This window comes from Hymenobacter metallilatus (assembly GCF_003944705.1).
In the GTDB taxonomy this organism is placed as follows: domain Bacteria; phylum Bacteroidota; class Bacteroidia; order Cytophagales; family Hymenobacteraceae; genus Hymenobacter; species Hymenobacter metallilatus.
This window is the reverse complement of sequence record NZ_RWIS01000011.1, coordinates 115,344-171,531: the sequence shown is the minus strand read 5'-3', so window position 1 is coordinate 171,531 and position 56,188 is coordinate 115,344. Positions and strand designations below refer to the sequence as shown.

The 56,188-nt window shown below is 57.8% G+C and carries 62 protein-coding genes (2 of these 62 only partly in view); 47 read left to right on the top strand and 15 right to left on the bottom strand.

Features of this window, described 5'->3' with window-relative positions:
* The 3 genes from EI290_RS16330 to EI290_RS16320 all read left to right on the top strand — a co-directional run.
* Positions 1–420, top strand: partial view of a TolC family protein gene (locus EI290_RS16330; protein WP_125432561.1) — the 3' end only. The gene continues 861 nt to the left of window position 1, outside the view; only the last 420 of its 1,281 coding nucleotides appear in the window; its start codon lies beyond the left edge, outside the window; its stop codon occupies positions 418–420.
* Between the two features lie 181 nt (positions 421–601).
* A complete protein-coding gene (locus EI290_RS16325) occupies positions 602–1,702 on the top strand; it encodes an efflux RND transporter periplasmic adaptor subunit (protein ID WP_125432559.1) in 1,101 nt (366 codons plus the stop codon).
* A 208-nt stretch (positions 1,703–1,910) separates the two neighbouring features.
* Entirely contained in the window at positions 1,911–5,072 is a 3,162-nt protein-coding gene (locus tag EI290_RS16320; protein WP_125432557.1) for an efflux RND transporter permease subunit, read from the top strand.
* Between the two features lie 180 nt (positions 5,073–5,252).
* Here EI290_RS16320 and EI290_RS22880 read toward each other — a convergent pair whose 3' ends face one another.
* Positions 5,253–5,384: a hypothetical protein gene (locus tag EI290_RS22880; protein ID WP_262706462.1), complete on the bottom strand. Its 132-nt coding sequence runs from the start codon at positions 5,382–5,384 to the stop codon at positions 5,253–5,255.
* A gap of 329 nt (positions 5,385–5,713) precedes the next feature.
* A complete protein-coding gene (locus EI290_RS16315; RefSeq protein ID WP_125432555.1) occupies positions 5,714–6,589 on the bottom strand; it encodes an alpha/beta hydrolase in 876 nt (291 codons plus the stop codon).
* A gap of 163 nt (positions 6,590–6,752) precedes the next feature.
* On the opposite strand from EI290_RS16315, the gene EI290_RS16310 reads away from it, so the two are divergent.
* The 3 genes from EI290_RS16310 (at position 6,753) to EI290_RS16300 (ending at position 11,330) form a co-directional block, all read left to right on the top strand.
* Positions 6,753–7,649 carry a DUF5996 family protein gene (locus EI290_RS16310; protein WP_125432553.1) on the top strand — a complete coding sequence of 299 codons (897 nt, stop codon included), beginning with the start codon at positions 6,753–6,755 and terminating at the stop codon, positions 7,647–7,649.
* Positions 7,650–7,757: 108 nt separating this feature from the next.
* On the top strand, positions 7,758–10,226 hold the full coding sequence (locus tag EI290_RS16305; RefSeq protein WP_125432551.1) for a M1 family metallopeptidase: 2,469 nt from the start codon (positions 7,758–7,760) through the stop codon (positions 10,224–10,226).
* Between the two features lie 255 nt (positions 10,227–10,481).
* Complete coding sequence (locus tag EI290_RS16300; RefSeq protein ID WP_125432549.1) at positions 10,482–11,330, top strand: transporter; 849 nt, start codon at positions 10,482–10,484, stop codon at positions 11,328–11,330.
* A gap of 238 nt (positions 11,331–11,568) precedes the next feature.
* On the opposite strand, the gene EI290_RS16295 is transcribed toward EI290_RS16300, so the two are convergent.
* Entirely contained in the window at positions 11,569–12,498 is a 930-nt protein-coding gene (locus EI290_RS16295) for a formylglycine-generating enzyme family protein (RefSeq protein ID WP_185817037.1), read from the bottom strand.
* 189 nt (positions 12,499–12,687) lie between these two features.
* Here EI290_RS16295 and EI290_RS16290 point away from each other — a divergent pair, with 189 nt between their 5' ends.
* Positions 12,688–13,116: an EamA family transporter gene (locus EI290_RS16290; RefSeq protein ID WP_125432545.1), complete on the top strand. Its 429-nt coding sequence runs from the start codon at positions 12,688–12,690 to the stop codon at positions 13,114–13,116.
* A gap of 49 nt (positions 13,117–13,165) precedes the next feature.
* Here EI290_RS16290 and EI290_RS16285 read toward each other — a convergent pair whose 3' ends face one another.
* The 5 genes from EI290_RS16285 to EI290_RS16265 form a co-directional block, all read right to left on the bottom strand.
* Positions 13,166–14,068 carry an NAD(P)/FAD-dependent oxidoreductase gene (locus tag EI290_RS16285; protein WP_125432543.1) on the bottom strand — a complete coding sequence of 301 codons (903 nt, stop codon included), beginning with the start codon at positions 14,066–14,068 and terminating at the stop codon, positions 13,166–13,168.
* A gap of 224 nt (positions 14,069–14,292) precedes the next feature.
* On the bottom strand, positions 14,293–15,240 hold the full coding sequence (locus EI290_RS16280) for an NAD(P)-dependent alcohol dehydrogenase (RefSeq protein WP_125432541.1): 948 nt from the start codon (positions 15,238–15,240) through the stop codon (positions 14,293–14,295).
* A 277-nt stretch (positions 15,241–15,517) separates the two neighbouring features.
* Complete coding sequence (locus EI290_RS16275; RefSeq protein ID WP_125432539.1) at positions 15,518–15,826, bottom strand: hypothetical protein; 309 nt, start codon at positions 15,824–15,826, stop codon at positions 15,518–15,520.
* Positions 15,826–16,200 (bottom strand): superinfection immunity protein, encoded by a 375-nt coding sequence (locus EI290_RS16270; protein WP_125432537.1) that lies wholly within the window; start codon positions 16,198–16,200, stop codon positions 15,826–15,828. Before EI290_RS16270 ends, EI290_RS16275 begins: the two co-directional genes overlap by 1 nt.
* Positions 16,201–16,212: 12 nt before the next feature.
* Complete coding sequence (locus EI290_RS16265) at positions 16,213–17,058, bottom strand: XRE family transcriptional regulator (protein WP_125432535.1); 846 nt, start codon at positions 17,056–17,058, stop codon at positions 16,213–16,215.
* 114 nt (positions 17,059–17,172) lie between these two features.
* Between EI290_RS16265 and EI290_RS16260 the strand changes: the two genes are divergently transcribed.
* From EI290_RS16260 to EI290_RS16090, 36 genes are all read left to right on the top strand, one after another.
* A complete protein-coding gene (locus EI290_RS16260) occupies positions 17,173–17,394 on the top strand; it encodes a hypothetical protein (protein WP_125418754.1) in 222 nt (73 codons plus the stop codon).
* Between the two features lie 77 nt (positions 17,395–17,471).
* The gene (locus EI290_RS16255; protein ID WP_125432533.1) at positions 17,472–17,852 is read left to right on the top strand and encodes a hypothetical protein; all 381 of its coding nucleotides are present in this window, start codon (positions 17,472–17,474) and stop codon (positions 17,850–17,852) included.
* A 6-nt stretch (positions 17,853–17,858) separates the two neighbouring features.
* Entirely contained in the window at positions 17,859–18,206 is a 348-nt protein-coding gene (locus EI290_RS16250) for a helix-turn-helix domain-containing protein (RefSeq protein ID WP_125432531.1), read from the top strand.
* A gap of 58 nt (positions 18,207–18,264) precedes the next feature.
* Positions 18,265–18,408, top strand: coding sequence for a hypothetical protein (locus tag EI290_RS22490; protein WP_185817036.1), 144 nt, complete (start codon positions 18,265–18,267; stop codon positions 18,406–18,408).
* 84 nt (positions 18,409–18,492) lie between these two features.
* Positions 18,493–18,894, top strand: coding sequence for an HNH endonuclease signature motif containing protein (locus EI290_RS23050; protein WP_125432529.1), 402 nt, complete (start codon positions 18,493–18,495; stop codon positions 18,892–18,894).
* A gap of 4 nt (positions 18,895–18,898) precedes the next feature.
* Complete coding sequence (locus EI290_RS16240) at positions 18,899–19,561, top strand: hypothetical protein (RefSeq protein ID WP_125432527.1); 663 nt, start codon at positions 18,899–18,901, stop codon at positions 19,559–19,561.
* Position 19,562: 1 nt separating this feature from the next.
* Positions 19,563–19,964, top strand: a complete 402-nt coding sequence (locus EI290_RS16235) for a DNA-binding protein (RefSeq protein WP_125432525.1) — start codon at positions 19,563–19,565, stop codon at positions 19,962–19,964.
* The gene (locus EI290_RS16230) at positions 19,961–20,191 is read left to right on the top strand and encodes a hypothetical protein (protein WP_125432523.1); all 231 of its coding nucleotides are present in this window, start codon (positions 19,961–19,963) and stop codon (positions 20,189–20,191) included. Before EI290_RS16235 ends, EI290_RS16230 begins: the two co-directional genes overlap by 4 nt.
* A gap of 1 nt (position 20,192) precedes the next feature.
* On the top strand, positions 20,193–21,422 hold the full coding sequence (dnaN, locus tag EI290_RS16225; protein ID WP_125432521.1) for a DNA polymerase III subunit beta: 1,230 nt from the start codon (positions 20,193–20,195) through the stop codon (positions 21,420–21,422).
* 11 nt (positions 21,423–21,433) lie between these two features.
* Complete coding sequence (gene dnaN / locus EI290_RS16220; RefSeq protein ID WP_125432519.1) at positions 21,434–22,582, top strand: DNA polymerase III subunit beta; 1,149 nt, start codon at positions 21,434–21,436, stop codon at positions 22,580–22,582.
* A gap of 27 nt (positions 22,583–22,609) precedes the next feature.
* Positions 22,610–23,050, top strand: a complete 441-nt coding sequence (locus tag EI290_RS16215; RefSeq protein WP_125432517.1) for a hypothetical protein — start codon at positions 22,610–22,612, stop codon at positions 23,048–23,050.
* A gap of 44 nt (positions 23,051–23,094) precedes the next feature.
* Positions 23,095–25,347: a DNA methyltransferase gene (locus EI290_RS22610; RefSeq protein ID WP_221766271.1), complete on the top strand. Its 2,253-nt coding sequence runs from the start codon at positions 23,095–23,097 to the stop codon at positions 25,345–25,347.
* Complete coding sequence (locus EI290_RS16205) at positions 25,347–27,380, top strand: DNA cytosine methyltransferase (RefSeq protein ID WP_125432515.1); 2,034 nt, start codon at positions 25,347–25,349, stop codon at positions 27,378–27,380. The genes EI290_RS22610 and EI290_RS16205 overlap by 1 nt, the downstream gene beginning before the upstream one ends.
* Positions 27,380–28,600 (top strand): phosphoadenosine phosphosulfate reductase domain-containing protein, encoded by a 1,221-nt coding sequence (locus tag EI290_RS16200; RefSeq protein WP_125432513.1) that lies wholly within the window; start codon positions 27,380–27,382, stop codon positions 28,598–28,600. The genes EI290_RS16205 and EI290_RS16200 overlap by 1 nt, the downstream gene beginning before the upstream one ends.
* Complete coding sequence (locus tag EI290_RS16195) at positions 28,597–29,649, top strand: DUF1376 domain-containing protein (protein WP_125432511.1); 1,053 nt, start codon at positions 28,597–28,599, stop codon at positions 29,647–29,649. The genes EI290_RS16200 and EI290_RS16195 overlap by 4 nt, the downstream gene beginning before the upstream one ends.
* On the top strand, positions 29,639–30,544 hold the full coding sequence (locus EI290_RS16190; protein ID WP_125432509.1) for a P-loop NTPase family protein: 906 nt from the start codon (positions 29,639–29,641) through the stop codon (positions 30,542–30,544). Before EI290_RS16195 ends, EI290_RS16190 begins: the two co-directional genes overlap by 11 nt.
* A 4-nt stretch (positions 30,545–30,548) precedes the next feature.
* Positions 30,549–30,728: a hypothetical protein gene (locus EI290_RS16185; protein ID WP_125432507.1), complete on the top strand. Its 180-nt coding sequence runs from the start codon at positions 30,549–30,551 to the stop codon at positions 30,726–30,728.
* On the top strand, positions 30,725–30,997 hold the full coding sequence (locus EI290_RS16180; protein WP_125432505.1) for a hypothetical protein: 273 nt from the start codon (positions 30,725–30,727) through the stop codon (positions 30,995–30,997). Before EI290_RS16185 ends, EI290_RS16180 begins: the two co-directional genes overlap by 4 nt.
* An 11-nt stretch (positions 30,998–31,008) precedes the next feature.
* Positions 31,009–31,455, top strand: coding sequence for a hypothetical protein (locus EI290_RS16175; RefSeq protein ID WP_125432503.1), 447 nt, complete (start codon positions 31,009–31,011; stop codon positions 31,453–31,455).
* On the top strand, positions 31,452–32,105 hold the full coding sequence (locus EI290_RS16170) for a hypothetical protein (RefSeq protein ID WP_125432501.1): 654 nt from the start codon (positions 31,452–31,454) through the stop codon (positions 32,103–32,105). Before EI290_RS16175 ends, EI290_RS16170 begins: the two co-directional genes overlap by 4 nt.
* Positions 32,105–32,593: a VRR-NUC domain-containing protein gene (locus tag EI290_RS16165; RefSeq protein WP_125432499.1), complete on the top strand. Its 489-nt coding sequence runs from the start codon at positions 32,105–32,107 to the stop codon at positions 32,591–32,593. The genes EI290_RS16170 and EI290_RS16165 overlap by 1 nt, the downstream gene beginning before the upstream one ends.
* Positions 32,594–32,596: 3 nt before the next feature.
* Positions 32,597–33,088 (top strand): ASCH/PUA domain-containing protein, encoded by a 492-nt coding sequence (locus EI290_RS16160; RefSeq protein ID WP_125432497.1) that lies wholly within the window; start codon positions 32,597–32,599, stop codon positions 33,086–33,088.
* Entirely contained in the window at positions 33,085–33,513 is a 429-nt protein-coding gene (locus EI290_RS16155; RefSeq protein WP_246008977.1) for an HNH endonuclease, read from the top strand. Before EI290_RS16160 ends, EI290_RS16155 begins: the two co-directional genes overlap by 4 nt.
* Before the next feature lie 89 nt (positions 33,514–33,602).
* The gene (locus tag EI290_RS16150; protein WP_185817035.1) at positions 33,603–34,379 is read left to right on the top strand and encodes a terminase small subunit; all 777 of its coding nucleotides are present in this window, start codon (positions 33,603–33,605) and stop codon (positions 34,377–34,379) included.
* A gap of 183 nt (positions 34,380–34,562) precedes the next feature.
* Complete coding sequence (locus EI290_RS16145; RefSeq protein ID WP_125432493.1) at positions 34,563–34,793, top strand: hypothetical protein; 231 nt, start codon at positions 34,563–34,565, stop codon at positions 34,791–34,793.
* A complete protein-coding gene (locus tag EI290_RS16140; RefSeq protein ID WP_125432491.1) occupies positions 34,790–35,212 on the top strand; it encodes a hypothetical protein in 423 nt (140 codons plus the stop codon). The genes EI290_RS16145 and EI290_RS16140 overlap by 4 nt, the downstream gene beginning before the upstream one ends.
* A 259-nt stretch (positions 35,213–35,471) precedes the next feature.
* Entirely contained in the window at positions 35,472–36,992 is a 1,521-nt protein-coding gene (locus EI290_RS16135) for a terminase large subunit domain-containing protein (protein WP_125432489.1), read from the top strand.
* A 69-nt stretch (positions 36,993–37,061) separates the two neighbouring features.
* Positions 37,062–37,676 carry a hypothetical protein gene (locus EI290_RS16130; RefSeq protein ID WP_125432487.1) on the top strand — a complete coding sequence of 205 codons (615 nt, stop codon included), beginning with the start codon at positions 37,062–37,064 and terminating at the stop codon, positions 37,674–37,676.
* A gap of 6 nt (positions 37,677–37,682) precedes the next feature.
* On the top strand, positions 37,683–37,916 hold the full coding sequence (locus EI290_RS16125; RefSeq protein WP_125432485.1) for a hypothetical protein: 234 nt from the start codon (positions 37,683–37,685) through the stop codon (positions 37,914–37,916).
* Entirely contained in the window at positions 37,867–39,840 is a 1,974-nt protein-coding gene (locus EI290_RS16120; protein ID WP_185817034.1) for a hypothetical protein, read from the top strand. Before EI290_RS16125 ends, EI290_RS16120 begins: the two co-directional genes overlap by 50 nt.
* 117 nt (positions 39,841–39,957) lie before the next feature.
* A complete protein-coding gene (locus tag EI290_RS16115; protein ID WP_125432481.1) occupies positions 39,958–40,488 on the top strand; it encodes a hypothetical protein in 531 nt (176 codons plus the stop codon).
* A gap of 106 nt (positions 40,489–40,594) precedes the next feature.
* Positions 40,595–41,227 carry a hypothetical protein gene (locus tag EI290_RS16110; protein WP_125432479.1) on the top strand — a complete coding sequence of 211 codons (633 nt, stop codon included), beginning with the start codon at positions 40,595–40,597 and terminating at the stop codon, positions 41,225–41,227.
* Positions 41,228–41,262: 35 nt separating this feature from the next.
* Positions 41,263–42,156 (top strand): hypothetical protein, encoded by an 894-nt coding sequence (locus tag EI290_RS16105; protein ID WP_125432477.1) that lies wholly within the window; start codon positions 41,263–41,265, stop codon positions 42,154–42,156.
* Positions 42,157–42,282: 126 nt separating this feature from the next.
* Positions 42,283–43,362 (top strand): hypothetical protein, encoded by a 1,080-nt coding sequence (locus tag EI290_RS16100; protein WP_125432475.1) that lies wholly within the window; start codon positions 42,283–42,285, stop codon positions 43,360–43,362.
* Positions 43,363–43,442: 80 nt separating this feature from the next.
* Positions 43,443–44,561: a hypothetical protein gene (locus EI290_RS16095; protein WP_125432473.1), complete on the top strand. Its 1,119-nt coding sequence runs from the start codon at positions 43,443–43,445 to the stop codon at positions 44,559–44,561.
* Positions 44,558–44,890, top strand: coding sequence for a hypothetical protein (locus tag EI290_RS16090; protein WP_125432471.1), 333 nt, complete (start codon positions 44,558–44,560; stop codon positions 44,888–44,890). The genes EI290_RS16095 and EI290_RS16090 overlap by 4 nt, the downstream gene beginning before the upstream one ends.
* 139 nt (positions 44,891–45,029) lie before the next feature.
* Here EI290_RS16090 and EI290_RS16085 read toward each other — a convergent pair whose 3' ends face one another.
* From EI290_RS16085 to EI290_RS22485, 6 genes are read right to left on the bottom strand one after another with little or no spacing between them, the layout of a single operon-like run.
* On the bottom strand, positions 45,030–45,596 hold the full coding sequence (locus EI290_RS16085) for a hypothetical protein (RefSeq protein ID WP_125432469.1): 567 nt from the start codon (positions 45,594–45,596) through the stop codon (positions 45,030–45,032).
* A gap of 4 nt (positions 45,597–45,600) precedes the next feature.
* Positions 45,601–45,906, bottom strand: a complete 306-nt coding sequence (locus tag EI290_RS16080) for a hypothetical protein (protein WP_125432467.1) — start codon at positions 45,904–45,906, stop codon at positions 45,601–45,603.
* Entirely contained in the window at positions 45,903–46,340 is a 438-nt protein-coding gene (locus tag EI290_RS16075) for a hypothetical protein (protein WP_125432465.1), read from the bottom strand. Before EI290_RS16075 ends, EI290_RS16080 begins: the two co-directional genes overlap by 4 nt.
* A 43-nt stretch (positions 46,341–46,383) precedes the next feature.
* The gene (locus tag EI290_RS16070; RefSeq protein ID WP_125432463.1) at positions 46,384–47,328 is read right to left on the bottom strand and encodes a GIY-YIG nuclease family protein; all 945 of its coding nucleotides are present in this window, start codon (positions 47,326–47,328) and stop codon (positions 46,384–46,386) included.
* Between the two features lie 5 nt (positions 47,329–47,333).
* On the bottom strand, positions 47,334–48,215 hold the full coding sequence (locus EI290_RS16065) for a KilA-N domain-containing protein (protein ID WP_185817033.1): 882 nt from the start codon (positions 48,213–48,215) through the stop codon (positions 47,334–47,336).
* Between the two features lie 22 nt (positions 48,216–48,237).
* Positions 48,238–48,531 carry a hypothetical protein gene (locus tag EI290_RS22485; RefSeq protein WP_185817032.1) on the bottom strand — a complete coding sequence of 98 codons (294 nt, stop codon included), beginning with the start codon at positions 48,529–48,531 and terminating at the stop codon, positions 48,238–48,240.
* A 203-nt stretch (positions 48,532–48,734) separates the two neighbouring features.
* Here EI290_RS22485 and EI290_RS22480 point away from each other — a divergent pair, with 203 nt between their 5' ends.
* Genes EI290_RS22480 through EI290_RS16055 form a run of 3 tightly spaced genes read left to right on the top strand, consistent with a single transcriptional unit; the run spans position 48,735 to position 50,104 of the window.
* Positions 48,735–48,908 carry a hypothetical protein gene (locus tag EI290_RS22480; protein WP_185817031.1) on the top strand — a complete coding sequence of 58 codons (174 nt, stop codon included), beginning with the start codon at positions 48,735–48,737 and terminating at the stop codon, positions 48,906–48,908.
* Between the two features lie 41 nt (positions 48,909–48,949).
* A complete protein-coding gene (locus EI290_RS22765; RefSeq protein WP_125432459.1) occupies positions 48,950–49,327 on the top strand; it encodes a GNAT family N-acetyltransferase in 378 nt (125 codons plus the stop codon).
* Positions 49,328–50,104, top strand: a complete 777-nt coding sequence (locus EI290_RS16055) for a hypothetical protein (RefSeq protein ID WP_125432457.1) — start codon at positions 49,328–49,330, stop codon at positions 50,102–50,104. It abuts the gene before it with no gap.
* A gap of 350 nt (positions 50,105–50,454) precedes the next feature.
* Here the strand turns inward: EI290_RS16055 and EI290_RS16050 are convergent, their stop codons facing one another.
* On the bottom strand, positions 50,455–54,570 hold the full coding sequence (locus tag EI290_RS16050; RefSeq protein WP_185817030.1) for a phage tail tape measure protein: 4,116 nt from the start codon (positions 54,568–54,570) through the stop codon (positions 50,455–50,457).
* A gap of 81 nt (positions 54,571–54,651) precedes the next feature.
* Between EI290_RS16050 and EI290_RS16045 the strand changes: the two genes are divergently transcribed.
* Positions 54,652–56,188, top strand: the 5' portion of a protein-coding gene (locus EI290_RS16045; protein WP_125432453.1) for a hypothetical protein. 653 nt of this gene lie beyond the right edge of the window; only the first 1,537 of its 2,190 coding nucleotides appear in the window; it begins with the start codon at positions 54,652–54,654; its stop codon lies off the right edge, out of view.

Sequence of the window (56,188 nt, the reverse complement as noted above, 5' to 3'; positions counted from 1 at the left end):
GTGTATGACCGGGCCGGCAACTACATCCAGAACTACAACGCCCTCACGCTGGGCGTGGCCGTGCCCCTGTTCAACCGCAACCAGGGCAATATCCGCACGGCCCAGAACCAGATTGAGGTGAGCAAGGCCCAGCTGGGCCAGCAGCAGCTGCAGGTGCAGAACGACGTGCAGGAAGCCTGGCGCCTGGCCCGCCAGAACGACCAGCTCTACCAGGGCACCGACCGGGAAACCTCCGACTTCGACCGCCTGATGAAGGGCATTGACGAGAGCTATGCCAAGCGCAACCTCACCGTCGTGGAGTTCCTGGATTTCTACGAGAGCTACAAGAACAACCTGGTGCAGCTCAACAACCTGCGCGCCAACCGGGTGCGCGCCTTCGAACAACTCAACTACGCCGTGGGCCGCCCGGTGTTTCAGTAGGATAAAGGATGAAGGATATAGGATAAGGGATGAAGGACTAAGGGCCTTTGCACTTCCCTATCAAGAAGTTGCCATACGAGTAGAGGGACTGCGCCACTTGGTTTTTTCAACTCCTACATCCTTTATCCATCATCCTTCAATCCTTTATCCCTCATCCTTTAATCCTTCATCCTCAACCAATATGAACCGCCTCCTCCCCTTATTCCCCCTCGCCCTCCCGCTCGCCCTGGGATTGGCGGGCTGCTCGAAATCCGAAGAAACTGACGCCCCGCAGAAGGCCGAAGCCGGCTTCTCGATGTCGGACCAGATGCTGCGGGAGCTGAAGATTGACACGGTGCGCCGGGAACCCGTGCGCGACGAGTTGAACCTCTCGGGCCAGATTGCCACCGACGGCGACAAAACCGTGAAGGTGTACCCGCTGGTGGGCGGCGTGGTGGAGCAGCTGAGCGTGGAGCTGGGCGACCATGTGACGAAAGGCCAAGTCCTGGCCGTCATCAAAAGCGGCGAAATTGCCGACTTGCAGAACCAGAATAGCACCGCCGGCACCGACCTGGATATTGCCCGCAAAAACCTCTCGGTGCTGGAAGACCAGTACAAATCGGGGCTGGCCTCGGAGCGCGACGTGACGCTGGCCCGCCAGGAGCTGCGCAAGGCCCAGAGCAACGTGGGCAAAACCAACAAGCAGCTGGGCGTGTACGGCGTATCGGCCGACGGCACCTACACGCTGCGGGCCCCCATTTCGGGCTTCATCACGGAGAAGAACGTGACCGACCACATGCAGTTCAACGCCGACAACGTGGGCAACCTGTTCACGGTGAGCAACCTCGACGACGTGTGGATCATGGCCAACGTGTTTGAGTCGGATATCAGCAAGGTGCAGGAGGGCTACCAGGCCGACGTGACCACCCTCTCCTACCCCGACAAGCATTTCCAGGGCCGCATCGACAAGGTGTTCAACGTGCTCGACCCGGAAAGCAAGGTGATGAAGGTGCGCGTGAAGCTCAACAACCCCGGCTACCAGCTCAAGCCCGAGATGTACGCCCAGATTAAGGTCCTCAACACCGAAAACCAGCAGATGCTGGCCGTGCCCGCCAAGTGCGTGGTCTTCGACAAGGACCGCAACTTTGTGATGGTGTTCAAGGACAAAAACCACGTGGAAACCCGGGAGGTTCACCTTTTCAAAACCGTGGGCGACGTGAGCTACGTGCAGTCGGGCCTGAAAGACGGGGAGCACATCATCGCCCAAAACCAGCTGCTGGTCTACGACGAGTTGAACGACTAGAGCTAGAAAGCTAGCTCCCCTCCTTGGAAAGGAGGGGTTGGGGGTGGTTGACCGGAGCGTCAGCCCGTCATCTAGTGCTAGTGCTAGTGCTAAAAACTATCCAACCGATTATCAACCACCCCCAGCCCCTCCTTTCTAAGGAGGGGAGCTAGGCTAGCACTGCCTTTTTTCTAGCTCTAGTTACCGCCTTCTAGCTTCTCCAAAAGCCATGAACAAATTCATCCAGGGCATTATTGCCTTTTCGCTCAAAAACCGGGGCTTCGTGTTCCTGATGACTTTTGTGGTCATTGTGGCCGGGGTGATGAGCTACCGGAATACGCCCATCGAGGCCTTCCCCGACGTTACCAACACCGAAATTACCATCATCACGCAGTGGCCGGGCCGCTCGGCCGAGGAGATTGAGAAGTTCGTGACGGCCCCCATCGAAATTGCGCTGAACCCGGTGCAGAAGAAAACCAGCATCCGCAGCACCACCCTGTTTGGGCTGTCGGTAGTGAAGGTGATTTTTGATGATGGCGTGGACGATGCCTTTGCCCGGGTGCAGGTGAACAACCTGCTCAGCCAGGCCGACCTGCCCGAAGGCGCCGACCCCGACGTGCAGCCGCCCTACGGCCCCACCGGCGAGATTTTCCGCTACACCCTCAAGAGCAAGGACAAAACCACCCGCGAGCTGAAAACCCTGCAGGACTGGGTGGTGGAGCGCAACCTGAAAGCCGTGCCCGGCGTGGCCGACGTGAACAGCTTCGGCGGCGAGGTGAAGGACTACGAAATCAGCGTGAACCCCGGCAAGCTCCAGGACCTGGGCCTCACCCCACTCGACCTCTACAACGCCATCCAGCGCAGCAACATCAACGTGGGAGGCGACGTGATAAACGAGGGCCAGCAGAACTACGTGGTGCGCGGCATTGGCCTGCTCAACAACAGCAACGACATCAACAACACCGTCATCAAGAACGTGAACGGGGCGCCCATCCTGGTGAAGGACGTGGCCATCGTGCACGAATCGGCCTTGCCGCGGTTTGGCAAAGTGGGCCGGGGCCTGAACGACGACGTGCTGGAAGGCATTGTGGTGATGCGCAAGGGCGAAAACCCCTCCGAAGTTATTGCCCGCCTCAAGGATAAAGTAGCCGACCTGAACGAGAAGATTCTGCCCTCCGACGTGAAGATTCAAACCTTCTACGACCGGCAGCAGCTCATCGACTTCTCGACCGAAACGGTCATCCACAACCTACTGGAAGGCATTATTCTGGTGACGGTTATCGTGTTCGTATTCATGGCCGACTGGCGCACCACCATCATCGTGTCGGTGATTATTCCGCTGGCCTTGCTGTTTGCGTTCATCTGTCTGCGGCTGAAGGGCATGTCGGCCAACCTGCTCAGCATGGGCGCCATCGACTTCGGCATTATCATCGACGGGGCCGTGGTGATGGTGGAAGGGCTCTTCGTGGCCCTCGACCACCGGGCCCACAAGATGGGCATGGAGCGCTTCAACAAGCTGGCCAAGCTGGGCCTCATCAAGAAAACCGGCCGCGACATGGGCAAGGCCATTTTCTTCTCTAAGGCCATCATTATCACCGCGTTGCTGCCCATCTTTTCGTTCGAGAAAGTGGAAGGCAAGGTGTTCAGCCCCCTGGCCTGGACGCTGGGTTTTGCCCTGCTCGGCGCGCTCATCTTCACGCTCACGCTGGTACCGGTACTTACCTCCATCCTGCTGAAAAAGAACGTGGTGGAGAAGGACAACTTCTTTGTGCGCGGCATCAACAAGGGCGCCCAGCGGTTCTTCTCGTTCACCTACGCCCGCAAAACCGCCAGTTTGCTGGTAGCCACCGTGGCCGTAGTGCTGGGCATGGGCGCCTTCCATTTCCTGGGCTCTGAGTTTCTGCCTGAGCTGAACGAAGGCTCCATCTACGTGCGGGCCCAGCTGCCGCTGAGCATCAGCCTCGATGAGTCGAACAAGCTCTGCAACGAGATGCGCCGGGTGTTCCTGTCGTTCCCTGAGGTAGGCGACGTGGTGAGCCAGACCGGCCGCCCCAACGACGGCACCGACCCCACCGGCTTCTACAACAACGAGTTTCTGGTGCAGCTCAAGCACACCCCCGCGGTGGAGGCCGAAATGAAGCACAAGGATAAGCGCGAAGCCCTGATTGAGCACATGAAGGAAAAGCTCAACCGCTTCCCCGGCGTGGATTTTAACTTCTCCCAGCCCATCACCGACAACGTGGAGGAAGCCGCCTCGGGCGTGAAAGGCTCCATTGCCGTGAAGATTTACGGCACCGACCTGAAGCTGATGGAGGAAAAAGCCCGCCAGGTGTACGGCATCCTCAAAAAGGTAAAAGGCATCGACGACCTGGGCGTGCTCCGCAACATCGGTCAGCCCGAACTGCACGTGGATTTGGATGAGCAGCGCATGGCCCAGTACGGCGTGAGCAAAGCCGACGCCAACGCGGTGCTGGAAATGGCCGTGGGCGGCAAGCAGGCCTCGCAGATGTACGAGGGCGAGCGGAAATTCCCCATCCGGGTACGCTACCAGGAGCAGTTCCGTCAGACGCCCGAGGAAATTGCCGCCCTCATGGTGCCCACCCAGAACGGCACCACCATTCCCCTCTCCGAAATTGCCACCATCGGCGACGTCAACGGCCCCTCGCTCATTTACCGCGACGACAACCAGCGCTTCGCCGCCGTGAAGTTCAGCATCCGGGGCCGCGACATGGGCAGCACTATCGAGGAAGCCCAGAAGAAGGTGAATGCCGTGGTAAGCCTGCCCAAAGGCTACAGCATGAAATGGACCGGCGACTTCGAGAACCAGCGCCGCGCCACCCAGCGCCTCACGCAGGTGGTGCCGGTGTCGTTGGCCCTCATCTTCTTCATCCTGTTTATCCTGTTCGGCAACCTGAAAGATGCCGGGCTGGTGCTCCTGAACGTGCCGTTTGCCATCATCGGCGGCATTGCGGCCCTGCTCATCACGCACACCAACTTCAGCATCTCGGCCGGTATCGGGTTTATCGCCCTGTTCGGTATCTGCATCCAGAACGGGGTGATTCTGATATCGGTGTTCAAGCAGAACATGGTGCGTAAACTCAGCCTGGACCGCAGCATCCACGAGGGCGTCACCAGCCGCGTCCGCCCCGTGGTCATGACGGCCCTGATGGCCACCATCGGCCTCATGCCCGCTGCTATTAGCACCGGCATCGGTAGTGAAACCTCCAAGCCCCTGGCCATTGTGGTTATCGGCGGCCTCATCACCGGCACCGTCCTCACCCTGTTCATCTTCCCCCTGATTTTCGAGCGCGCCTACCGCGCCCAGCACACCCACTACGGCGACGACCCGCAACTGCACCCCCAGCGGCAGCAAGCCGTGCTGGCGCATTAGGAAAACTTTCAGGCTGGACTTTTACGGACGAATACAGACGCTTCGCAAACTGTGCCGTCGCATTTGCGTACACACCGCGTCCGTATTCGTCTGTATTTGTTTACATTTGCATACGCACTTTCTGAAACGCAGAAAGCAAAATAGCAGGAGCCGGCCCGAAGGCCCACCCCTGCTACCGTTCTAGTGCCGGTGCAGCCATTCGGCTACCACGGCGCGAACTACGCCGCTCAGAACTGTTTTACCCAGTTCGAGCAGCACGCGAAACAGCCCGACTTTGTCCGGCTCTTCCGCTTTAACACGCTTCCTCTTCATGCGAGTAGAAGTAAGGTGTTTTGCCCACCTGCTTCTTAAAACCCCGGCTGGTACCAACAGTCCGGGGTTTTTGCTTTTCTGGAGCAACCCGTAGTTCGGTGAGGTGGGGTAACCACCACGCGTTAATGCGGTGAAGATACGGAACCCGTTGGGTGACCCGCACGATGTAGAGACGCGACACTTCGCGTCTCGGCGCGTGCTGAGGTTGTTTATTAGGCGCGGTTCCGGTCGTTCAACGAGGAGACGCGAAGTGTCGCGTCTCTACACCGTTCTGAAACTGCTCTTGCGCCTACCAAATCCGCAACGGCGAGCCGTAACCTATTGCGTCTCTATTTCACCATCACTCCGTTTGCGTCCAGCACTTGCTGGAAGAACTGCACGTGGTAGGGCAGCGCGTTTTGCCAGTATTCCCAGGTGTGGGCGCCGGGCCGCTCGGTGTAATCGTGGGGGGTGTGGTTGTACACGAGGCGGCGGTGCACTTCGCGGTTGATGTCGATGAGGAAATCGTCCACGCCGCAGTCGATGATGAGGGGCAGGCCGTTGGTGTAGAGCTTGTCGGCCATGTTCACCACCGAGTTGGTGCTGTACAGGCTGGGCGCGGGCGTTTCGGGGCCGAGGATGGGGTTGAACAGGCTCTGCCGCTGCTGGGCTTCCTGGGGGTTGAGCTTGCGGTTGGTGATGCTCAAATCCAGGGCCCCGCTCATGCTGCCGGCCGCGGCAAACAGCTCCGGATGCCGCCCCGAGAGGTACAGCGCCCCGTGCCCGCCCATCGACAGGCCCGAAATAACCCGGCCTTCCTTGCGCGCCACGGTGCGGTACCGCTGGTCGATGGCCCCGATGACTTCCTTGGTAATGTAGGTTTCGAACTGGCTGCCGGGGTTCACCGGCGAATCGAGGTAGAAGCTGAACGTCTCGCCCTCGGGCATCACGATGATGAGGTTATGCTGGTCGGCGAGGCGGTGGATGAGGGTTTTGTCGGGCGTTTTGCTGCTCCAGTCCGAGAAGTGCCCGTAGGCTCCGTGCAGCAGGTAGAGCACCGGGTAGCGGGCTTTCTTGTTTTTGGCGTAGGAGGCCGGCACGGCCACGGCGGCCTTGTAGGTGCGCTGCATGGCGGCGCTGGCAATGGCCACGGTATCAACGGTGGCGGCGTGGGCGGCGGGGCCCAGCAACAGCAGGAGCAGCAGCAGGCGTAGGACGTTTTTCATAGAAAGGGAGTAGATACGGGGTACAGACGCGGATTTTTGGCAGCCCGTTGCGGAGGCTGGCGGGCCCGAAGCAAACGGCCCCGAAATACCAGCGGCCTTTTCCCAACGCGCCGGGCCTAAGTTGCGTCTTTATCAGCACGTTTCACCTGCTACCCCGCCTGCCATGCCTACCGCCTCCGCCACATCCTGGCCCGCCCTGCCCCTGGCCGCCTGGGCCGATACCCTCGCTACCCTGCACCTGTACACGCAGGTCGTGGGCAAAATCCGGCTGGCTACTACCCCACTCGTCAACCACTTCTGGAACGTGCCGCTCTACGTTTCGGCCCGAGGCCTCACCACCTCGGCCATGCCCTACGAAGGCCGCAGCTTCCAGATGGACTTCGACTTCCTCGACCATCAGCTCATCATCCGGTGCAGCGACGGGGCCGAGCAGCGCCTGGCCCTGCAGCCCCGCTCCGTGGCCGCCTTCTACCACGAGGTGCAACGAATGCTGGCCGAGCTGGGCATTAAGGTGCGCATCTGGCCGGTGCCGGTGGAAATCGAACACCCGATTCCCTTTGCCGAAGACGAGCAGCACGCCAGCTACGACCCCGCGGCGGCCCAGCGGTTCTGGCGGGTCCTCACGCTCATTACGCCGGTGCTGGAGCAGTTCCGGTCCGGGTTTATCGGCAAGTGCAGCCCGGTGCATTTCTTCTGGGGCTCGTTTGATTTGGCCGTGACGCGCTTTTCCGGCCGCCTGGCCCCAACCCGCCCCGGAGCCGACGGCATCACCCGTGAGGCCTACTCCCACGAGGTCATCAGCCACGGTTTCTGGCCCGGCGGCAACGGGCAGGAGGCCGCCTTCTACGCCTACACTGCCCCCGCCCCAGCCGGCTTCGCCGACGCCCCGGTGCGGCCGGCCGCCGCCTTCTACAGTGCGGAGCTGGGCGAATTCCTGCTGCCCTACGAAGCCGTGCGCACCGCCCCCGACCCCGCGGCCGCTCTGCGCGAATTTCTCGACAGCACCTACGCCGCCGGAGCCACCCTGGCCGGCTGGGACCGGGCGGCGCTGGAACGGTAACGCGCCGACCGGAAATCAGGCGCGCAAAAGCAACTCTGCCGCAGCCGGCCGCATCTGTGCTGAAAAGTTTGCAACTAGCAGCCTGATTTCACTCTCCCCTTTTCCACTATGACAAAAGCTTTCCTGCTGAGCCTGGGCCTGCTGGCCGCCGCACCGGCCCTGGCCCAGCAAGCCGCCCCCGCCGACACGGCTGCCCTTAAGATGTACCGCGAATCGGCCCGCAAAATCAACGCCCTGGTACACACCAAGCTCGATGTGCGCTTCGACTACGCCAAGCGCCAGCTGCTGGGCAAGGAATGGGTGACGCTGCAGCCCGTGGGCTACGCCACCGACTCCCTGCGCCTCGACGCCAAGGGCATGGATATTAAATCGGTGACGCTGGTGGATGGCTCCAGCACCAAGACGCTGAAGTACCGCTACAACAACGAGCAGTTGGATATTGACCTGGATAGGCTTTACCTGCCCGGCCAGCAGTATACCGTGTACTTGGAGTACGTGGCCAAGCCCGAGGAGCTGAAAGCAAAAGGTAGCGCAGCCATTTCCGATGCCAAAGGCCTGTACTTCATCAACCCCGACAGCACCGAGGCCGGCAAGCCCCGCCAGATCTGGACGCAGGGCGAGACGGAGGCTTCTTCGGCCTGGTTTCCCACTATCGACAAGCCCAACCAGAAAACCACCGCCGAAATCAGCATGACGGTGCCCGCCCGCTACGTGACGCTAAGCAACGGGGCCCTCACCAGCCAGAAAAACAACGCCGACGGTACCCGCACCGACACCTGGAAGCAGGAGCTGCCCCACTCGCCCTACCTGTTTATGATGGCCGTGGGTGACTTCAAAATCACGAAGGACACGTGGCGCGGCAAAGAAGTGAGCTACTACCTGGAGCCCAAATACGCGCCCTACGCCAAGCAGATTTTCGGTAACACACCCGAGATGCTGGAGTTTTTCTCGCGCCGTTTGGGCGTGGACTACGCCTGGAATAAGTACGCCCAGGTGGTGGTGCGCGACTACGTGAGCGGGGCCATGGAAAATACCTCGGCTACCCTGCACGGCGAGTTCCTCCAGAAAGATGCCCGCGAAGCCTTGGATGCGGAATATGCCAACGGCGAGTCGGTTATTGCCCACGAGCTGTTCCACCAGTGGTTCGGCGACCTGGTAACGGCCGAGAGCTGGAGCAACCTGACGGTAAACGAGTCGTTTGCCGACTTTTCGGAGGCGCTGTGGGCCGAGTACAAGTACGGCCAGGACGCCGGCGACGCCCACGCCTACCAGAACATGCGCAACTACCTGCGCAGCCCCCGCGACGCCCAGAAGCAGCTCGTGCGCTTCCACTACGCCGACAAGGAGGACATGTTTGACCTGGTGAGCTACCAGAAAGGCGGCCAGGTGCTGAACATGCTGCGCAGCTACCTCACCGACGACGTATTCTTCGCCGGCCTGAAAAAATACCTCACCGATAACAAGTTCGGCAACGGCGAGGCCCACCAGCTGCGCCTGGCCATGGAGGCCGTATCGGGGCAGGACCTGAACTGGTTTTTCAACCAGTGGTACTTCGGCGCGGGCCATCCTGTGGTCACCATCGACTACGGCTACGACGCCGCCGCCAGGCAGCAAACCGTTACCATCAAGCAAACCCAGCCCGGCACCGTGTTCCAGCTGCCCATTGCGGTGGATGTGTACGTGAACGGCAAGCCGGAGCGCCACCAGGTGTGGATGCGCGAGCGTGCCGAAACCTTTCGCTTTGCGGCCGCCAGCAAGCCCAGCCTAGTGAACGTGGACGCCGAAAAGGTGCTGCTGTGGCAGAAAACCGACAACAAGCCATTTGCCGATTTCGCCTACCAGTTCAAGAACGCCCCCCGCTACGTGGACCGGCGCGAGGCCGTGGCCGCTGCCGCGGCCCTGCCCCCCACCGATGCCGCTGCCCGCCAACTGCTCATTTCGGCGCTCAGCGACAAGTATCCCAGCATTCGGCTGGCGTCGGTGGCAAGCCTGAAACTGGATGACAAAGCCGTGCAGAAAGCGGCGGCGCCGGTGCTTCGTAAACAGCTGGCTCAGGAGAAAAACACCAACGTACAGGCTGCTCTACTGGGTGGTCTTGCCAGCCTGAAGGATAAAAAGGACGAAAAGACCTTTACGCAACTGCTCAACAGCCAGTCGTATGCGGTGCAGGGAGCGGCGCTGGAAGCCCTGGCGGCCGTGCAACCCAAAGCAGCCCTGGCCCGCGCCAAAGCATTGGAGCCCACAGCAAAAGGCACCGTTGCGGCGGCTATTGCTACCGTATACGCCGAGCAGGGGGATGCCAGCAACTGGGCCTTCGTCCGCAACCAGTTTGATGCGGCTCCGGTGCAAGGGAAATTTCAGATGCTAGAAAGTCTGGTTAGCTTCATGACGCGCCTGCCCGATGCCGCCGTGCTGAACGAGGGAACGGAGCGCCTGCAGAAGCTGGCTGTGCAGTACAAGCGCTACGGCGTAGATGAGCCGGTACTGGCTATGCTGGAGAAAGTGAAGCAAGGCAAACCTGCCGAGCAGCAAGCCACGGTTCAGGCAGCCATGGACGCCATTAAAAAAGCTGAGTAGACCCGTTGATTCCTGGTTTTAGTAAAAAAGGCCGGCGCAAGCGTCGGCCTTTTTTTGTTTCCGAAAGTGCAGGATTTCTGTACGGCGTGTGGGCGGCTGGCAGAATTTACGAAAGAATATGCCCTACTAGGTACGTGCCCACAGCCTAGGTAGAAGGCTGATTTCTGCAGAAAAACGTCCAACGTAAAATTCATGGCAAGGTTACAACTTCTTTGAAAAATCGAACTTTTACCACCTTTCGGGCGTCGGGAGGGTATGCGAACGACCACTCTGCTGACCGCCGGGGCCTTGCTGCTCGCCGGCCCGGCCCGCACCCTGGCCCAAACCACCGACCCCAATTCCACCAACGCCGAGTCGCCGTTTGTGCGCCTGATTCGCCCTGATCGGCCGGGGCAAACCATTACTACCAACATGCTGTATCCCGGGCAGTTTCAATTGGAAACCGGCCTCACCCGCTACGATACGGGCAGCAGTGTGGGCTACGCCGGCCGCTCGGCTTGGGGCAGTACGTTGCGGGTAGGCTTCTTCAACCACATTGAGCTACGGGCTACTCAGAACTACCTGCTGGCCCCGTCGGCCACCCGTTTTACCGAAGGAGTTCCAGTGCCCTATTCCGGCCCCACAGGCTTTGCGCCCCTGAATGTAGGAGCCAAGTTTCTGGCCTCCACCGTGCAGAACGCCCGCTCTCAGGTAGTAGTGCTCTTCGATATGAACCTACGTAATGGTGACGCCAGCTACCCCGACAAGCAGTTTGAGCCCGGCGCCCGCCTATTGGTGTCGCAGCAGCTGGGGCAGCGGTTCGGGCTGGAAGGTAACTTCGGTTTTCGGCAGCGTGGTTTCAAGGCCGAGGGCACCAAACAGGGTCAGTACCTTACCACCCTGGCCCTAAATGGCCCCATAGGAGCGGGTACGCACCTGGGCTTCCTGGCCGAAACCTACGCCACCTGGCAGCGGCAGCAGGGCTGGCGGCCGGGCCTCACCTCTGGTTTGTACTACCGCCCCGCCCCCGGCCTACGCCTGGATATAACGGCCGGGCACGGCCTGACGGCGGCAGCTGGCGGCTTCACTGTAGGCGCCGGCCTGGCTTTCCGGCTCGGAAAGTGAGGCTGGCTACATTCCCACGGTACCGAGCATCCCGTTGCTCATAGGCAAACTTACGGGGCGGAGCAAAAGGCTCAGGTACGAGCCGGCCGCGGGGAGTTCTTCGGTTGAGGGAAGAGGACCGGGGGTGAGGCCAACCGTTGAACCATGACGCCGCACTACTTCCGCCCCACCAGCTAATGGGCCGATGGTAACTGAGAAGCATTCAGTTCCCATCGGCCCGCAGTATTCTTATCCTGCTTTACCGCTTCACCATGCGCACAGTAGCTAGGCACCGAAAGCCCAGCCAGTTCTCGGGACCGGTGTATGCTTGCCGTCCACCCAGCGTAAGCCCCTGAATAGAAGTTTTGAAGGACCCGCCCTTGGCAACGCCCTTGGTAGCCGTCATTTCGGCCACGTTGCCAATCACATTCTGCAGGCCGAAGCCGTTAGGCGGGCCGATAGTAATAGGCTGTAGAGGAAATTTCTCCTTGACCGGCGCACAGGCAAACACCTGGTTGCTACTCGCCAGGTAGTAGTTTTCCCGCAGGTTGTACGGAAGCTCATAGGCCGTTTCAGTGGCCGGATGGGCCAGATGCAGGGCATCCAGGCACGCTACCAAATCGTCTGATTCGTTGAGCTTCTGGGGCTTTGGCTTACGGACGGAGCGGGTTTGTACCAACTCAAACGGCCGCGGACCAGCGGCCAGCCCCCCGGCAGCCGCCTGCTCCCACTCCGCTTCCGTGGGCAGCCGGTATTCCACCGTCACGGTGTAGTCGCGCAGCTCGGGGTGCTGCTTCCGGAACTCAGGCCCCTGGAAGTAGCTGCGGTTTACTACTGCACTACGCCAGCGGCAGTAAGCCCGGGCCTGCTCATAGCGAATACCAGTAGCGGGATAATAGCGGTAGCCGGGGGCCCGAAAATATGCCTGAGCCGGGCCGGTCTGCTCCGGGTCGGGCACGGGCTGCCAGCCAGTAGAATCGGGGAGCTGCGTGCGGTAGTAGGCCAGAGATGAGTCGCGCCGAGTAAAGTGCAGGTACTCCAGCCAATGAATATTGGCTACTTCCGTTTCGTCCATGAACAGGTTTTCGCCCACCCGCACCGTGCCGGGAGGCTCTGGCAGCGCGGGTACCGCGCTACCGCGCCCCTGCTGCCCCCACCCGCTAAGCGGTAGCAGAACAGCTATACCCATCAACCTAAACAACGGTGTGCGAACGTGCATCTGCATAAAGCCAGTTATCTGAGAGGTAAGCGAAGAAGTAGGCAAGATACCGATCTGCCGGTCAGGGTAAGCGAGGCGCGCAGATTCAGTTGCGGCACATTTCAGCTACGGGGAGTCGAGCTACGTACTGGGTAGCAGGTATCTTCTGATGAACCGAGTATGTGGATAGTTTTTTCTCTGCTGGCAGCTCTGTCAGCTGCCATTGTTGTAACCCTCTCCAAGGTTGGAGTGAAGAATATTGAAGCCAGCGTTGCATTTGCTATTCAATCCGTCCTGATTGTGAGTGTAGCCTGGGGAGTAGTGGCCTGGCAGGGGCATCTGGGGCAGGTAGCCGAAATAGACCGACGCACCTGGCTGTTCCTGGTGGCGGCCGGCGTACTCACCTGTCTTTCCTCCCTGTTCTCGTTTCAGGCCCTGAAGCTGGGGCAGGCTTCCCGCACTTCCTCATTCGATAAAATTTCGCTGGTGTTTTCTATCCTGCTGGCAGTATTCTTTCTAAAGGAAAAAGTAACCTGGCAGGTAATTATGGGAGCCGCCCTGATGGCGGGAGGAGCTTTACTCATTGCTTTCACCCGGGAAAGCAACTGAGAGGCCTGCCAATTGCACAAAAACTACTTCCTGCCAATCGGGCTCCAGGTTACAGCCCCAGCAGCTCATGATTAACGAAGGCACCAGCTTTGGTGCCAGCTGCCACTGCATTGGCCACGGAGCGCATGGGTGTAGTAGCATCCCCGGCTGCGTACACGCCCGGCACTGAGGTTCTCTGCCAATCATCAACCTGCACGTGCCCGGCTGAGGTGAAGGCACATCCCAGCCGGGCCGGCAGGGCAGTGTGCTGCTCAAATGGAACGTGCGTGAACACAGCCGCCAGCGGCACCGCTACTTCGTTTTGCAGCAGAAGATGGTGCAACCGGCCCTGGCTATGCTCCACTGCCTGAATCGGGGTTTCTACCAAAGCAATATTCTGCTCGTACAACTGCCGGGTTTGCGTAGCATCCAGGGTGGAGGGGCCATTGGTAAACAGGGTGAGGTGGGGCGTCCAGTTACGAATCAGGCGGGCCTGCAAATAGCCCGGTTCACCATTACTCAGCACTCCCAAAGCCTGGCCACGTACCTCGTAGCCGTGGCAGTACGGGCAGTGTAGCACCGATATGCCCCAGCACTCCGCAAAGCCCGGCAAGGTTGGCAGCATATCCCTGATGCCCGAGGCAAAAATCAGTTTGCGGGCAGCTATCCGTTGGCCGCTTTCCGTTGTTACCACAAACTCCGGCCCGTCTTTTTGGATATGTAACGCCATATCCTGCCTAAAACTCACGGTCGGATACTGCTGTACCTGGGCCAGGCCCTGAGCCCTGATAACGGCTGGGTGCTCACCGTCCTGAGTCAGGAAGTTGTGGGCGCGGGGCGTTTGGCGGTTGCAGGGCTGCCCACTATCCAGCACCAGCACCGAGCGTAGTGCCCGCCCCAACGATAGTGCCGCTGCCAATCCGGCATAGCTACCACCAACAATTAATACTTCAACGCGCGAGAGTACCTGCATACCTGGTTTAGAATCGTGTTTTTACCTGACAACCACCAAAACCGGTGGGCCCGAAACCACACAAAGCTACACAAATGCAACTAAGTTGCATTTGTGTAGCCCTACATTAGTCCCTTAATTTTCTGATTTACCAGGTTGTGTCTGAACGCCCTGCTAAGCCCACCGAAGCGGTAAAGATGCTTCGGTGGGCTCAGCAGGACCGTTTTGGAGTTTTCAGACACATCTTAGTCTACGGTTAGCACAATTTTGCCGGCGGCGCTTCCAGTTTCGCTGTAGCGGTGGGCCTGTGCTGTTTCGGCCAGGGGAAACGTTTTGTCGATTACGACCCGAATAGTGCCGGCCTGCAGCCAAGCCGATATCAGTGCCAGGTCGGTGCCTCGTTCTTTGGCCAGGAAAAGGTGGGCCGATTTGGTGGATAAGGCCGCCGCCAGCTTATCGGTAATAACAGCCGCCGGCTCCGGCACAGTAGTCACGTAGCGGCCATTGCGACGTAATGCCAACTGGCTGGCCGTGAAACTGCTTTTACCCACTGCATCAAATATCAGGTCGTAAAGGCTACGGTCTTTGGTAAAATCATGCTCCTCATGGTTAATTACCCGGTCGGCACCCAAGCTACGAACCAGCTCCAGGTTGTTAGGTCCGCACACGGCGGTTACCTCCCCGGCCCCCAGGGCTTTGGCAATCTGCACAGCAAAGGTGCCCACCCCACCCGAAGCACCATTCACCAGCACTCTGTCGCCGGAAAGCAGCTGGCCATAGTCGTGCAGGCCTTGCAGGGCCGTTAAGGCTGCCAGAGGTACGCCCCCGGCTTCTTCGAACGAAAGCGTAGCGGGGATAAAAGCGGCCACCGATTCGGCCAGTAGCGCGTACTCGGCATTGGCTCCGCCGGTACCATCGTTGGGCAGGCCGTACACCCGGTCGCCTATTGTAAAGCGGGTAACATGGCTACCTACGGCGGCCACTTCCCCGGCTACGTCGCGCCCCGGTATCCTGGGGAAGCGGGGGCCCGTCAGCATCTTCAGGTCGCCGCTGCGCACTTTCCAATCGATGGGGTTGATGCTGCTGGCCCGTACACGCACCAATATCTGGTCCGATTTGGGGGAGGGAGTGGGTTGCTCGCCGTAGCGTAGCACGTCGGCCGGGCCGTACTCGGTAAAATAAATAGCATTCATGGGCTGAACTGTCGGCTTATTACAGGAGGTGTTGACTACGCAGAAACGGGTGGCTTGGCCGGGCGCCGGGAGTGGTTTAGTGGCTGGCCGGTGGGAGAAAATTATTCTGGCAGTTGCAAGAAGCAAAAAACCGCCCTACCCAATGGATAGGACGGTTCCACACATCGAAAGCGCACTCCCCTCAGACTACGGGACAATCCGCACATATTTTTATGCATCAACTACTTATATAGTAGCACCAGAAGTATGGGCATACTTTTGGGCAGAAAACCGACACTTAATGCGTCCGAACCGGCCGGCCACGCTCTCGCTTAGGGGCCTGGGTAGGCTCTGGGCGGCCGGTGTAAGCCTGCCCATACAGCACCCAATCCACATCGGCAGTGGGAAAGTGGGCCCGCAACTGGTACAGCATCTTAACGCTGCAGTGGTAGCGGCCAATTTCGACCTGCCGAAAGATGACAGGCTGCTGTTGCAGCTTCTCAGCCAGTTCGCGGTAAGAATGCACCGCTCCCTCTTCCAGCAAGCGTGCTGCCTCTGTCAGGAAGCGCATGTCCAACTGTCGTTCGTCGTAGGCCGGCAGGTGCATCAGTTTGGCTGGTTAAGCAGGCGCTGGCGCTGCTGGTGAAATTCCTCTTCGCTCAGGCTGCCGTTGTCGCGCAACGCTTGTAGATTGGCCAGCTCATTCGCGACGGAAGCTGAGCCGACGATGCGCACCGGCATGGGTTGCGCTTTGTCGCTGGATAAGGCCCAGATCAGGGCGCCGATCCACCCGATACCGGTCCAGCCGGCCAGCAGGTTCAGCAGGAATATCTGCGTGGACTTGCTTTTTTTGCGGGCCAGGACGGTAGGCAGGAAGTATAGGATGCCGACTAGGATAAAGCCCAGAAACCGCCCGAGTAAATAGCCGACGTCGTAGGCGGTCAGAAGCAGGCTGGCAGTATAGAAAGCAAGGGATGACATTGTATCTAGTGGTTATGCTTGACCGGTATAGTTTTTCCAGAGGATTTCGAGGCGGTTGCGCATTTCTTCCAATTCGAAGCTGTAGAGTTGTTTCGTCGGGTTTTTGCGGGGGGCAGGCATCTGAAAATTCAAAGAGGCCACGACGCACCAGAGCTGCTGCCACTCTCCTTTTTTAATCGTGTAAGGGGGAAACTCCTCGTTATCGGAGCGCACCTCCAACCCGCCCACCGAATCCATGCCGGTGTATACCCGCTTTACTACAATGCCGTCGTAGGTTACGACCACATGGACGTAGCTGTCTTTGATGGTTTCCAGGTCGGTGTCCACGAAGCGGCACAGCACCAGGGAGCCGTCATGCAGTGTCGGGTACATGCTGCGACCTTTCACGCGAAACGCACGGAACGTGCCGTTTTTAAACTCTGGCAGCGGCAAAGCCAGCATCGGCAGGTTGCGCAGGAATTCCGGCTCCATATGCTGGGCCAGGTAGCCGGCGGTAGCCTCTGATTCCACGATAGGAATTGTTTCCTCCCCCTTCATATCGACTGTCACAGTCAGTGGGGGCAGGTGCTGCACTACGGGTGGCGGCACCAAGCTATCAAGTTCGGCCATGAGAGAACTGGGCGCCGCCGGAAGCATGGCCCCCTCCCCAAACAGCAGCCATTCCAGACTGATGCCAAGTTTTCTTGCAATGGCTGCGACACTATCCGCTTTGGGCGTATGCCGGCCTTCCTCAATGTTGCCAATGGAGGTACCAGACACCCCGGCAATGACGCCGAGGGCCTCTTTGCTGTGTCCGAAATGCGCCCGGAGTTGCCGGTACCGGTCGCCTATGCCGGCCGTGAAGTCCTGACTTTCCAAGAAAACTTAAAGTTTATTCGAAGTTTACTTGGAAATCCCAAGTAAACTTTCGATGTTTGTGAAGAAGAACAAGAAGAAGAACAGCCGCAATATACGAAGCGGCAACAACTGCCTATGGAGACGCCCACCACACCGACCATGCGCGAGCTGATGCCAGCCGGCTTCATTAAAGAGCTGGCCCGTCGCACCGGCTGCAAGTCTGCTTCCCAGCTCAGCGGGGTTATCTCGCTGGAAAACACCGGTTCCCGCCTCTGGCCCGAAGTTGAAAAGCTCGCCGAGGAAACCGACCCCGCCGGATTTGCCGCCTGGCAATCTGCCCACGCCCAAGCTGCTTAATCAGTGCTCTCGGCAGGGCGCCAAACCTGCCGGGGGCTTTTCCCAAGAAAACTCCCTTTTCTAATCCATCAACCTCTATGAAAGTCGTTACCAGTGAACCCCTCTACACGCTGCGCACGCCCGAGGGCCCGCGCAGCATTTCCCAGCCGGTAGCCGGCGACTCCCTCGCTGTGCTGGAAGCCACCGGCCTTTACACGTTGCCGCAGCCGATACTTGGTTGGGCCCGTGGCCTGGATGGTGAATTGTCGGTGTACACCGCCGGCCCCGACAGCTCCCTGTTCCGCCTCGCGCTGGAAGACGGCTGTGATCAGGAGCAGTTTTTCGATGGCCGAGTGCCCGATACCCTGCGCGAATATCGCCTTGATGAGTACGCCGCTGGTGCGCTGCTGTACTTCCCGGTGCCCATGGCCCAGCCCGCGCTGATGAGTGTGTCCTACCCGATGGCTATTGCTGCTTAGACCGCTATGGATGAGACGCTATTCTTCAACCAGCGCTTACGCAAGCGCCGTGCTGCTGCCAGGCTCACGCAGGCGCAAACAGCCGACGCGCTGTGCATTACGCGCCAATGCTATGCCTCTTACGAGGAAGCGCGGGCAGAGCCGCCTCTTCGGGTACTGCTGCTGATGGCTGCCCTGTTTGCCTGCACACTGGATGAGTTGGTAGGCTTCGATGCTGCTAAAACATCCCGGCCCCTGGTGCAGCCAACGGCCGCCCGTAAGCCCGGTTCCGGCCGCAAGCCGAAAACACCCCGCCGGCCCTCGCCCAGTATTTCCTCCCTGCCTTCCAACCGTCCGTTTGCCCCGTGGCCTTGATACTTCGCAAGCCCAAACGCCCCCTTGGTTTACCCATCACAGTTCAACCAACCGATTTATGAAAACCCTTTCGCCCCGCAAAGCCCTGGACAAACTGCTGCATCTGGCCAGCGGTGAAGCCCCCAACTGCGTGAATCAGCACACGATTCAGACCATCGTCGATCAGGTGCGCCCGAAGCGGATCAAGCCGGCTTCGGCCTAAAACAGAGGGGCCCGCAACGCGCCAACGCTGCAGGCCCTATCTAATCCATCAACCCCTTGCGAAGGCCGATTGCAGGCCAAAGATATGCACAAAATAATTCAGCCTGATTTAGACCCACCATTCAAAGTGGGCTACGCTCTCTACTACCCACCTAAGAGAGTACAGAACTTTTGGGATTCAGTCAAAAAAGAAGATAGATGCTGGGTCTGGCAGCGCGGATTGAATAGGACTGGTTATGGTCAGTTCTGCGTGTTTGGCAGCAACATCTACGCGCATCGCTTTTCCTATTCCCTTCACTTTGGCCCAATACCAGACGGGATGGTAATCTGCCATAAATGTGACAATCCTTCCTGTGTGCGGCCTGAGCACCTGTTTCTAGGCACTTATTCTGATAACACTCAGGATGCTGTACAGAAAGGGCGTTGGATTCAATCCAGAAACTTCCTGAAAGAGAATTTCCACCGTCCTGTTCTGATAGCTGCTTAGAGCCATGAAAGAAAATCAAGTCATTTATCCGCTTCCAGACCAGGTACGCTGCCTTCGGCGCGAGGTCACGATGCGCTATGCGGTGTACCCCGGACGGGTAGCGGCGCAGAAAATGAGCCAGGCCGAGATGGACCGGGAAATCGGAACCATGCAGGCGGCGGCCGACAGCATTGAGAAGATGGCCAAAAACGGCTTGTTCCGGGAAGCCTGGAATACGCTGGCCGAAGCCCGCACGTACGCACATGCCGAGCTGATGCAGGAAATTACCCGGGTGCAGCAACGCGCAAATCAGTTCACCACCGACGGCAATCTGGCTTCTGCACAGGCTGAATGCCGGAAGCTGGCCGGCCTGACGCTGCGCTTATCGGAGCTAATCGGCGAGCTGCTGGCAAAGCCACAGTCCGACGCACCCGTGGTCAGCGCGCCGAATTTGCTACTCACGGCCACCCCCGCTACTGCCGCCGCAAATAGTGCCTACGCAACAGTTGAGCAGAAGCAGGCCATCATCGGACTGCTGAACCACCCGGCCATTGAGCGCAAGGAAAAAACCAAGGTACTGCTCAACATCAACCGCATCAGTCCGGACAAAGCCACTGAAACGATTGAGCACCTCAACGTGCTGATTGACGCCTACGATGGCCCGACCAGCTACGCTAAAGCCAGCTGATATGGAGCTGATTGATTTCAACCAAGAGGGCATCAAAGCCTTACTGCTCCAGGCATTCAACGAGCAGGCCCGCGAGTATTACCACTCGCTGCCGGCCCCTGATCCGCAGTACACGCCCGATGAAGTAGCGAAGTTCCTGAATATCGACGTGTCTACTGTGCGCTCTTATATGAAGCTGCCGGTTACGCACCCCCGGTACCTGCCCTATGTGCGCACTACGGATACGGCGTGGGGCAACCGAATCCTGGGTTCCGATCTGCGAGAGTGGCAGCAACGCCACCGCCAACAGCCGCAGCAAGTGCAGATACCGGTTCCGGAAACGCAGATGCGCGTCGCACACCGGGGCCGTGGGCATGACCGACGCAAACGTGGCCACGGCCGCACAACGCAGGAAGCCGCATGAGCCTGGTCGCCCAACTCCATAAGCAGCGCGAACTGAACGCCCGTCTGGTGCGGGCCCGCCGTCGGCTGCTACACTCTCCGTGCCCCTTCTACGTGCGGCGCTTCTTTATCTGCCTGATAGAAGCCAACCTGTACACGGATTCCCTTTTGACACTTGAAGTGCCAGCAGCCCACGATAAGTGCGTGCATAAGCTGCTGGCTACCCTGCACATTTCTGTTGCCCACTGATATGAACGCTTCAGCTCTCGCTACATCGGCCGTTTCCTTAGTTATCAATTCGGCCAACCTGCTTAAAGCAGCTCAATACGCCTCTCTGCTGGTTACCCGCAATCCGGTTGTTCCTGTCCTGGAAAACCTGCTGCTGGAAGTTGAACCGACTAAAACCAAGTACAGCACTGCGCGCAGCTTACGCCTGATCAGTTCCGACCTGGAGCACCGGTTTACTTCCCGCTCTATTCCGATTGAGGCCACCGTTTATCCGGAAGGCGCCAGTATCTGTGTACCAGGCCGGCAACTAACGGACTTACTACGCAACATTAGTGAGCAGCCGGTAACACTGGAAATAGAAGAAGACGGTGGCCACCCGTATCTGCTGCTCAAGGCCGAACTCGCGCTGTCATTGCTTCCCTCTGGCAAGGGGGCAGCCACCTACGAATTGGCCGGTGAGGCGGGCGGCGAGTTTCCCCGAAACACCGTCCTAGCACTTCCTACTACAACACTGCACATTCCCGGCCACCTGTTGCTGGAAGGCTTGGCGCTTACATTGCCCGTAACCGGCACCGATGAATTACGGCCGGCAATGACAGGGATTTTACTGGAAGTATCTGCTCAGCAATTCCAGTTGGTAGCCACCGACGGACACCGACTGGTGCGCTTCACGAAGCAGGATCAGCACAGCCTACAGGGCATTGAGCGACGCTGCATTATACCCCGCAAGGCGGCTGAACTGCTCCATAAACTCGTAGATCGGCGCGAGCGGCTGGAAATGCAGTTGCTGAATGACAATATCCGGGTGGTGATGGAGAAAGGAGAATTACTGATCCGTCTGATTGACGAGCGGTACCCGGATTATGAGAATGTGATTCCTGAGTTCCAGCCGAATGTGCTGACGGCCCACCGCCTGGAGTTGCTGGCAGGGGTAAAACGGGCCGCCCTGTTTGCCAATAAAACGACGCATCAGATAGCTCTGCATCTGCGGGGTGATGGCTGCGAACTGGTAGCTGAAGACCTCGATTTTGATAATCGGGCGCGTGAGTCGGTATCTGGGTCTTACCAAGGGGAGAGCATGGCCATCGGCTTTAGCTACCGATTCCTGCAAGGGTTTCTGCAGCTGCTGCCTTGCCAGAACGTGAAGATGAGCATGAGCACGCCCAGCCGGGCTATTGTGCTTCAATCTGCAGACGCAAACGATGGTGTGCTCTGCCTGCTGATGCCGGTCATGTTAAACAACTACATCTAAATCAACTCCACATGCCCGCTATTTCCATTAATTCCAGCGCTCTGCTCGCAGCCGTCAAGCTGCTGATGCCCTTGGTACCCAACAACCCGGTGGTACCCATTCTGAAAAACCTGCGCCTGCTGGCCGTAGGCAACACGCTCCAGTTGGCCGCCTCCAACCTCGAAGCTGACCTCGCCACTGAAACCGACCTGAGCGACGCCACCGCCGACTTTGACATCTGCCTACCGGCGAAGCTGCTGCTGACGACACTGCAGAACCTGCCCTCCCAGGCCATTACCCTGCATTTGGACAGTGATACCTATGCGGTAACGCTGCGGGCCGGCAAAGGCCGCTACCGCCTGCCTGGTGAAAACTCGGTTAGTTGGCCTAACCCGACTGCGGATAAGCCACTGGTTCATCTGCATGTGGCTGGGGCAACGCTCTCCCATGTGCTGAAGAATACGGCCCCCTTTGCCGTAAACGATGCAACCCGGCAGTCGATGATGTCGGTGCTGCTGGACATTCGCAATCAGGATATTCGGGCGGTGGCCACCGATTCTCACCGTCTCAGCTTTATTGAGCTAAATCGAAATCTGGTGCAGGTAGAAGGTCCGGAACGGCAATTCATCCTGCCAGTGGCCCCGGCCCGGCTGCTGGCTACGCTTACCGAGAAAACCGGTCCTGTGACGTTGCAACTGGGCGAATGGCTCCAGGTGCGGGGAGTAGGCTGGCAGCTTCGGTGCCGCCTCGTGGATGAGCGGTATCCAGCCTACGAGAACGTCATCCCCCTTAATCAGCCCTACACGCTGCAGGTAGACAAACAGCAGTTGATGGGCTGTATTCGGCGGGTACTGGCCTATGCAGCCGAGAAAACCCAGCAGATAGGTCTGCGAATGAGTGACAACGGCACGCTGCGTATCTGGTCTGAATCTATTGAGGTAGGTACCGAAGCAGTCGAAGAGATGGAATCCAGCTATAACGGCGAGGATTTCGAGATGGGATTCAATGGCAAATACCTGCTGGAAGCCTTGCAGGTAATGCCTGAAGGATCAGTTGACTTCCAATTGTCCACACCCAACCGGGCCGCTATTATGGTGCCGTCTGCCCCTGAGCCCGAGCAGCCCCGCCAAAGCATGTTGCTCATGCCCGTCCTGCTGTCGAGCATGGCCCCGGCCGCGTAATGTTTCACCTTCTTTTTGCCTTCCATCATGAGTACTATACCTGCTGAATTACTGCTGAACATCCGGGGTGCTGCCCAAGCAGCGCAAAAACAGTCAGCCCCCTTTACCATCAACCCCACGCACCTACTGGCTATTCTGGACCGGTTGAAGGATGCGGAAGATGAGGACGAAAAAGAAGAAACCTTCGATGAGTTGTCGGAAATCGACAAGCTGGAAACGGTAATGGGCTGGCTGAAAACAGCCCACACTTCTACCAAAGCAATCATTGCTGATGAGGTTGTACCTGGTGGTGTTATCCAGCTGGAAATAAAGTCACTGGGCCACGCCTCCGATGAAATTGCCGCCGAAAAGCTGGAAGAGTGGCTGAATACCATGGGCCTGGATTCGGCCGCCCAGCAACTGGGACTGGTCAGCTGCACCAGCGGCGCTGGTACCAACCAGCTTTACCTCTACTCCAACGCAGCCTAAATCCTGAGCCGGCCGCCCACGCCGGGCGGCCGGACGCTTTTTATATGGAGACTTATTTTGATTTCCTCGCCTCCAAAACACAGCTCACGCCCGCCGTGGGCATGCCGACCACGGAGCTGTCGTTCAACCCCGGCCTGAAAGGCTTCCAGCAGTTTATTGTGGAAACCGCCCTGCAGAAAGGGTGCTACGCCCTGTTTGAGGATTGCGGCCTGGGTAAGACGTTCCAGCAGCTGGAGTGGGCGCGTCACGTTGTGGCCTACACCCAGAAGCCCGTGCTGGTGCTGACTCCGCTGGCTGTCGCAGCGCAGACCATCGACGAGGGCTTGAAGTTTGGCATCTGCGTTATGCGCCTGAACCCGGCCGAATCAGTTGCTGGTACGCTCTCACCCGGTATCTACGTCACCAACTACGAGCAGGTAGAGAACCTAGATCCCACCGTTTTCGGTGGTGTAGTGCTCGACGAAAGCAGCATCCTGAAGAACTTCACCGGCCACACCAAGCGGCTGTTGCTGGAGTACTTCAGCCAGACGCCCTTCCGCCTGGCCTGCACCGCGACGCCCTCCCCTAACGACCCAATGGAGCTCGGCAACCATGCCGAGTTTCTGGGCGTGATGACGCGGCAGACGATGCTGGCCACCTACTTCACCCACGATGGCGGCGACACCAGCAAATGGCGCCTGAAAGGTCATGCAGAGGCCACGTTCTGGCAGTGGGTGGCAACATGGGCCGCCTGCCTGAGCAGCCCAGCTAACCTGGGATTTGATGCCACCGGCTACGTGCTGCCCGAGTTGCGGCTCGACGAGCGGCAGGTTACCGTTCCGGTCAATGAAGATTCCGGCCTGTTATTCGGGACCAACAGCATCAACGCTACCGGATTCAACGCTGAACTACGCGACACGCTGGAGCCCCGCATGCAGGCGGCCGCGGCCATTGTAGCCGAGTTGCCCGCTGATGAGCCCGCTATTATCTGGATCAACCAGGATGTCGAGGGCGACCGGCTGCGGCAGCTGCTGCCCGACGCGGTGGAAGTGCGCGGTTCTGATAAGCCATCGGTGAAAGAGGCCCGGCTGATGGGCTTTGCCCGGGGCGAGTTTCGCCTGCTCATTACCAAGAAGAAGATTGCCCAGTTCGGCCTGAACTACCAACACTGCGCCCACCAAGTATTTGCGGCGCTTGATTTCAGCTTCGAAGGCTTCTACCAAGCTCTGCGCCGCTCCTACCGTTTCGGCCAGACCCGACCGGTAACTGCCTACCTCATTACCACGCCCAGTATGGGCAACGTGCGGGCTGCCATTCGTCAGAAGCAGGATGCTCACGATAAGATGCACCAACAGCTGGCTGCCGCCATCTCCCACATCCAAGACCCTATTCAGCGCACCATGTCCCATACCCCCACCCCTGTTGTTGAGCGCGGCTCCAACTTTGATTTTTATCTGGGTGACTGCTGCGAGCAGATGCGCCACATAGCCGACGAAAGCATCCATTTCAGCATCTTCTCGCCACCCTTTGCCGAGCTGTATGTGTACTCCGGCCTGACCGCCGATATGGGCAACAGCGCCAATTACGAGCAGTTTCGCGAGCATTTCCGCTTCCTGGTGCCAGAGCTGCATCGCACCCTGCTGCCGGGCCGGTTGGTGGCCGTGCACTGCATGGATCTGCCGATCCAAAAGGGGAAAGAGGGCTTTATCGGTCTGCGCGACTTCTCCGGAGCCATTCGGGAAGAGTTTGAGGCCGCCGGCTTCATCTACCATGACCGCATTACTATCTGGAAAGATCCGGTGGTGGAAATGCAGCGCACCAAGTCGCTGGGCCTGCTGCACAAGCAGCTGAAGAAGGATTCGGCTATGTCGCGCACCGGCATTCCTGATTACCTACTGGTGTTCCGCAAGCGCGGCGATAATCCGCTACCTATTCGGCAGACAGTAGCCGTGGATACATGGCAGAAATGGGCGTCGCCGGTGTGGTTCGACATCAACTACTCCAAGACGCTCCAGCGCGAGCCGGCCCGTGAGCAACAGGATGAAAAGCACATCTGCCCCTTGCAGCTGGAAACCATTGAGCGGGCCATTGCGCTGTGGAGCAACCCAGGCGAAACCGTGCTGACGCCGTTCGGTGGTATCGGCTCAGAAGGCTACCAGGCCCTGAAAATGAACCGCCGGGCCGTGCTGATTGAGCTGAAGGAAAGCTACTGGCGGGTAGGCGTGCGCAACTGCCAAGCGGCCGAAGATGATAAGCGGCAGATGACCATCTGGGATTTGATGGAAGGGGCTGATGAGGCCAGAAAGCAGGCTGCGTAATGGTAAAGGAACTAGCTGTTGCCACCGGGCTGCTGCTGAGCAGCCTGGGGCTGAATACCACCTGGCGCTTAGGCGACGCCTTTTGCGGCGGTGGTGGCACTTCTACCGGCGTGGTGGAAATTCCCGGCTGCGAGGTGGTGTGGGCTATCAATCATGATGATGTAGCCATTGCCTCTCATAAGGCCAACCACCCTAACACCAAACATTTTATTGAGGACATCCTGAAGATTGATCTGGGTGTACTTGATCCAATCGATATTCTGTGGGCGTCGCTGGAGTGTACCCATTTCAGCAATGCCAAGGGTGGCCAGAGCCGGGATGCTGACAGCCGTATGCTGGCCTGGGGCCTGATGCGGTATGTGGAGCACTTCCGGCCCAAATACATCTTCATCGAAAACGTGCGCGAGTTCCTCAGCTGGGGCCCATTGGTGGAGCGTAACGGCCGGATGGTACCCGACACCGACAAGGATAAACTGGGCAGCGAGTATAAAAAGTGGGTGAAGGCTATTCAGGCCATGGGCTACAACTACCGCTACAAGCTGCTGAACTCGGCAGACTACGGCGCCCATACCTCGCGCCTGCGCTACTTCGCCGTATTTGCCCTGGAAGGCTACCCGATCCGGTTCCCGGCCGCTACCCACCACAAAACCGGTGCTGCTGGTCTACCGAAATGGAAGGCCGTGCGTGAGGTACTGGACTTCACCGACCGGGGCGAGTCGATGTTCACCCGCAAGAAGCCGCACAGCGACAACACGCTGCGCCGCACCTTGGCTGGTGTCCGGAAACAGATCCTGCCCGGCCGGGACACGGCTTTCGTCACAAAGTGGCTGGGCAACAACGCCACCACCGGCATCAACGCCGGCTGCTCAGTCAATGCCCCGGCCATTACGGTTACCACCCAGAACCGCCTGGGACTGGTGCAGGCCGAATTTATGCAGGGCGAGTACGGCACCATGCACAATACCAGTGTAGAAGCCCCTTGCCCTGCTCTGGTAACCAATCCCAAGCAGCGGCTGGTGCAGGCAGAGTTCCTGTTCAACCCCGCCTGGGGTGGGCATAGCAGTTCCGTGGAAAATCCGGCTCCGACGGTGGTGGCTCGGCAGGACAAGGCCCCGGTAGGTTTGGTACAGGCTGATTTCCTGATGCAGAGTAACGGCGGTTCTCCGGAGTCGAAGGTAACAGGCACCGACCGCCCATCCCGCACCGTGCTGGCCTCGCCCAACCAGTCGTTGGTGCAAGCCGAATTCCTGACCCACTTCTATAATGGAGGCGGAAACAATAGTAGCACGAATGAGCCTTGCCCAACCGTCACCACGAAACCGAAAGCGGGATTGGTGCAGGCCGATTTTATGCTGCATAACTACGGCGGTGACCGATTTGACCGCAACCGCAGCCTCGACGAGCCCGCTGGCACCATCACCACTACCGGCGGCCAGCAGTACCTGGTACAGGGGGAGTTGATGTTTCAGAACAACTTCCATAACCTGCCCGCCTCGCTGGATGATCCGGCCCGCACCCTCACTACCAACGGTGGCAATCAGTTTCTGATGACCTACTACGGCCAGGGCGGCACTACTGGTATGGATCAGGCCTGCCCGACCCTCACCACGAAGGACCGGGTAGCCAAGGTGGAAGCTGAAGATGGGTTCCTTTTCTCCCATCAGTTCAGCAATGAGCCCAGCAGTTTGGACGGTCCATCCCGGACGTTGGTGGCCAGCCGCCGACATCAGTACCTGACGCTGCTGGAGCTCGGTACCTGCCCATCCCACCTGTTGCCCCAACCCGGCGACTCGCTGATGATGCGTCTGCTGAAGTACGTGTGCCGCAAGTATGGTATTGCCGACATCCGGATGCGGATGCTCAAGGTGAGCGAGCTGCTGCAAATCCAGGGCTTTCCCGTGGATTACGTGCTGATGGGCAACCAAACCCAGCAAAAGAAATTCATCGGCAACGCCGTGGTACCGCACGTTGCGCGGGCCCTGGTAGGTGCCAACATCGAAGCAAATAACGAACGGCTGCAAGCCGCTGCATAATGAAATCGGAGCAACAGAACATATTCGAGGGCACCCGCCGGCTGCAGATGGATGAGAGCATTGAGCTGACCATCCGGAGTATGCAGGCCTATGGCCCCACCCACAAGCACTGGGCCATTGCCTGGAGCGGGGGCAAAGATTCCACCGCTACGCTTACGCTCATTGTCTGGCTGATTGAGTCGGGCAAGATTCAGCGCCCGGAAACGTTGACCGTCCTGTTTGCCGATACCCGCCTGGAGCTGGTACCGTTGATGGCCGCCGCCCATGATATCATGGATGATCTGCGCGAGCTAGGTATTGATGTGCGCATCGTGATGGCCCCGCTGGACCGCCGGTTCTTCGTGTATATGTTCGGCCGGGGTGTGCCTCCTTCCGGAGCTGGGTTCCGGTGGTGTACCGGCCTGATTAAAATTGAGCCGATGGCCGCCGAACTGCGGCAACTGGTTGGAACGCTTGGAGAAAAGGTTCTGATGATTACCGGTGTTCGGCAGGGCGAATCAGCTATGCGCGACCAGCGCATCGTGATGAGCTGCGGAAAAGACGGTGCTGAGTGTGGCCAGGGCTGGTATCAGGAGACATTACCAGCTGAACTCTGTGATACGTTGGCCCCGCTGCTGCATTGGCGGGTGTGCCACATCTGGGAATGGCTGCGCAACTGGGCCCCACGCGCCGAGTATGGCGACTGGAGCACAAAGCTGGTTGCTGAAGCCTACGGTGGCGACGAAGCCGAGGAAAAGAATGCCCGCACCGGCTGCATGGGTTGCCCAGTGGCCAGCAAGGATGTAGCGTTAGAAACCATTGTAGAACGCCCTTCATGGGCTTATTTGCGCCCGTTGTTGGGCCTGCGGGCTGTGTTTGAACGGTTGCGCAGTGACCCCAATTTCCGCAAGCGAATGCCGGCGGGTGAGCGGGACGCCAAAGGAAAGCTGGTTAAAAAGCAGCAACGCTTGGGTCCGCTCACGATGGAAGCCCGCCAGTGGGGTATGCAGCAGGTATTGACTATGCAGGCAGCCTGTAATGAATTGGCCGTTGCCCAAGGCCGGCGGAAAGTAGATATCCTCAATCCAGAAGAGGTAGCCAGAATTGAAGAGCTGATGGCAGCGAATACCTGGCCCGACAAATGGACCGGGGAAGAGCCTACGGCCGCCGTGGTACAGGACCAGATGTACCCGGATGGGTCGGTATGGCCTGTGTTTGACTTTTTGAAATCAGCAGCATGAAATCCCCCGCATTCCAATTCTATACTGGTGATTTCCTCAGCTCGCCCGACGTGCAGATGATGGATGCCCGCGAAGTGGGGGCCTATTGCTTGCTGCTGTTCAATGCCTGGCAGGGCGAGCAACCTGGGCACCTGCCCAATAGTGAGGATAAGATGAGGCGGCTCGCCCGTCTCAGTGTGGAAGAGTGGCAGACCAGCCGGGAAATCATCCTCGGCAAGTTCCCAATAGCAGCTGACGGCGCTACTCGCTATAATCCGCGCATGGTAGCTGAAGCCGAAAAGCAGTGGGTTTTCAGAAATAAGCAGGCGGGCAATGGGGCTAAGGGTGGCAGGCCAAAAAAGAACCCAACTGAAAGCCAAAAAAACCCAAGCCTTTCCACTGAAAACCCAAGCCTTTCAAATCAAAACCCAGAGCATAACCCAAAAAAAGCTCTTCAGTTTTCATCTTCTATTTCATCTTCATTACATACACCCCCTACCCCCGCAACCGAGGGGGGTGTGTTGGCTGAAGGCTCAAAAAAAAATGAGGGCCCGGCCGCAAGCGAAGAATACCCCGCTGAAGGCTCGCCCGCGTCGGCTTCGCACACTAAGGGCCCGGCGGCCGATGTAGCTACACCGGTTGAATTCCGGCCCGATCCGGAGTGGGCGGCCCCGATGCGGCTGGTAGCGGACCAACTGGCCACCTATTTCGGCTTGTCGAATGCCCAGCAAGATGCCCGCATGCGCCTGACGCGCTTCTGCCGCATTCAGTTCGAACAGGGCCAGGGTCAGCTGCTCACCGACCAGTTCGCCGCCTACCGTGCCTACAAAAAGCTGCGCGACGAGCGCCTGCACGGTTGGAAATCCTACATCGGCACCGAGGCGCAGCGTTTTGCCGACGGGGCCTGGAATGAAAAAGACTGGGCTGCCGCACTTACCGAGGCCCGCAAAACCACTTCGACACATGGAAACAGCCGCTTCACTGATGCCGCGGGCAATGGGTCAGCTTCCGACTCCAGCCGCCGCCATCATATCCCATCCCGCATCAACTACCAGAACGATGCGGCCTAATCAGGTTCCGGCCGGGCAATTGCCCAGTGCCTTTTTTGATCTGCCCCAGCCCGCCGACTTCCGGGAAAACGAGACCCGCCGGTTACCGCTTACTGCCGACGAGCAGCAGCGGGTGCTGGACAAAGCCAGCCAGGACAAATACACCCATGCGCACAATCACTGGTACCGCTGGAAAACGATTGAAGCCATGAAGCCCCAGAAAGTAACTGCCCAGCAGATGCGGGCCTGGTTTGAGCGGGAAGCCCAGCGCCGGCTGGGTCAGCCCTACCAGGTAGACGATACGAACCGGGAAATTGTCGAAGCCCTCTGCCTCTACTTTGCTGAAGATCCAGAGTTCGAAGCCCGCGGCTTTGGCAGCCTGAACAAGGGTATTCTGCTACGCGGGCCCGTTGGCTGTGGCAAAACCACGCTGCTGACCATCTTCTCGCACAACCCGCGCCTGCCCTACGCGGTGCACCCGTGCCGGCAGCTCTCGGATGAGTATTCAGTGAAGGAAACCGGCGGGGCCCCGGCTCTCTACGACTACAAGCACCTGATTAAGATTCCGGTAGGGAAAGAGGCCCAGTTCAACTACCGCACCCACGCCGGCATCTGCTTCGACGATTTAGGCACGGAAGACTGGCAAGCCAAGCATATGGGCAAAACGCTCAATGTGATGGAAGATGTGCTGTGCTCGCGGGATGATGAGGTGGTAGCGGGCGACTTGCCCCGCTATGCTACCCACATGACAACCAACCTGCCTTTCAACGATATGGAAATCGAGGATGAGGCTACTGGTAAACCTGTCATCGTGAAGGGTATCGAGAGCATCTACGGCACGCGCTGCCGCTCCCGTATCCGGGGGCTATTCAACGTGCTCACCTTCCCCGAAGTCGCCTACGACCGGCGGGGCTAAGACTATGACCTCCCTGGAACGGGCCCTGCTCGACGCACTGGTGGCCGCCGAGTTCTGGCAGCAGGTGGGTGAGCCGCACCGCACCGACTGGGCGACCATTCACCACCTGAGCTACCGTCTGCATTACCGTGCCCGGACCGGCCGGGCACGCACCATCCGCAAACCGTCAAAACTCAACCCATGAACGCCGCCGCCGCCCTGGCCAGCTTGGGCATTACCCCCGACCACACGGGCCCCTTCACTTACGACGAGCTGCTGCAAGCCGCCGAAGCCGCCCTAGCCCTGCCAGTCGAGCCCTATTCCGACGAATTCATTGCCCGCGAGCAACTCAAAGGCCATGCCTTCCTGATGGCCCCGGCTTACACAACGCCCATCCAGATGGAGGATGAGCCCGCAACTCCCTGGCCCTTATTCATCAACCGCAGCTCCAGTGAGGGGCACCCACCGTTTTAATCCTTTTACCCATGAAACCCTACCAGTACCAGCGCGCCGACGGCCGCACCTCCACCCAGCAATTCAGCAACGATGCCACCGCCCTACGCTTCCTACAGGAACTAGGCGACAACTGGCAGCTGCTCACCCCTATCTGCGACGCGCAGCCGTTACCGGCCCCACTCGCCCATGTCGAGCCTACTGAGCAAATGCGCGAGGCGGCACTCTGGGTGCAGGGCGGCCTGGAGCTGATGGCCGCCGGCTCCCTCTTCGCAGCAAAGGAAGCGTTCCGCACCGCCTACGGCCGTCTGACGGGCACTGAGCCGGCCCGTGACCATAGCCCGGTCGGTATCATTGCCATTGCCCAGGCCTGCACCGGTTGCACCAACGGCAACTGCAGCACTCCGCCGCCTGCCTATGGCCAGCCCGATGCGCAGGGTCACAACCAGGCCGCAGCTGACCACGGGTTTGCCTCATGAATGCCGAGCAGAAATTCGCCGCTATTGTAGTTGAGCAGCTGCGGTTGGCCGGCTGGCTGGTGTACCAGGAAGTCGAAATTCCCGGTGGCCGGGTAGATATCGTCGGTGTGCGGGGCCCTATCCGCTGGGCTATTGAGGTGAAAACGTCGATGAACTTGGCTGTGATGGAACAGGCCCGCCGCAACCAGATGTGGTTTCACTTCAGCAGCGTAGCCGTTCCCAGACCGGCCCGGGGCCAGTTCGGCCCGTCGTGGCAGTTTGCCGCTGAGTGCGGCAAAATCTTCGGTTTCGGGGTGCTCTGCATCCATGAGCAGGGCCGCCGGATGGATGCCGGATTTACTCGTTACGCGGAAGGCCGGCTAAACCGCAAGCCGGGGCCGGTGAAGCTGTGGCAAGAGCAGCAAACCGAATGTGCCGCCGGCTCCAGCACCGGCGGGCATTGGACCGATTTTAAGAATACGGTTCGGCAGTTGGAGCACACTGTTCGACTTCGCCCTGGTGTCAAGCTGCGGGAAGCAGTGAAGTCGATTCGACATCACTACAGCAACGAGCCTTCTGCCGTCGGCTGCATTTCCCGCTACATCCGATCCGGCATTATCCCTTCGCTGCGCCTCGATAGTGGCCAGCTCTACCTGAAAGAAGCTGCCTGATGGCCAAGTTCACCCTACCCCCGCACCTGGAAAAGCGCATCATTCAGGATACCCGCCCTGCCACTCGCGCCCCTCCCAATAGCCAACCACCCGCGCCGGATGCTGATAAGCTCCCCAAGCCCCGGAAAACGCGCAACACGGCGGCCACCAACAACCTCACCACGGCCATTCGCGACCTGCTGGGCATGCTCGGCTGCTATATCTGGCGCCACAACAATGCCGCCGTGTACGACCCACATATCGGGGCCTACCGGGCTGGCAGCAGCAAGCGCGGCTTGTCTGATACGCTCGGCTTCTACAAGCCTACCGGCCACATCGTCGCCGTGGAAGTGAAGTATGGCAAGGATACGCTCAGTGATGAGCAGCGCGAGTTCCTGGAAGAGGTCAGGGCCGCCGGCGGCTTCGCCTGCGAGGGCCGCTCACTGGAGCAGGTGCAGCGCGAGTTCACCCAGTGGAAACAATCGATTCAATTCAATCAAGCAGCATAACCCATGAGTTACGCAGAACCAACAACCCACGACCTCAAATGCTGGCCAGAATATTTCGAGGCCGTAGCCGACGGCCGTAAGTCGTTTGAACTCCGCGAAGATGACCGCGGCTACTTGGAAGGAGATACGCTGCTGTTGCGAGAATACAACCCGAACACCAATACCTATACCGGACGGGAGATCAGACGTTTGGTCACCTATATTCTTCGCTCCACACATTTCAACCCCATTGGTTTTGGTCTACGGCGGCAGTATGTAGTAATGGGGCTTGCTCCGGTTTGGGTATCGGTAGAGGAACAGTTACCTGAAGTACAGGGCTACGGCATCTCAGCTGCTGTGTTGGCAGTAGAGAATACCGGAGCACAGGTAATTGTGAGTTATGACCACCGATGGAAACGATGGATAGGGTTAGACTACGAACCACATATTACCTACTGGCAACACCTGGGTCCTTTACCCGGTACTAATCCAGTGCAAGAGAACAGGGAGTTATGAAAAAGATGCGCCACATAGCCTGCTCCATCGACCCCGAAACCGGCGACGTCGAATACTTCAAAGCCGGCCACACGTCTCGCTACAACCAGTCTGGCAACTTCAATACGCCCAGCAAGCCTACCAAGGAATACAAGGCTCGCAAACGTCGGGAGAAGAAACAGAAGTACGCCGGCTGCCACCCGCGCCCCCTGTTCCACACGCCTGCGGAGGAAATCGGCGGTGCCCAACGCTACCGGATCAAAGCCGGGGTGCTACGGGAGGCTGGCTACCAGTGTGAGCAGTGCGGTAGTCGGTTCAACCTCACGCTGGACCACATTATCCCACGCAGCAAAGGCGGCGGCTGGCACCGTTCCAACCTGCAATGCCTGTGCAAATCCTGCAATGAGGCCAAGGCGGATTTGATGCCTTACGACATTGCCGCCTGATGTGAATGGTTTATTTGGTGTAATTGTATGTACTTTACATACAATTACACCATTACCTTTTATTACCGCTTTCGTTTTTCGATATGGCCATGGGACAGCCTGACGAAACCACCCCTACCCCTGCCAAGCCGCTTACCAAGCTGCAGGAGGGCTTCGCGCATCATTTCGCCAGGCTGTGGAAGGCCGCGCCCGCTTACCGCCTCGCTGGTGGTGCTGAGAATGGGGCCAAGCAGAACGGGCAGAACCTGCTGAAGGATGAACGCATCCTGGCCGCTATCAAAGCCGAGGCCGCCGCGCTGGGTATGAGCGTGGAAGAGGCCACTGTCCGCATGTCAGAGTGGGGCCGTACCTCGCTGGATGATGTCCTGACTGAGGAAGAGGAAGAGTACACCACCTACATCGAAAAACCACTACGTGAGGTTGTAGCAGAGAATTATGAGGTTATTCTGTTCGAACAGGAGTTGGCCATTCGTGTAGAGGCGCTGTTCACGGACAAAAAGGACCAGAAGAAGTACCGCAATCAACAGCAGGCGCTGCACCTGAAGCGGTTGATTGAGCACGAACGACTGTTGCTGGAGCTGGAAAAGAAACCAGATACCGTTCGCATCGTGCCCGGTCCCAAGGCCAAGCGCAAAGTGGTTCGCATCGACATGGTGAAAGTGCACGAGTTAAAGGCCAGCCACCTGATCAAGAAGATTACGCCCACTAAGTACGGTCAGGCCTACGAGCTGCATGACGCGAAAGACGCGGTAAACACCATGCTCAAGGTGCTCGGGGCTTTTGCCCCCGTCAAGGTGGACCACACCACCAACGGCAACGATATGCCCGGCTCCAACATCATGATGCCCGACAATGGCCGCGACTAATGACATCAACCGCATCGTGCTGCTGCATATTCGCCGGCAGCGTTTTCTGCTCGCGACAGTAGACCGCATGCAGGCACATCGTCACAAGGTTAAAAAAGAGCCTGGGACCACAGCTGCACGGATTACGATGGCTGATTGGTTCAGAACCATCCGAGAGGCCACCAAGACATTTGCTGTAGAGCTATGAGCTACGACCTCACCGATATCTACTACGTCGGCACCCATCGGTACAGCTTCCGGCCGGGCAAGCCTGCCCGCATCGTCGGTGCCCGCCGTGCCCACGGCCACTGGTGCTACGTGGTGCGCTACTCGGATGGACAGCGCGACCTGAAGCTACTGCGAGGTGCCGCGCATTACCGGCTGGTGAGCGGGGCCGATATAGCCGCTGGTAGACTACCGAAAGTAAGCGAATGAGTGCCCAGCCCTACGAAATCGAACTGGTAGCCAGCGAAACCGATACGGACTACCACGAGGCGCTGCTGGCCACCATCACCGGCCTGCCCAAAGCCGAGATACGGGAGAAGCTGCCAGAGCCGTTGCGGCAAGCCAAAGGATGGCGCGGTAGTAGTTTCGGCGAGGTAGCCCGGCTACTGGGCTATAACACTACGCCCCGCTTCGTGAAGTGGGACCCGGCTACCCCATGGCCCTGCATCCTGCGGGTGAAGGTGCCGGAGCATTGGGGCTGGAAAGGCTGCTGGTGGGCGTTGGTGTACAACCAGAGCGAAGTCTACGATGTGGCCCGCAATCAATCGTACTCGCTGGAGCACTGGCAGCGCATCTATCCTGCCTGCCGTGTCACCAGTATGCTGCAAATCTGGATTTCCGATTTATGAAACACCCTAATATAATTGTAGTTGGCTCAGGATTGGTTGCTCTTAATGCCGCCGGGGCCCGCTTGTGTGTGGCCATTAATGCCTGTGTCAGTAGCCTAGAAGCAGCCGCTGCACAGGCCGAAACAGATATAGAAAGGCTCAACGCGGAAAGCGTTACGGTTCCACTTCGGGAAGCCCTGTCATTTCCTGAATACCAGCCCTATGTAGTAGTAGAGCGCCCGGCTTACCGTGGCTACATGGGTAACCGCCGCCGCTACAAATGACAGCAGTAGCCACCGAAGCGCGCATCATCACGCCGCAGCCGGGTTTCCAGATGGCGGCCCTGAGCACGCCCGCCGACATTGCCATCATCGGCGGTGGGGCCGGCGGTGGTAAAACCTATGCCCTGCTGATTGAGGCCACCCGCCACCGCTTCAACCCTGGCTGGGGCCCTGTCGTGTTTCGTCGTACCTATGCCCAGATTACCAACGAAGGCGGCCTATGGGACACCAGTAAGGAGATATACCCGCTTGTTGGCGCTAAGCAGGGCGACCTGGAATGGAAGTTTCCCAGCGGGGCACGCATCAGCTTTGCCCACCTGCAACACGAAAAAAACGCCTACGACTGGCAGGGTACTCAGATTCCACTCATCATCTTCGACGAGCTCACGCACTTCTCTAAGAAGACGTTCTGGTATATGCTTACCCGTAACCGCAGCCTGTGCGGGGTGCGGCCGTACGTACGGGCCAGTTGCAATCCTGACCCCGACAGCTGGGTAGCGGAGTTGATTGATTGGTGGATTGGGGAGGATGGGTTTCCCATTCCTGAGCGGGCCGGTGTACTGCGTTATCTCACCCGAGACGGGGAAGTATACATCTGGGGTGATACGCCCGAAGAGGTGATGCAAAAGGCCCCGCATCTGTTCGAAGGGCCACTGGCTGGCACCCGACCGAAAAGCGTCACCTTCATTCCCGGCAGCATTTACGAGAATAAGAAGCTGCTTGCGGTCAACCCCGAATACCTGGGCAACCTGATGGCCCAGGATGAAGAAACCAAAGCCCAGCTGCTGGAAGGCAACTGGAAGGTGAAAGTAGACGGCCTGGCCTTGTTTGAGCATACCCGACTCAACGACCTCTGGACCAACTACCCGGTAGTAGAAGCTCAGCCCCGCCGCTGCATTACGTGCGACGCCGCCGGCTTTGGGGCCGACAAGTGCGTGATTAAGGTGTGGGTTGGTTGGACGGTGGTCGCCATTACCGTCATCAGTAAAACCGGCTCGCGTGACATCGTGGAAGCCATCGAGCCGCTGCGCCGCCGCTACAACGTGGCCCAGTCTGATACGCTCATCGACCAGGATGGCGTAGGCGGCGGGGCTGTGGCGCTGGGCGGCTACGCCGGTTTCAGCGGCGGCACTCCCGCCCTGACCGACCCCGAAACCGAAGTGAAGGAAGCCTACAAAGACCTCAAAACGCAGTGCTACTACCGCATGGCCGGCCGCGTCAACCGGGGCGAGGTCCGCATCGAAGTCACCAGGGACAGTTGCGTTATTGATGGTCGTCGGGAAACAAAGATGAAGGTGGCTGGAGTAGAAATGGATATCCGCGACGTCATCAAACAGGACCTCAAAGCCATCAAGCGCGGCAAAGACACGGCCGAGGGCAAGAAAACCATCAACACCAAAGACGAACAGAAGATCCTGCTCGGTGGCCGCTCCCCCGACTTCGCCGACACGTTCAGCTTCCGCGAGTGGTTCGAGCTGCGGCCGGTGTTTCGGAAAGGGTTTATGACGCGGAAAAATTAAGCCTGTTGCAGTTCTGGAAATATTGTATGTATTTTACATACAATAAATCACTTCTTTCTCTTCGCTGCTATGGACTGCGTACGCCCTGACTCTCTTACTGCTCCCGCCAAAGTGGACTGCGCTGTTCATTTCGGCCAAACCGTTCGGATGGCCATCGGCCGCCGGGGTGCTTTTGCCGCTGCCTTCGCCACGATAGCGGCCATGAAGACGCTGGCCGCCTGGAACGCGGCCTTCGCCGCCGTGAATGATGACAAGATCATCCTCACCCCGCTCTATGTGAACCCGCAGCTGCCGCAGTCGGAGGCGCAGTTCGCCGAGGAAAACACGAACGGCAGCATCAACGGCAAAGGCTTCCTGACCGGCTACAACGCGGTAAAATACACTGCTGAGTACGTCGGCCTGCCCGCTTCCATCAAAGCCCAGCTGGAAAAGATGGAAAATGAAAGCCGCGCCGAACTCGGCGTTGATCCGGTGGAAATGGCCCTTATCACGCCCGACAACCGCATTATCTCGCGGGGCGTGAACGGCATTCCGTTCTCCAACTTCTACCTGCAATCGGTGGGCAGTGAGGGCTTCAAGGCCCTGAACAAAAACGGCTTCGGCATTTCGCTTGATGGCAAGTGGGATGTAGGCACCACCATCACGCAGGCCGATTTCGATCTGGTAAGCCTCAACCCGGTATAACGCCTGATGGCCGGTAAGCCCACAGGAGCGCAGCCCGACACGGTTCGGCTGCGCTCCACGGCCCTGGGCATCGAGCGGGATTTCTCCGCTGCCCACGCCGCCGCCCTTCACGCCCTGGAAGAAAAGCAGGGCCACCACGACTGGCACGAAGTGCCGGCACCCACCGAAACACCCGCGCCCACCACGGCCGATGATCCTCCAGCCTCAAGACGTCCGCGCACTACTCGAAAATCCCGCTAACGGCGGGGTGATTGCCGAGTGCCTGCGCCACGAGCAGCGGCTGCGGCTGCATGCGGTGCCCCACGTCGATACCAGCCGCCGGCCCGCCGGCTGGCTGTATCTGCGCGACTGGGCCAAAGGCATGCTGCCGACTGACCGCTTCACGAAGTGGGAACAGTGTGTACCGGCTCCGCTGCCGACGACGGACATTGTAGAGGATATTTTCACCGGGCTGAAGCGCGTGTTCGAAGCGCAGGACGGATTGCTGAGCTGCGAGCTGGCGACGCCCGAGCTGGAAACGGATTTCGAGCAGTTCCGCACCGCGCAACGTGAGGCGGACTTCTGGGAAAACACCGCGTTCCAGGCCCTGGCCGCCCGCCCGCACTCGCTGCTGGTGGTGGACATGCCCGCCGAGCAGCGCACCCGCTACCCCGAGCCCTACACGCTGCTGCTGCACCTGGAAGATATCTTTGATGTGCGGCTCAAAGCCGACGGCACCTGCGAGTACGTCCTATTCACCCAGCCGTCTTACAAGGATGCCGCCGGCCGCACCATCGAACGCCTGCACGTCTACGATGATGCGGCCTACGCTATCTGGGAGAAGCCGGAAGGCGAGCAGCAGTGGAGCGAGGTACTACGCAACGCGCACCAGCTGGGCACCTGCCCGGCCCGGCTGTTGTGGTCGGAGCCGCTGGACCAGGCCACCAACTTGCCCCGCCGGGCGCCGCTAACGGCCGTACTCGGCTCGCTGGACCGCTTCGTATGGTGGGACGGCGCTATCGAGTATTACCGGCAATACGGCACGTTCCCCATCATCTGGGGTTTCGAGTCGGGCTGCGACTATCAGACGCCTGATGGCCAGCGCTGCGAAGGCGGCGTTATCAACAAGATAACGGCCTATGATACCATCGGTGATGGTGAGCAGGTGCCACGCTATCAGACACTAAAGTGCCCGGCCTGCACCGCTAAAGACCTGCTGGGACCGGGCGTGTACGTGGAGGTACCCGCGCCTTCCAAGGACATGCCCGATACCCGCGACCCTATTGGCATGGTGTCGCCGAACGTGACCGTATTGGAGCATATCGAGCAGTTGCAGCAGCGTCGCCGGGAAGCCCTGCTCCGGTCGGTTCTCGGCGGTGGTGGTGAGCCCAGTAACGAGCAGGCAAAGAATACCAAGCAAGTACAGTCCGGCTTCGAAATCAAGCAGGATGTACTGGTGGAGTTCAAAAAGCCACTGGAGCAGGCCCGCGCCTGGGAACTGACGACCAAAGGTCGCCTGCGCTACGGTCCGCTGTACCGTAGCACGTTCGTTTCCATGGGTGAGCGGTTCTACCTCAAAACGCCGGAGCAGCTTGCCCAGGAAGAGGTCGAAGCCCGCAAAGCCGGCCGGCCGGTGTATGAGCTGAGCCAGGCCCGCGACTTCCGCTACCAGACTGAATACCGGCACAACCCTGCCCAGTTGGACCGCATGCGCATCCTGTCCGACCTGGAGCCTTACCCGGAATACTCGGTTGATCAGATCCTGACCATGCTGGCCAGCGCCGGCACCTCGCCCATGGCCACGGGCTTATTCGACGAGCAGCTGATGCGGCTCAAAGTCGATTTCGGCCGCTACCTCACCCGTTTCGAGTCGGAGCAACTGCCTGTTACCCGCTTCGCCTCGCTTCAACCCTACCACATTAAGCTCGCCCTCATCACTAAAATCCTTTTGTCTTATGTGCCGGCGATGGGAGTTCCGTCAGGACAAGCATTTGCAGTAGGCGACACCGTAATGGTAAAAGCAGGCAAAGCGCACATGCCAGAGCATGAAGGCCTAACCATGACTATTGCCCAGATTCAGGGGAATACCTACGCGGTTCGGTTGCCGGATGGCAGCGTGCATAAATGGTACACCGCAGAGGAGTTGATGAGCATGAGTAAAAATCCGGCCCCTATGTCAATGTAAGGTATGAAAAAAATGTCCAAAGGCATGAAAATGCCTAAGCGAAAACCGGCAAAAAAGGCGGCCGCTAAACGCCGTAAATCGTCCACTTCCCGCAAACGCGGCTAATCCTTTTGTCTTATGTCAACGACAACCAAACCCAAGGTGGCGGCCAAAGCCAAAACCCCGAAACTCGACCTGAAAACGCTCCAGTCCCAGCAGCTTAACGGCGAGGACATCGAGCAGGCCAAAGGCAATCAGGATGACTCGTATGAGTTTCCTGCTCACGAAGCCGACCGGGTACACGTCAAGCTCACCAGCAAGGTCAATGACCCGGTGAAGAAAGAGTACACGGTGGTAGACAAGGTAGTGAAGCTGGTACCGGCCCAGTACGAGCGTATGGAGCGCAACAACGCCTTTGCCGAGTACGACTCCCAGACCATCCTGCACGACCCGCGTCCGCAGGCTGCCAAGAAAGAGGCAGAAACCGATGACACCGGTACTAAGCAACCGATGCAGCCCAATGCTACCCAGCCTTCCCTGCAGGATGCACAGATGCGCTTCCAGGAGCTGTATCCGGAAGATAAAGAACTGACGGCTTCCAAAAACTATGATGAGCTGGTAGAGCTGATCCGAGCCAAGGATGCCGATTTCGGGAAGGTTACTGAATAAGTGACCGGGGCCGGTTCCACGCGGGTGGGACTTCCGGAGCCGGCCCTTCCGTCCCACCCGCATAGTAAAGTCAGAGTACCTGTTTCACAGCCATTTCCCCATTCGCATGGCAACTCCTATCAACTTCCCCGAAGCCAACGCAGTGCTCCAGAAGCCGGCCAACATGACCGACGAAGAGTGCTGCTCCCTCCCGATTCTTCGCACCGATGACGGCCAGTGCATCAGCCAGTGGCAGTTAGGGCCCGAAGAATTGATCAGCATCAATCAGACGCACTGTGTTACCGTTGGTCTGCTGTCCGGCCACACCCAGCCTCCGATGTGGGTGCAGGGTAGCGCACCGGCACTGGAGCAGCAGAACGAAAGCAATCTGGTGCTGCACGCCCGTGCCGAACTCAAAGCAGCTGGCCTTTGGGATGAGACTGCTGATTACGGTGGGGAGGTTGCCAATTCGGTAATGCAGTTGGTGCAGGTACTCTCCTATCAAGGTCATTCCGGCGGCTCCCATGCCCAGACGCTGGACCTGTTTGAGAAGCTGGCCCGTTTTCAGCCCCTGGGGCCGCTCACTAACAATCCAGAAGAATGGATGGACGTGAGCTACGAATCGGGTAAACCGATGTGGCAGAGCAGACGCCAATCGGATGCGTTCAGCACGGATGGCGGTAAAACATTTTACACCCTGGACGGCCCCGAAGGCCGCGACTTCATTCATACAGCAGCCGATTTCAAAGCGGCTGCTTAATTATCCCACCCTCACCACTTCTACGAGACTGAAGTATGGCCATCACCGACAACACCTTTACCCCCGAGGAATTGGACGCCGCTATTGCCGCGAATCCGGCCCTGAAAGACCACGTCGTAGGCGGCGTAAAAAAGCTGGGCTACGTAGCCCGCACAGCCGACGAAGAAACCAGCTTTATCGGCACCAAAACCAAGGAAATCTATGATGGCCTCGACAAGGACATCTTCGATACCTCTGGCATTGCCCGCAACCCTACGGAACGCACTTACGACTACGCGAAGCGCGTCATCGGCAAGTTCAAGGAGGATACTACCCCGCTGCAGCAGAAGATTCTCGACCTGGAAAAAACCATTGCCGATGGCAACGGCAACGAAACGATGAAGGCCCAGCTGGAAGCTCTGCAAAAAAAAGAAGAGCAGTACCAGAAGGACCTGACCGACAAGGATACCAAGCTGTTCCAGAAAGACGTCATGCTGGATATCCGCGACGGTGTGCGTGGTATCAAGTTCGACCCGTCGGTGAAAGAGTCGGTGGTGAAGGTGCTGGTAGATAATGCTACCCAGTCCATCATCAGCATGGCCAAAGAGCAGAAGAATGTAGATGGCTCTACAACCGTGGTGTATGTCAAGGACGGCAAAACGGTGCTGAACGATAAAAGCCTCCCAGCCACTGCCGCCGACATCCTGGCCGACATCCTGAAGGACGTGGTAGATGCCGGCCACCAAGGTCAGGGCGGCGGGGCCGGTGGACAAGGTGGCGCTGGTGGCCAGGGCGGCCGCAAGCCGTCTGCTTTACCCGCTACGTTGCCGGCTACCGTGAAAAACCAGGGCCAGCTAATGGACTGGCTGAAAGAATTCGGCCTGGCCGAAGGCTCGAAAGAATACGACGAAGCCTACGACAAATTCGGCGCGGGCCTGCCCCTGCGCTAACAGATACTGTCGGCGGCGCACATGAGACGTGCGCCGCCGGCCAATACGCATACGCTTACCTGCCACTGGTTACGGGACGACCTGGCACCCCTGTTTTCATCTTTTCACCTTACCCCTTCTACGACGATGCCCTCCATCGCTCAAACCCTCAAACAGGCCGTCCGTACCCGCTACCGTCGGCGTCCGAACGGCGGCCTCGACAGCCTGGAGCTGCGCGGCTCCAACTACGGCGCGCTGCAGCTGTACCGCAAGCAGACCGCCTCGCCCACCGGCATTATGACGCCCGAGCTGCGCGAGGCCCTGCAAAACTCGTTCGGCAACACTGTGCAGGCTCCGGTTATCGACTATGAAAACCCCACCCTGTCTAACGTGCGCACCTGCGCCGTGCAGGTAGGCGGCCTGAACTCAAAGCTGGTGACGTTCACCTTCGCCACGGTGGCTTTCGGTTTCCCAATGATTCCCTCGCAGCATATCAACAACGATATCAGCTATGAGGACACGTTCTATCGCCAGTTTGAGGCCCGTCGCCTTAAAACGATGGAGTTCCTCGACACGCAGTGCGTGGATCAGTTGGAGCTGGCTAAAAACCAGTACTACCCTGCTGCCATCACCGCCTACTACCCCGAGGTGGCCGATGCGCTGCAGGTGCCCGATGCCGAGCGGAAAGAGTTCTACAACTACATCGAATCCATCCTGGAAACGATGGATTTGGGTGGTACTCCCGACGTGCTGACCAACCCGATGGCCATGGCTGATGTGCGGGCCATTGAAGGGGCTGGCCAGACCAGCGACGGCGACCTGAGCTACGTGCTGGATGGTGTAGGCCAGTTCTTCCGCTCCAACCGCATCCTGCCTGGCACCGGCAACCGTGCCACCATGTACCTGGTAGCGGATGGTGCTGTGGGCCTGGAAACCCGCGTAGACCCCGACTGCGCCCGTGGTGTAGTGCACGGCGGTGCTGACAACCCTGTGCGCGAGTGGACTACCCAGGACGTGCCCGGTCTGGGCACCATGGGCCTGTTTTACCGGGCCGATTGCTCGGATCAGTCGGCTCCCCTGGCAGGCCAGAACCTGCAGGCCCTCACCCGTACCGCCGTCGAGTCGTACGAGTGGAGCTTCGATGTATGCTTCGTGAAAGCCTACAACTCGGATGCGGCCGGCCGCTACTTCCCCATCGTGAAGGTGGAGCAGAAAGCTGCCGCTTAGGGCCAGCTTGAGAGTGCTATTTGTGATAAATGCCCGTCCCGGATGCGGGACGGGCATTTTACCTTTTCATCCTTCCCGCCATGTTTAATACCCTCACCCTCGCCGCCCTGCTTGCTACTACCATCGGCTACCGGCCCGTTGCTGGTGCGCCGGATGAGCCGACCAGCCTGCCTAATGATCTGTTGGCCCCTGAAGGGGAGCTGGCCGTGCAGGATGTGCATCCGCTGCTGACGCTACGCAACATTCAGCAAGCGGCCCCGCAGATGCCGGCCGCCGCGTTTCCCGACTTCCTGAAAACCGCCCGTATAACCGCTGCTACCAAGGTGCTGCAGTCGTTTCGCGAGCAGAAGCAGCTGACGAGCACCGGTAAGCGCCTGCTCCAGGACTTGCCGCTGACAGAGGCCAGCGGCGCGTATCGGGACAAGATTATCCGGCAGGGCCGCTTCGTTGGCTTGGCGCTCCGGATGCGGCCGGGCATGCAGGATATCGGCGTGCGGGTAACGGCAGTCGGCACCCAGTTCACCGAGCGGGAGCCGAACTTCAAGCTGGTGGTGCTGCACAGCTCCGATATGGCCGCCCCCGTGGCTGAACTGGACCTGCCCCGCACCGACCGGGTGTATTTCGAGTGGAGCCCGCTCACCACGCCCATCGATCTGGCCAGCAAGAACGGCGGCACCTGGTATTTTGGGTACTATGAGGATGAGTTGAGCGGGCAGGCTATCCGCCTGGAGCAGAACCTGCAGCAGCGCCCCGGCCAGTGCTGCGGTAACGCTTATGTGCAGTATGATAAATGGAGCCCGTACGTGCAGGTGCTGCCGTTTTTGCAGGCTCCGTTGTCGGATGACATTACCTATCAGAGCAACACCAACTGGGGCCTGAACCTGCGGCTGGAAGCTACCTGCGACCTGACCCAGCGGCTGGCTGGCCAGTTGCCCAGCTTCGCGGCGGCCGTACGCGAGCAGCTCGCCGTGAACCTGCTGAGCCTAATGGCCTACTCCACCCGCGACAACGGTTTGGCTGATAAAACGAAGGCGTTGGCGTTGATGGAACTCAACAACCGCACTGATGGCCAACCAGGCCTGCTTACCCAGCTGAGCCGCACGCTGAAAGCGCTGGACGTGGATATTTCAGGGGTGTCTGCTACCTGCCTACCCTGCGCACCGAAACCTGGGGCTGTGAAGTTTAAAAGCATCGGATGAGTGCCCGGCTCGACTTCCTTGCCCGGGCATTTGAGCGGCTGCCACGGATGCTGGATCAGCAGGTAGAAGATACGGTGCGCGACAACACGGCCTTCCTGGAAGATGCTAACACCGCGCAACTGGCCAGCGGCAAAGATGCTACCGGTGCCGACATTACCCCCGAATACGCCGACCTCACTATTGCCCTAAAGCAGATCAAAGGCCAGCCCACTTACCGCAAAGAAAATACGAACCGGCACAACGCCGCTGCTGGTAAGGCCCCGACCACCCACCACCACGGCAGCCTCAGTACGGCTACTAGCACAACGAGTAGGGGCCAACTCACATGAAATCCTGCGCAGAAGTCACAACGAGGAAACCAGCGGGGCCCAAACACCTCCCAGGCTCGCAACCAGCCCCACTTCTCAAAGCACATCAACAAGCAGGCCGATGTGAGGGCCACCAGCACCACCAACGAAAACAACTCGCTCAGCATAGTACATTGGGGGTATGCAGTTCCAGCTGAATGCGGAAGCCGGCGTATGGGTGCTGCAGTACTGGCGCTGCTACCAAGTCGGTAGTGAAGCCGCGAAATACCTCATCGAACGAGGTGTACACCCGCTGCACTAGAGTACCAGCACCCGTGAATACACGTAAAACTTCTTGAAGAATTATACCATCGTATTGATGCTCTTCTGGAGAAAAAATACGCTGCAGATTCCCCCAAAATATCCATTCGATACCCTGGGTTAGCGGTAAGGTGCCCGGCGTCGGCTCGCGCAGGTCGGTCACCGCTGGGTCGCGGGGGAGAAAGAAGCCTTGGGCCTGCACGTTGTCGTTGGGCAACACGTCACGGTACTCGCCGGCCCCGGCGTATACCTTGGGTAGGTACACCGTTTTGCCGTCGCGCTTCTCGCTATGCCGGAAGGCCTTGCCATAGCTCACCTGCAACCAGGTAAGCCGCTGGGCCAGCAGCAGTTGCAGACGCTGAATTTCGGCGTCCAGACCGACCGGGTTGGGCAGCGTGGGCGCGGTGGGGGTAGAGTAAGAAACCATCAGGCTAGTTGGCTAAAAGACGAATGTACTGGCCACCATAGCGCTGTTTGTAGCGCAGATAAGCAGTGAGCACCTGTTTGAAATCGGCCCGGATATGCAGATGCTGGCCACCCCAGAGCACCGAGCAGACCGGGTATTGAGCATCCGGAAAGATGCGCGGCTCAGTAGGCCCCAGCACGGCAGATGCCTGGGCCCATTCCCATACCCCAATACCACCCGCAACCAGCCCCTTATCATCAATCCAGATCTGCTGGGCCATGAACTCGGTGCCGTTGTTGAACTCCTTAAATTCTGGGGTAGCGTTGCTCATAAGCCGAGGGTGTCGCGGGTTTTCTGCTGTAAATCGGGCTTGATGTATGAAGTTTTAAATTCATCTAATGCCTCCTCGCTTAACCCTAAAATATCATCGCCATACTTTGATTCAAGAGCCCTGGCCTTGGAATCGGTAGCTATCATTTCGAAGCCCTTATCGCCTGTGAGTTGAGCTTTTACAGAGCTATAAAAATCACCCTCATCGTAAAGAGTAACATGCGTTGACCTGCCTTGTAATTGTTTAATTGCCAGTGTTAAAGGGCTATACTCTGGCAGTATCTCGCTTCCATCAGCTCTTTTCCCTTGCGCCAGCTGAGCAGTATTGGCATCCTCTAAAAAAGCGGCGTTTTCGTGTATAGTCTGCTCAACCTGCTCTGCTAAGACAGCGGGGAGTCTAGCGAGGCTAGTGGCGATATATTCAAGCCTAGTCACACTGTAAATGTATGTAAAATACACACACAAAAGACCATACGTACTAGCTGTTGAACCGGCCATTCAAAAGCATGATGATTGGCGACACATCAAAAAAGCACTCTGTATGACCAGAAAATAGTTTTGCAGGACGATAGCGTAAATGCTTGAATTTATTTAAAACCTCATCTTCTAAATCATAAATAAGGCCGGAATCTAATGACGCATATTTAAACATTACAGACACCTTGTAGGACTTTTCTCCTGACTCAAATCTCTTTTTTATATTATATGTGATACCCGTCTTATAAAACTTTTCGCCTTCACCTTCCAACTCAACAATGTAAAATATAGCTTGCCTGCCTCGCTGTTTAGCCATCCAGCTATTTTTGACACATCTGCGAACATCTCGCATACACATTGGGCATCCTGCCTTAGCTGTATGGTGGCCTGGAAGCTGCTCAAAAGGTCCATGATTTGGGCAAACTATCACTATTTTAGTACGCGCGTTAACGTATTGAACTTGGCTGTAGTCATAAAAATCGCCATGTCGCTTCCTAGCATGTTCGATGAATGACCCTGTGTTTTTCGCTGATAATGAAGTCAATCTACTATTGCCGCATTTTCCGCAACCATGACCCCGTAAATGCTTAGCCGGTTTTTGTTTGAATAATCCATGAACAGCACATCTTATTTCTACTAAAGTAGTCGCATCTATGTATATTGTATTTTTGTAATCATAAATATTACCGTGCACTTTAATGGCCCTTTCGATAAAACTTGTGGCACATACAGTATTATTTATTTTATAGGTATTGATACTACAGCTTGGGCAATTTTGTCCAGACAGATGGCAATTCGGGCTCTGATAAAATACCCCGTGTGCCAGGCAGGTAATAGCAACCTTACTCTTACTGTCATGATACACAACTTGCGAGTAGTCATACAAAGGCCCATGCACTGCACGGGCCTTTTCAATAAACTGTGCGGTTGTGAGTTTGGCAGGCATACTACTCAAGCAGCTAATTGACGTTGTACTCGCATTACCTGCGCAAGAATGTCTTGGTGGTAGTTATTCACATGCCCATAGCGACTATCATGCACCTTTGTTACCGCGTAGCCGTGGGCCCGACTAAGGGCAGCTGCTTGCCGGCCATATGTATTGGCTTGGTCAGGGGTCATGCGTAGACGGTGAAGAGAGGCGTACCCAGCTACCGTATAATAGTCCACGTTGGTGGTGGTAACCTTGGCTACTACTTCTTGCACCTTCTCTTCCAGCGCTACCATCCGTCGTTCCGTCTCGACGTTCTGCTGGGCTAGCATCAGAATTAACTCAGCCTGGGACTGCACAGCGGGCACAGTAGGTTGTGCTGGCATTAGTTCGACCTGCCCAGTGCGCAACAACTCAGCCACCCATTCGTCGCATTGAATTTCAAAGTCCACATTCAACCACTGGGCCAGTTTCAAGATCAGCCGCTCATGTATCCAGGTGCCATAATTAGTGCCGCCGTTTCGCACCTCAACCAAAGTGCGAAATTCAGACTTTGAGGTCGGTGTCGGGAATCCCGACACCGACTCATTGGTCGGTGTCGGGATTCCCGACCTTGCGTCTAATGCCTTGATATATCGCTTCGTGCCTTCTAAGTCGAGCCAGTGAGCAGGCCGTTTTCCGAAGATAGCGCACATAGCTGTGGCGTTGGCCATCAGCTGGCCATTGATCATTTCGAACTCAATCGGAAAGCCGTTGTAATTTTTTACTACCAGTTCACGCATGGCATTGGGTGGGTTTATGCTTGTTGACAAACAAAGTGGTGCAGCATTGAAGCCACTATCAAGACCCTTGATAGTGGCTTCCTTAAAAAGGACAGCGCAACCTGTTGGAAAGTGCATTGCCATTTTTCTTGGCACTTGCTCATGGTCAATCAGCAGAGGACACTTTCTTAAGCAAAAACACGGTACTGTTATCTTCGAACCACATCGGCACGAATATTTTCCGACGTTGTGACTCCATCGTTTCCAACTGATCAATCCACTTGCGAAGTTGGGATTGATTGGTACACGATTCTGCATTAAATCGGACTGTACTCTTTTCCTCTTGCGTAAAATAGCGCGAATTGGCACTGGCAATGAGGTTCTGACGCAGCGCGTGCAGGTTGGCCCAGAAGGCAGGATCATAAACCTGGCTTCCGCCGGTCGTTACGGTAGTTTCCATAACTTTAGGGTGTGTTTTGATGAATAGCCCTTGCCGGGGCTGTTTGGAAAATCGGAGGTCAGTCCTTGCCGGGACTGGCCTCTTTCTTATTTACTTCAAATATACTAGTAAATTATTTGTAAACAAGTATTATCAATATGAATTACTAGTATATTATTAAGTTTGCACTACATTTACATTACATCCTGACGAGCTACACGCCCATGAAACAAGATGACAAATCAAGGAAGCCACAGATAGGCATTCAGGTAGAGCCTGATGAAAAAGAACTGTTTGAAGCTGTTGCTAAAGCCAGAGGCACTAAAGTGGCCACTCTTATGAAGCTGTTGATGCATGACGAGGCTCGCCGTCTGGGTATTCAAAAGTCTACCCCTTGATACTTCCTACTAAGTTGCTGTAGCGCCTTTTTTTTACCCATATTGTATTTAAAATACATACAATACTGAAGCCTACCCTATCCCTTTTCTGGTCGAAAATCGATGTAGACAAGCCCAATACCGTCTATATCCAGGCCCGCTACGCCGGCGGCCCATGCGTCGCGCAGCTGTGTCTGGATGTAGAAGATTCGGCCGGGTGGATACGGGCGGTGTACGTGCAGGAAGCTTACCAGGGCCGAGGGCTGGGCTCCCTACTGCTGGGCCGGGCTTTCGCCGTATGCCGGGCCCTGCGCTTTGAAACCGTGGGCCTCACGGTGCACCACGAAAACGAGAAAGCCCGCACTCTTTACCAGCGACTGGGCTTTGTGCGCTTTCTGGATGGCCACGAAAACTATCAACAGTACATCAAACCTCTCTAAATGCGTACCCTCTCCCTTGGTAATAACCACCAACTGCAGTATTACCAATCTATTCTGGAACTACCCGCCGCTCGGCACTTGGAATATCAGTGTTATGCTGCTTTGCAAGCAGGTGTGGGCGCAACGGAAGCTGACGCCCAACGCCACGAGCAGTTAGCAGCTTACTTTGGCAGTCGGCCGGGTAAAGAGCAGCAGCAGTTCCTGGCACTCAGCAATGCTCACTATGCCCGTCATTTCGCCGAGACACACTATTCGCCTACGCGCTTGGCTTTCGCCGTGCTAGTGGCCAGCGTAGATGGTGAACCTGCCATGGATATTACAGAAGATGGCTTACACGCATTGCTAAGCCACTTGGATACACTTGGCCTGACAGATGCACATACTATGGAGGCGTTGAAGGCTGCGCGAAATGCGTTCAGAGAGGAATTAGCCGTGCATTTTCCTGCTCGCTTTGCTGACGATGCAGATGAGTTGCTGCGTGCCTCGCATTTGAAGCGGCGCGCCTTGGCTCTCTGCGACCTTATTTTAGGCTCAGATCAGGCTGCGTTACAAACCATCGAAGACATGGACAATGCACTACTGGATATGATGGAGCCAGATATATTTGAGACTGGAGACCCACAGAACACCCTAGTATTGCAACGCCGGGCTTTTGGACAGCTTTGCGCCGTGTTAGCACAGAATGGTACACCTGAGCCGGAAAAGCTTACACTATTTCAGTTTCACTCACGGGTAGAACATGTTACTGAACAGATTAAGCGAGAGAACAGGAAGTAAAAAAGCCCCGGCCAACAGGTCGGGGCTTTTTTGTAGTTTGTGGGCGATGAAATACACTGTACTAATTCTTTTCTTATTTAGCAGTTGTGCTCCTTCTCCTGAAAAGCAGGCAGTAACAGCAGCCGAACAGGCAGCTGCTCGGCTGCTACGGGCGCCATCCTACACACCGCTAGCGAGTAGGGCAAAGCCGATAAAAGGAGGGTACTCTGTCGTGCATACTTTCACCGGAGGTAGAGCCGAAGGCCCTGCCGATAAGCGTGACTCTATCGAGTTTATTGTCGAGTCGACGAAGGAAGTGTTTTTCATATCAGGCAGTGACACGGTTGTAGCCCTATAAATTAGTTCTCCTGCTACCCATTCCGTCGATACAGCTTATTAATGTACCGCGTGGTGTTTTCTCCCCGCTTGGTAAACAGCTCCCAGCCCCGATCCGTGAGCCGCTGCTCTGGTCGTTCGTGCAGGGCGCGGATGAGTTGCTCGGTTTGCAGGGCTAGGGCATCCCGCAATTCCCCGGCCGTATCCTGTTGCAGTGGTTGCGCTTGCGCTATCTGTTGGGCACCTCCTATCAGCATGCGGGCGTATTGCTGAGAATACTGCTGGGCTACAGCCGCGGGCTCCCGTAGTCGGGGTACAGAGGCCAGCAACTGCCGAGTTTTGTCGGCCGTGTGTACGTCGGCCCCTGCCGGTAGATACGTTACGGTGGGCTGACTGAACAGCTGAGCTTGGCCGCTGGGCATGGTCACCAATTCCGGACCCTTTTCACCTACCCAGGCCCATTCAGCCGGGCCACCGTCGCGGCCTACGAAGTACTGCGGCAACGGCTGAGCCAATACGGTAGCCACCTGCAATGCACCAGCCGCCAAGGCAAACGCACTAAAGGGTAGGCCAAAGGTGGCCGGACTTTCCGCAAACGACTTCGCCACGGCCACGGCGGTAGAAAGCCCAATTTCAAATAGCGCGGCTTGCCGCTTATCCTGGGCATCCTTCCGCTTGGCAGCCCGGATTCGTGCATCAAACTGCGTTTCAATCTGTGCTCGCAACTCCGCATTTTCCCCGGCTATTGCCAGTTCCGCCTGTTTCTGTTGCTCCAAATTATCTAGGATAGTTGCATTGCGTCCGGCCTGTATCTGTGCATAGGCCTCTAAGCCTTGGAACGCCAAATTGATACTGGCTTGCTCGATTTGCCGCTTCCGCTCTTCTGCCGCCTGTTTATTGGCCGCGTCCTGGTCGTATAAGCGTTTGCGCTCGTCCACATCATCCTGCATGCGTTTCAGGGCCCGCTCGCTGCTCAGGTCTAGTTCGCGCTCTACCTTGGCTAAGTCATCGGGGTTAATGCCGTTGACCTTGAACTCCAGCACAGGCACCGTTACGCGCTCCTGCAAGCTGTCTAGCTCTTTCTGCACGGCTATGCGCGTTTCCCGCACCACTACCAGCCGTTTTGCCGAGGCGGCTTTCTCGGCATCCAGCACCTCCGCATTGGAGACGTTGCGCTTGTTTTTAATCCCGGTCAGCTCGTTACTGATTTCCGCGTTTTTAGCGGTGGCCTCTTCGCCAATGATGCGGATGCGGAGGCCCGACGCTTTGCGCTCAGCGGAGACGATTTGATCCTGCAGACCCCGGATCTGGGATGTGTAGGCTTCCCCGTTCAGGTTTTTAGCCTCAAACAGTCGCCCAGCTTCTTCCTGGGCTTTTTTAGCCTGAGCAATCAAGCGTTCCTGCTGCTGCACCTGCTCTTGTAAACGGGCTTTGCGGGCTTCTGCTTGGGCTTTGGCGTTGCGGTCTAGTACGGCCGCATTTTCTTCGGCGGCTTGGGTGTTGTCCTTTGTGGCCTTGGCGGTGGCGTCGGTGGCCCCAGCGAGAGTTTTCTGGATAAAGGCCGCGTCAAAACCAAGCCGCTTTAACTCGGCCATGTAGCGGTTGTACTCGGCTTGGGCTTCGCTGAGGCGGCGGGTGGAGGCGGTTAGGTCGTTTTGGGTGAAAGTATAATTTGTAATAGCTGTGTTCTCAGCTACCGAGATCTTGCTTCTCGGATTGAACACAGGCGCTTTACCATCAGATATGCGCGTGAATACCTTTTTACTACTGCCTAACAGGCCCTGCGCTTCTCGCTGGGCATACTTGATACCTGCCGCTTCCAACTGCTGCTGCCGGGTTTGCAGTTGAATTTTCAACGTTCTGGTCAACTCCTTTTCCTTGGCAATTCGGTCGTTTTTCACCGCTTCTGCTTTGAGCACCAAACTGCTGGCCTCCTGATTCGCAAGTAGGAGCCGCTGCTTAATGGCTTCGCGCACGGCCTCTTTATTCAACTGAAGTGCCCCTGTCTCTTTCGAAATAGCAACAACGCTTTCCCCAAGCGTATCCTTTAGCTTCAGTGTAATGCTATCCAACTCCTTTTTCTCGGCGGTGGTGGGCTTCACGCCGTTCGCCGTTAGCTCCTCATAGCGAGTCAACAGCTGCTGGGCAGAGGCGGCCTGCTGCTGGTTGGCCTGAATTAACCGACTCGATACCTGCACCTGCTCTTCCACCGTCTTTTTCAGCCCCGTCAGCCGCGCTACGAAGTCAGCCAGCCCGTTGGCCGCATCCTTGAACAGGGGCGAAAAGCCACGCAGGAACGAAGAACCCGCACTGAGCAGCACCGTTTTCAGGCGAGTACCCGCTGCCGCTGCGTTATCCATCTGTTTGCTGGCCTGCTCGGTGGCCGTCTGCGTGCCGGTCAGGGCCGTGGTAAGGCTACGCACCTTCTCGCGCCCCTCAACCAATATCTTGGCCGCGTTGGCGTTTTCCAGCCCAAACAGCTTGGTGTACTGGGCCGTGCTCAGGTTGCGCTTGCCCAGCGTGTCCAACGCCTTTTCCAAGCCGACGACTTCGGGGTTGGTCTCCCGCGCCCCACTCGCGAGCTTGGCCAGTACGTTGCGCAGGTTCACACCCGCCTGCTCGCCCTTGATGCTGCGTTCAGCGAGCGTTTGTACCAAGGCCACGGTCTGCTCAATACTCAGGTTTGCTGAGGCCGCATTCACCCCGGCGTATTTGAGACTCGCAGCCGTTTGGGCAATCGTCGCTGCGCCCTCCTTGGCCCCTGCAGCCAACGTGTTGACGTAGCGGCCGGCCTGCTGGGCCGTGGCCCCGAACTGGTTCATCACAGAGGTGAGGGAATCAGCTGCATCCGGCAACGCCTCACCGGAAGCAGACGCCAAGAGCAGCGCCTGTTCGGTCACGGCCACCAACCCCTCTTTGCTCTTAAGCAGGTCCGGCTGGGCGCTACCAATCAACTCAAAGGCTTTGAGTGTGTCAGCGCCCGACTTGCCCATTGCCGGGCCAATGCGCAGGGCGGCATCGGCAAAGAACTCCAAGTCCTTGCCCGTCGCGCCGGTAATGGCAGCCAGACTGCTCTGCGCTGCTTCAAACGCAAGGTAGTCATCATAGGCCGCGCCCACCGCCTGGCTCAGGGCCTGCAAGCCGGCATAGGCGGATACAGTAGAACCCAGGAAACCCAACAGCCCCGCCTCTGCTTTCTGCGTGGTGGTGGCAAAGCCGCTGGTATGCTGCTGACTCTGCTGCACGCCCACGCCGTAGCTGCGCAACTCGCCGTTGACCTTCTCTAACTCTGTATCGGTGTTGCGCAATTCCTGCTGCAGCTTTTCCTGTTGCTCAACGGAAAGCCCTGTTGCCCGCGCCTGCGTGCGCAACGCTTGGCTATCCGCTTCCAGGCTGCGCTGCTGCTGCATTAAGGCGGAAATACTCTCGCGTAGGCTCTCGGCATACCGGCCTACGTTGGCTCGGCCATTGTTGACACCTTGCCCAAAATCAATGAGTGCTTTATTGATTTCGCCCAACCGTTTTTTCAACTGTTGCGCTTCTTCGCTGTTGCCCTCTATGCCACCCTCTAAGGATTTGAGTTGCTCGTCCAACCGACGTGCCTCGGCTTCTAATGCCCGATAACTGCCCTGCGTAGCGGTGAATACGCTACTGGTACCACGTAGGGCCCGGCTTAGCTCTTGAGTTTCGGTTTTAAGCTCCAAGATGCGTTGAGCTGCTAGGCGCGCTCCTTCTACGTCCTTGGCTGCAAACGCGGCCTTTAGGGCGACCTGCTGCTCACGTAAACTCCTGGTCAGTTCGTCGGTGCCTTCTTTGGCGTTGCGGCGTACCGTTTGCAAGCCAGCTAACGCAGCTTTGTATCGCTCCTGCTCCTGAGCCAATCTAGTCAGAGCAGCATTCATCTCATCCAACCCCGCCCGGCTTTGCTTATTGGTAATATTGACTTGTTGAGTTTGCGTCTGAAGCCCTTGGGTTGACGTTAGAATAGCCGCCATTCCGGCTGCAATACGTTGCGCATCGGAATCCAAATTTTTGGCAAACGCCCGGTAGTTGCGGTTGAGCCCCTGTACTGATTTGCTAAAATCCAAGAGCTCCTGAGCACCCGGGCCTAGTCCATCAAATAAGTCGGAGTAATTAATTGCATTGCTCATGTATGTAAAATACATACAATATTATTCAGCAATCAACCCCTTTGCTTTCGTGAAAATATTGTATGTATTTTACATACAATAATGTTAGACCAAAACCAGACCCTTCTGCGCTTTACCCTGCTGAGCGAACTACTAGGCCCGCAACGGCAGAGCACCGACCCGATCGGCTGGGAAGAAATGGGCGTTACGCTGCACCGCGACCCGAAATACCACGGGCTTTCCACTGAGTATATGGTGGAATTAGGCTTCGTGAAAGAGGGCCGCGCCTACCTGACCCAGGTGCTGGATATAGCTGGCCCCGAGGCGGAAATAGATCTACTGGTAGAAGTGTACGACCCCAACACGTTCTGCTGGGAAACCTACTACCAGGGCCGTATCAATATGAGCGGTGCTACGCAGACCGCCACCGAGTTTCGGTGCCTTGTTGAGAAGCCAGGCTTCACGCAGAAGTTCCTGAACCGGGAAGATACCACCGTGGACCTATTGGGCCGCGAGTCGGTAAGCGGTAAAGCTCTACCTGCGTTTGCACCCACTACAATAGAACTGCACAGCAAAGCTATTCGGCAGCGGTATGAGGTTATCACACCCGACTCCCCTGTTCCTCCATTCCCCGACTACGTGACCGACGGTAACAGCCGCTTTAAGGTGATGTACTTTGGGTTTGGCTCAGCCGTGGTAGATGAGTTCGGCGTACAGGAAACCTACGCTGGTACCGTCACCATGCCAGATACAAATCCAGAAGTGCCGGTGTACACCACCCAGGAACGGGGGCTGTTCAGCATCGATTTCAATATTCAGTGTTTGCTGCGGATTCAGCGGCAGAACGGCAAAGGGGACTTTGACAAAGCCGAGGGCAAGGTGTATTTCCGCCTGAACGACGAGCCGCCAATCGAGTTGTTTTCCTTTCAGGACGCTGGCATTGCCGGCGAGTACCGCAAGCAGCTGACAGCCGCCTACCGTATCACCCGTCCGCTGAACATCGGCGACCGGATTTACCTGTACGGCCGCCTGCACGTCTACGACATCAGCGGCCCCGCCATTGGTCCGTACCAGTTTACGGTGCTGCTGGAGATGCAGCCCGGCTCCTATTTCCGCATGCAGGCTGATACGCAGACCGACCCGACCCCGGCGGCCGGGCTGTTGGTGTATGAGGCGCTGGACCGGCTTGCCCAGGCCTTGACCGACCAGCCGGTGGCGTTGCGCAGCACTTTCTACGGCCGCACCGATACGGTGCCTGCCTACCCCGCCGACGGCCCGGGCAGCCTGCTGCTGGTAACCAGCGGCTTCCAGGTGCGCGGGTTCCCGCTCCTGCTTAAATCATTGTACGCTACCTGGAAAGACCTGTTCGACTCGCTCTATGCCGCGCACTGGCTGGGCTACGGCACCGAACGGCTACCGGATGGCGCGGAAGTGCTGCGGGTAGAGCAGGCCAGCTACTTCTATGCCGAACAGGTCGTGCTGACGCTGGCCGCCCCGGTGCAGGACTACCTGCCGGATACGGCTGGCACACTCATCAGCAATCTGCTGCTGAAAGAACTACCGGACCGCACCTACATTACGGCCAAAGCCGGCTGGCAGAAGTGGCAAACCCAGCGCCTGAACGGGCTGGACGAGTTCA

Coding starts and splice junctions, on each gene's coding strand:
- EI290_RS16230 (WP_125432523.1), top strand. CDS start 19,961: ATGAGCCTGGTCGCCCAACTCCATAAGCAGCGCGAACTGAACGCCCGT.
- EI290_RS16315 (WP_125432555.1), bottom strand. CDS start 6,589: ATGAAAAACGTCCTACGCCTGCTGCTGCTCCTGCTGTTGCTGGGCCCC.
- EI290_RS16080 (WP_125432467.1), bottom strand. CDS start 45,906: ATGAGCAACGCTACCCCAGAATTTAAGGAGTTCAACAACGGCACCGAG.
- EI290_RS16280 (WP_125432541.1), bottom strand. CDS start 15,240: ATGAATGCTATTTATTTTACCGAGTACGGCCCGGCCGACGTGCTACGC.
- EI290_RS16185 (WP_125432507.1), top strand. CDS start 30,549: ATGACCTCCCTGGAACGGGCCCTGCTCGACGCACTGGTGGCCGCCGAG.
- EI290_RS16320 (WP_125432557.1), top strand. CDS start 1,911: ATGAACAAATTCATCCAGGGCATTATTGCCTTTTCGCTCAAAAACCGG.
- EI290_RS16290 (WP_125432545.1), top strand. CDS start 12,688: ATGTGGATAGTTTTTTCTCTGCTGGCAGCTCTGTCAGCTGCCATTGTT.
- EI290_RS16055 (WP_125432457.1), top strand. CDS start 49,328: ATGCGTACCCTCTCCCTTGGTAATAACCACCAACTGCAGTATTACCAA.
- EI290_RS16115 (WP_125432481.1), top strand. CDS start 39,958: ATGTCAACGACAACCAAACCCAAGGTGGCGGCCAAAGCCAAAACCCCG.
- EI290_RS16120 (WP_185817034.1), top strand. CDS start 37,867: ATGATCCTCCAGCCTCAAGACGTCCGCGCACTACTCGAAAATCCCGCT.
- EI290_RS16135 (WP_125432489.1), top strand. CDS start 35,472: ATGACAGCAGTAGCCACCGAAGCGCGCATCATCACGCCGCAGCCGGGT.
- EI290_RS16305 (WP_125432551.1), top strand. CDS start 7,758: ATGACAAAAGCTTTCCTGCTGAGCCTGGGCCTGCTGGCCGCCGCACCG.
- EI290_RS22490 (WP_185817036.1), top strand. CDS start 18,265: ATGAAAACCCTTTCGCCCCGCAAAGCCCTGGACAAACTGCTGCATCTG.
- EI290_RS16100 (WP_125432475.1), top strand. CDS start 42,283: ATGCCCTCCATCGCTCAAACCCTCAAACAGGCCGTCCGTACCCGCTAC.
- EI290_RS16235 (WP_125432525.1), top strand. CDS start 19,563: ATGGAGCTGATTGATTTCAACCAAGAGGGCATCAAAGCCTTACTGCTC.
- EI290_RS16165 (WP_125432499.1), top strand. CDS start 32,105: ATGGCCAAGTTCACCCTACCCCCGCACCTGGAAAAGCGCATCATTCAG.
- EI290_RS16260 (WP_125418754.1), top strand. CDS start 17,173: ATGGAGACGCCCACCACACCGACCATGCGCGAGCTGATGCCAGCCGGC.
- EI290_RS16300 (WP_125432549.1), top strand. CDS start 10,482: ATGCGAACGACCACTCTGCTGACCGCCGGGGCCTTGCTGCTCGCCGGC.
- EI290_RS16070 (WP_125432463.1), bottom strand. CDS start 47,328: ATGCCTGCCAAACTCACAACCGCACAGTTTATTGAAAAGGCCCGTGCA.
- EI290_RS16050 (WP_185817030.1), bottom strand. CDS start 54,570: ATGAGCAATGCAATTAATTACTCCGACTTATTTGATGGACTAGGCCCG.
- EI290_RS22485 (WP_185817032.1), bottom strand. CDS start 48,531: ATGGAAACTACCGTAACGACCGGCGGAAGCCAGGTTTATGATCCTGCC.
- EI290_RS16200 (WP_125432513.1), top strand. CDS start 27,380: ATGAAATCGGAGCAACAGAACATATTCGAGGGCACCCGCCGGCTGCAG.
- EI290_RS16195 (WP_125432511.1), top strand. CDS start 28,597: ATGAAATCCCCCGCATTCCAATTCTATACTGGTGATTTCCTCAGCTCG.
- EI290_RS16255 (WP_125432533.1), top strand. CDS start 17,472: ATGAAAGTCGTTACCAGTGAACCCCTCTACACGCTGCGCACGCCCGAG.
- EI290_RS16325 (WP_125432559.1), top strand. CDS start 602: ATGAACCGCCTCCTCCCCTTATTCCCCCTCGCCCTCCCGCTCGCCCTG.
- EI290_RS16110 (WP_125432479.1), top strand. CDS start 40,595: ATGGCAACTCCTATCAACTTCCCCGAAGCCAACGCAGTGCTCCAGAAG.
- EI290_RS22610 (WP_221766271.1), top strand. CDS start 23,095: ATGGAGACTTATTTTGATTTCCTCGCCTCCAAAACACAGCTCACGCCC.
- dnaN (WP_125432521.1), top strand. CDS start 20,193: ATGAACGCTTCAGCTCTCGCTACATCGGCCGTTTCCTTAGTTATCAAT.
- EI290_RS23050 (WP_125432529.1), top strand. CDS start 18,493: ATGCACAAAATAATTCAGCCTGATTTAGACCCACCATTCAAAGTGGGC.
- EI290_RS16240 (WP_125432527.1), top strand. CDS start 18,899: ATGAAAGAAAATCAAGTCATTTATCCGCTTCCAGACCAGGTACGCTGC.
- EI290_RS22480 (WP_185817031.1), top strand. CDS start 48,735: ATGAAACAAGATGACAAATCAAGGAAGCCACAGATAGGCATTCAGGTA.
- EI290_RS22880 (WP_262706462.1), bottom strand. CDS start 5,384: ATGAAGAGGAAGCGTGTTAAAGCGGAAGAGCCGGACAAAGTCGGGCTG.
- EI290_RS16105 (WP_125432477.1), top strand. CDS start 41,263: ATGGCCATCACCGACAACACCTTTACCCCCGAGGAATTGGACGCCGCT.
- EI290_RS16145 (WP_125432493.1), top strand. CDS start 34,563: ATGAGCTACGACCTCACCGATATCTACTACGTCGGCACCCATCGGTAC.
- EI290_RS16085 (WP_125432469.1), bottom strand. CDS start 45,596: ATGGTTTCTTACTCTACCCCCACCGCGCCCACGCTGCCCAACCCGGTC.
- EI290_RS16125 (WP_125432485.1), top strand. CDS start 37,683: ATGGCCGGTAAGCCCACAGGAGCGCAGCCCGACACGGTTCGGCTGCGC.
- EI290_RS16130 (WP_125432487.1), top strand. CDS start 37,062: ATGGACTGCGTACGCCCTGACTCTCTTACTGCTCCCGCCAAAGTGGAC.
- EI290_RS16295 (WP_185817037.1), bottom strand. CDS start 12,498: ATGGGTATAGCTGTTCTGCTACCGCTTAGCGGGTGGGGGCAGCAGGGG.
- EI290_RS16175 (WP_125432503.1), top strand. CDS start 31,009: ATGAAACCCTACCAGTACCAGCGCGCCGACGGCCGCACCTCCACCCAG.
- EI290_RS16285 (WP_125432543.1), bottom strand. CDS start 14,068: ATGCAGGTACTCTCGCGCGTTGAAGTATTAATTGTTGGTGGTAGCTAT.
- EI290_RS16095 (WP_125432473.1), top strand. CDS start 43,443: ATGTTTAATACCCTCACCCTCGCCGCCCTGCTTGCTACTACCATCGGC.
- EI290_RS16170 (WP_125432501.1), top strand. CDS start 31,452: ATGAATGCCGAGCAGAAATTCGCCGCTATTGTAGTTGAGCAGCTGCGG.
- EI290_RS16155 (WP_246008977.1), top strand. CDS start 33,085: ATGAAAAAGATGCGCCACATAGCCTGCTCCATCGACCCCGAAACCGGC.
- EI290_RS16065 (WP_185817033.1), bottom strand. CDS start 48,215: ATGGCAATGCACTTTCCAACAGGTTGCGCTGTCCTTTTTAAGGAAGCC.
- dnaN (WP_125432519.1), top strand. CDS start 21,434: ATGCCCGCTATTTCCATTAATTCCAGCGCTCTGCTCGCAGCCGTCAAG.
- EI290_RS16250 (WP_125432531.1), top strand. CDS start 17,859: ATGGATGAGACGCTATTCTTCAACCAGCGCTTACGCAAGCGCCGTGCT.
- EI290_RS16140 (WP_125432491.1), top strand. CDS start 34,790: ATGAGTGCCCAGCCCTACGAAATCGAACTGGTAGCCAGCGAAACCGAT.
- EI290_RS16275 (WP_125432539.1), bottom strand. CDS start 15,826: ATGCACCTGCCGGCCTACGACGAACGACAGTTGGACATGCGCTTCCTG.
- EI290_RS16205 (WP_125432515.1), top strand. CDS start 25,347: ATGGTAAAGGAACTAGCTGTTGCCACCGGGCTGCTGCTGAGCAGCCTG.
- EI290_RS16160 (WP_125432497.1), top strand. CDS start 32,597: ATGAGTTACGCAGAACCAACAACCCACGACCTCAAATGCTGGCCAGAA.
- EI290_RS16090 (WP_125432471.1), top strand. CDS start 44,558: ATGAGTGCCCGGCTCGACTTCCTTGCCCGGGCATTTGAGCGGCTGCCA.
- EI290_RS16180 (WP_125432505.1), top strand. CDS start 30,725: ATGAACGCCGCCGCCGCCCTGGCCAGCTTGGGCATTACCCCCGACCAC.
- EI290_RS16150 (WP_185817035.1), top strand. CDS start 33,603: ATGGGACAGCCTGACGAAACCACCCCTACCCCTGCCAAGCCGCTTACC.
- EI290_RS16190 (WP_125432509.1), top strand. CDS start 29,639: ATGCGGCCTAATCAGGTTCCGGCCGGGCAATTGCCCAGTGCCTTTTTT.
- EI290_RS16270 (WP_125432537.1), bottom strand. CDS start 16,200: ATGTCATCCCTTGCTTTCTATACTGCCAGCCTGCTTCTGACCGCCTAC.
- EI290_RS16215 (WP_125432517.1), top strand. CDS start 22,610: ATGAGTACTATACCTGCTGAATTACTGCTGAACATCCGGGGTGCTGCC.
- EI290_RS16310 (WP_125432553.1), top strand. CDS start 6,753: ATGCCTACCGCCTCCGCCACATCCTGGCCCGCCCTGCCCCTGGCCGCC.